Below are 56,373 nucleotides of genomic sequence, written 5' to 3' on the forward strand. Positions count from 1 at the left end.
TCATAAGCCATGAGCTTACCAGCAACCATGGCGCGGCCTCACCTCTCTTCTCATTCTATCTTTTTTGCTAGCCATTCGCTAGAGGAGGTTGTTAGTTAAGAGCTGTGAGTGTCTTAAAGAGGGTTGGCCTGGTTATTTTCAGTGCCTTGATGGGCTGCGTGGTTTTCGCCCCCGTGAGTTGGAGCTACCTAGCTTTGCTGTCATGGCTACCACTATTCTACGGTGTGCAGGGGGCGTCTGAGCGCGTTGCGATGCGTTTGGGGACATTGCATGGAGTTATTCTGTTTGGGGTAAGTTTATCTTGGCTGAGCTCAGTGTTTGTTAACTCACCGTGGATATTGGCCCCTTTGGCTCTGATATTAGGGTTATTTACCGGTATGTACTGTGTGCTCCAGGTTTCTGCTGGGAGGTATCTGAGCGGTGGTTGGCTGGCATTGGTTGCCGCGATGTGTTGGGGAGGAGTAGAGTATTTTCGTTCTGAGCTATTTCTCTTAAAATTTTCGTGGGTGAGTCCAGGTCTTGGGCTGGGGCCGACTCTGTTGACTTCAGCAATCGGTGTGTACGGCATGAGTGTTCTCATCGTGCTAGTGAATCTTTGGGTGGTGCAGAGAAGGTGGCGTTATGTGGGAGGGGGAGGTTTGGTACTACTTCTTTTGAGTTCAGTGATGATGCCAGAGGCGCTAGAAGCACGCGATAGAGTTGTCAAAGCGACAGCAGTGCAGGCTGAGTTTGCGGGGAGGCAACGTTATTTGGACTTGGTGGGGGAGGAGGTAGTGGATTTCATTGTCTTACCTGAGTACGCATTTAGTTACGATGTGCGGGAATCAAAGGTGATTTGGGATGAGCTCAAAGCCTTTGCTGAGAAAAGGGCATCGGTGATGGTCATGGGAACGCGGACTGAGCGTGGTGATGGAGCGTGGTTTAATACGGCTTTGGCCATGGATGGAGATGGCGAGATCGGGGTGCATTATAAGAATCACACAGTGCATTTTTTTGATGATGGTCTAGCAGGGAAGGACGCTGGGGTGGTGACGGCGGGTGGCTATCAATTTGGGATGTCGATTTGTTTTGATAATGATTATGAGGATGTGGTGAGGCGGATGACGAGTGCGGGAGCGCAATTTTTCTTGGTTCCAAGTTTGGATGCGAGCCATTGGACGCTGAGGCAGCATTGGCAGCATGCAGAATTATTTCGTCATAGGGCTGCGGAGAATGGGAGGTGGATGTTGGTGGCTGCAGGATCTGGGGTTACCCAACTTATTGACCTGCATGGCAATCGAGTTTCTGCCATAGAGCCAATGACTGAGGGGGCGATGTCTGTTGAGTTGGAAGCTTTAGGTGGATTGACGCTCTATACGCGTTTTGGGTGGATGTTTGGATGGGCTATGCTTGTGGGAACTGCGGTTTTCGTGGGCTTTCTCGTGGTCTCAGGGGCCTATAGGAAGCTGAAGAGTTCTCGGTCGGGTGTATGAGAATAAGTATTGATTCTCGGGAGATGCTGCGTTACCGCAGTTCTATGACTGATGCACCCTATCAAGTACTTCTCTATTATCTGTATACAGAGATTGAGAACCCTGAAGCGTACCGAGACGCTCACAGAGAGCTGTGTGAAGGCCTTGGCTTAAAGGGTCGTATTATCATTGGCAAGGAGGGCATTAATGGTACTTTGTCTGGCCTTACTGCTGACTGCCAAAAGTACGTGGAAGCGATGAAGGCAGATCCATTGACCTCTGCAATGGAGTTTAAGATTGATCCGGAGCAGGGACATGTCTTCCCCAAGCTCTCCATCAAGGCACGTGAGGAAATTGTGACTTTAGGCCTTGGTGAGGAAGACTTCTCTCCGAATGAGTGTACTGGCAAGTATCTAGAGCCGACAGAGTGGCGTGATGCGATCAAAGACCCTAATGCGGTCATTATTGATGCCAGAAACGATTATGAATTTGACCTTGGGCGTTTCAAGGGGGCGATTCGACCACCGTTGACAGCCTTCAAGGAATTTCCAGAGTGGATTCGCGAGAACCGCGAAAGCTTTGAGGGTAAGCGCATTTTGACTTATTGTACTGGTGGCATTCGATGCGAGAAGTTCAGTGGCTTTTTGGTAAGGGAAGGCTTTGAGGATGTGAGCCAACTTCACGGTGGAATTGTGAAGTATGGCAAGGATCCAGAGGCTCGCGGAGAGGACTTTGACGGGCTATGCTATGTTTTTGACGAGCGGATTGCGGTGCCAGTGAACCATGTTAATCCAGAGGTAGTAGCTCATTGCGTGCACTGCGGTGAGGCTAGTGAGCGCTACGTTAACTGCGCCAACAAGTTATGTAATGCTCAGCATTTTTGCTGTGAAGCCTGTGAAGGGGAAAGTAAGCGCTGCTGTAGTGAGGCCTGCCAGGAGGTGTATAGCGCAAAGTATGAAGGTGCGGTGAACTAGGCTTTACCTTTTGGGAAATTGACTCAGATTGCCCGTATGCCACGCCTGCTGCCTTTATTGCTTAAAATTTCACTTCCGCTCGTTGTGCTCGACCAGCTCACAAAGTGGTGGGTGGTGTTTAATTTGAAGCAACCGTATTTACCGTATCAGACTTATCCATATTTGGCTCCAGCTGGTGAGTTCAAAGGTAAATACTGGCTTGCGAGTAACCACGTGGATTTGATTCCTGTCATTGACGGGTATTTTAATATTAACCGGGTGCATAATCAAGGGGTGGCTTTTGGCTTTGGGAATGGGACTGATTGGGCTCCTATTGTTTTTCTGATTGTGCCCATAGTGGCCCTGACGGTGGTTTCTCTTCTCTGGAAGAAGGGAGTATTTGTTGGGTGGGCTAAGTGGTCTGCACCTCTGCTGGTAGCTGGAGTCGTCGGCAATTTAATTGACCGCTTAACTCAAGGGTTTGTGCTCAAGGGCTATGAGGGTGAGAGCTTTTGGACTCGTCTGAGTGAAGGCTACGTGGTGGACTTTATCGATGTGACTATTCCGTTTATCAATTACCGTTGGCCGTCATTCAACGTAGCGGATAGTTGTATTTGTATCGCAGCAAGCTTACTTTTTCTCTCAGCGTTCCAAGCTGAGGATAAGGTGAAGGATCAAAGTAAGTAGTGCTCGCTTAGCCAAGCAAGAGCTTCTTCTTTTGAGGTAACTTTGCCTTCGAGTTGTTCGGTTTGGAGCGACTCTAGGATTTTAGTAAACTTTGGGCTTGGTTGTAGGCCTTGTGCGATGAGGTCTTTACCTGTGAGCAGTGCGGGAGGAATGAGAGGTTCAGAGGCAAATTCCTTTTCTTTATCTCGGAGAAAGTCGTAATTCTCTGTGATGCCGTTACTGCTGGCACAGTCGACGCGGTGTAGTTCCATTTCTTCCTCATAGTGAGGGCGAGCCATAAAACGTTTTACCTTGGCGGTCTTCATGAATCTAACATTCATGAAGTTCATGTGATTGAGAACCATATCGAATACAGCTTCGATTGTTTTGTTCGAATACTTGAGTCTTCGAAGAATGGACTCGGCCATTTCAGCACCGACTTTGTCGTGGCCGTTGAAGCGAATTCTGTCTTCAGATGGATCGTATGTGTAGGTGGCGGGTTTGCCGATATCATGTAAGAGTACAGCGAGGCAGAGTTCTAAGCTCGGTGTATCGTAAAGCATGTCTAGCATGATTCGGGTATGGACAAAGACATCTCCTTCGGGGTGAAACTGAGGTGGTTGTTCGCACCCAATGAGGTCTACGAGTTCAGGTATGAAGTGTTGCGCGAGTCCGGAGGATACGACAAGTTCAATGCCTCGGGCTCGGTGAGGAGAAAGGAGTATCTGGTTGAACTCAGCCTGGATTCGCTCGACGGCAATGGAGGAGAGTAAGTGGGCGTGTTCTTGGATTGCCTGCCAAGTAATTGGGTCAATTTGGAATTGTAGTTTTGTGGCAAAGCGGATTGCGCGCAGGAGTCTGAGGGCGTCTTCCTGAAAGCGATGAGCTGGGGTGCCAATTGCTTTGATGAGTCCGGCGTCGAGGTCTTTTTCACCGTCGACATAATCAATAATTTCGCCGGTGATGGGGTCTTGGAAGATTCCATTGATCGTGAAATCACGTCTTTTAGCATCTTCTTCAGGTGAGCTAAAAGTGACGGAATCGGGGCGCCTATTATCGTTATAGTTTCCATCGACTCGGAAGGTGGCGACTTCTAAGCCGACACCTCGGTATTTCACGAGTATCACTCCGAAGTGTGCACCGATGGCATCAGAGTGGGGGAAAAGGTCGAGCACCTGCTGAGGAGTAGCTGAGGTGGCGATATCGTAATCTTTAGGGGATAGGCCTAGTAGGGAGTCTCTGACGCAACCGCCTGCAAAATAGCAGAGGTGTCCAGCTTTGCGCAGGGTGGATGCAATTTCTTGGGCGATATTCAAGAGTTCGGACATGTGTCAGTATGGAGGAAATCTGTGGTTTCGTTCATTTGGGGGTTGCGCGTCGGCTTTGTCGAGATTGAATGTCTGCAAGATGATATCACTCTTGCCATGGTCACATATCCTGTACGGTATTACTGCGTTTCTGCTGGGAGCATGTATCGGTTCATTTTTAAATGTGGTGATTTATCGACTACCTCGTGGCCTGTCGGTGAATGAGCCGAAGAGAAGTTTCTGTCCTGCTTGTGGTAAGTCTATACCGATGTCACGGAATATTCCTTTATTTACTTGGCTATGGCAGAGGGGGCGGTGTGCAGAATGTCATGCTAGGATTCCCGTTAGATACTTTATTGTGGAGCTGATGACAGCTCTGCTTTGGCTGGGATGTTGGCACTATTTTGATGATCCAGTGGTAGCTATATTCATGATGCTTATGGCGTCCATATGTCTGGCTATTACGGCTGTGGATCTTGAACTGATGGTGATTCCTCGTCAGCTGACATTGTTAGGCACGCTTCTTGGCGTGGCGATGGCGGTTATTGCTCCGAGTTTTTTTGGGGAAGACGAATGGACGCGTAGTCTGTTAAAGTCACTCTTCGGCTTTGGTCTTGGTTGGGTTGGTTTATGGCTTGTGGTATTGTTGGGTAAGCTTGCATTTGGGCGTCAGAAGTTTGAATATGATGAATTGACACATTGGTTTTTGAAAGAGCCTGAGAATGATGAGGAAGAGCTATGTTTCGTCATCGGTAATGAGGCGATTGGTTGGTCTGAGATCTTTTATAGAAAGACTGATAAACTCGTGGTGAGTGAGGGAGAGTGGGTCGAGATTGATGGCAATAGAGAGGTTGTTAGTGAGCTCATCATTACGGATGATTCCGTAAGAATTAATGATAAAGAATATAAGATTGAAGCACTGAAATCTCTAGAGGGGAAAGCTCGCAAAGCCGTGGTTCCTCGTGAGGCTATGGGCATGGGAGATGTCGATCTATTAGGAATGCTAGGTGCTTGTTTTGGGCCAGCCTCACTGTTGTTGATTATTTTTGCAGCCTGCGTGTTGAGTATTGTCTGGGCGATGTGTAATCGTTTGGGGTTTGGGAAGCTCATGCCATTTGGTCCCAGTATCATTGGCGGTGCTGTGATATGGCTCTTTTGGGGTGAGAAACTCATTGATTGGTATCTCAAGTCACTCGGAGTTTGAGTGGGATTATTTGAAATAAAAAAAAACGCTAGGTTCGGACCTAGCGTTTTTTGTTTATGAGCTTTCGGATAGTAATGAGGTTTAACTCATTATTTTTTCTTGGAAGCTGGTTTCTTGGCTGCAGCTTTTGAAGCTTTCTTAGGTGCGGCTTTTTTTGTCACCTTCTTCTTAGCTGCTTTTTTAGGAGCTTTCTTGGTGACTTTTTTCTTCGTCGCTTTTTTGGGTGCAGCTTTCTTGGTGGCCTTTTTCTTTGTCGCTTTCTTAGCGGCTTTCTTGGCTACTTTTTTCTTAGCGGCTTTTTTGGTGACCTTTTTCTTAGCAGCTTTTTTGGCTGCTTTTTTCTTAGTAACTTTCTTGGCTGCTTTTTTGGCGACCTTTTTCTTGGTGGCTTTCTTCGCAACTTTTTTCTTTGTTACCTTTTTTGTGACTTTCTTTTTAGCAGCTTTTTTAGCGACCTTTTTCTTGGTGGCCTTTTTAGCAGCTTTTTTAGCGACCTTCTTAGTAGCTTTTTTAGCTGCAGGTTTTTTTGCTACTTTTTTGGGGCTCGCCTTTTTCTTAGCAGTTGGCTTTTTAGCGACTTTTTTAGGAGCTGGTTTTTTAGTTGAAGCCTTTTTGGTGGCTTTGGACTTCACCGCCTTCTTTGCGGTCTTCTTAGAGCTTGTTTTTTTAGCTGCCATAATAAGTAGGGGTTAGTGTCTCGTTATTTTTTTATGTGTGGGAGTTGTTGTAGCAATTTACTATACGTGCTTATTAAAGGCTGAATACCAGTCTGTTAGTCAAGATGAAATTTTACTAATCTAAACAAATTCCGTTCTATCTAAGGCTGAGTATAGTTTTTATTGAGTGCTATATGTTAGATGTGAGTGCTCTGTAGTTCTTGATTTATTGGGGTTTAGGTCGTTCTAAGTTTGGAACAATTTTCTTTAACTCTAACCAAAATTTTTTATTAGAAGGATGGCCATTAAATTTTACTTTTCCTTCTTTATTTACGAGTACGACAGTGGGGATGGATTGTATTCGAAGTGTTCTAGCCAGAAAGTTATCGTTTGAATCGGCAATCCAGTGAGTGGTTTGTTGCAGTGAGAGTTCCTGAATCGTTTGTTTGGCGTCTTTGAATGCTTCGTCTGACAGTTCTGTTAGGATGGTGGAATTTGAGATGTCATTGGACTTGGTAATTTCACAGAGGGCTTTGAAGTCGTCTATGGTTTCTATGAATTCTTGGCTCCAGGGTGACCAGAAGATGAGTAGGTTTGCCTTGGCGTTTTTGTTGAAGGTGTACGCCTTAGGTTCTAACAATTTTAAATATGGTTTATTGAAATTGAATTGGACCTTGAGCATCGATTGGTCGACTTTGAACTGGTCGATGTGAGGGGCGAAGACGCTCGCTTGTCGAGGGCTGTGCCAGAAGGCTGACTTGATAGTTTCTTTAAACTCTCGTGGTTTATTTTGTTCGAGGGCTTTGAGGGCTTGGGTGAAGCGAATGATAGCTTTCCAATCATCTTCGAGGGTGAAGATTTCAGAGTGATCTGGGTTGAAGGCATCGAATAGCGGTGTGAGTGGCACTGAGAGTGCTGCTAGGCCTGCTGTATCTTGTTGGTCTATAAGGTAGAGGAATTGGGCTTCGAGGAGGGTTTGTTTGGGGAGGTTTTGTTCTTTCGCTTGTTGAAGTGCTGTGTGGAATTCTAGTGGGTCGCGTGACGAAAAGAGAAGTTCTTTGACTGGCGGAGCTGGCTCTTTGGCATTCGCTAGAGTCTTGAAAGTGATGAATGCGAATAAGCTGAGTTTGGCAAAAGTTGTGATCATAAAAAAAGAAAGTGGCATGCGCTGAGCATGCCACTTTGTACCATGAAAATGGGGAGTTAGGAGAACTAGTTATTGGGGATTTGGAGGGTTTGTCCAATTTGGATATTATTTCCGGAGATGCCGTTGGCTGCTTGGATTGCTTCGACAGTCGTATCGTAGTCCCGGGAGAGTTTCCACAAACTATCACCTTTTTGGACGGTATGTGGGATAGTGGAACCGGCTACAGGTGCAGCTTGAGTCGCTGGTGGTGGAGTGTAGACGTTATTGCCTTGGGCTGGTGGTTGGGTTGGGGGGAGTGTTCCACCGACACCGGGAAGAGGTTGGTATGGGGCGTTCTGGGCGTAATTGCCAGTTTCTCCGTTAGACTGAGGCACTGCGTATGGGTTGTTACCTTGTTGGCCTGGAGCTGCAGCTGCAGGTGCGCCGTATGGGTTTCCAGATTGGTTGTTACAAGAAACGAGAGCTGAAGCTGCTGCTGTGGCGAGTACGAGGGTGATGGTTTTCATTGCTGGTATTCTAGCATTTAGTATTAATATGTAAACGACAGTGTAGCACAAATCTTTCTAAGTGTTAGAAGAAAGCTTGAAAAATTGATTTACGGTTTGCTCGGTGTGTTGGGCGAGTTGCTCGATGGATTCATTTCTGGCGTTTGCGATAGCATTAGCTATATGTGAGGTGAATGCGGGTTCATTGCGTTTCCCTCGGTGTGGAGTGGGTGCTAAGTAGGGGGAGTCGGTTTCTAACATAAATGTGCCAGCAGGAGCTAGAGTTGCGGCTTCTATGCAATCTTGAGCGGATTTGAAGGTGGAGATGCCAGTGAAGGAAACGAGGCCACCTAGATCTAGGATAGCTTGTGCGTTTTCCCATGGGCCGAGGAAGCAATGGAAGACCGCCTGCACGGAGTGAGCAAAGTCTTTATAGATTTCGACAGCATCATGGAGGGACTGGGCGCCGGAGCGATCTCGCGTATGGATGACGACATTCTTGTTGAGTTGTTGAGCGAGTTCGAAGTGTTGTTTCAGGAAGAGCCGTTGTCTTTGGTGGTAGTCGGCATCTGACCAGCCATCGGGAGCGGGGTGGAAGTAGTCGAGGCCTGTTTCGCCAATTGCGACACACTTTGGGTGTTGGGCATAGTTGCGCAGGGTTGAGAGGTAATCATCAGGTGTGGAATGGACGTCACAGGGGTGAATACCAATGGCGCAGTGGACTTGAGGGAATTGTTCTGCGATGGCGATGTTATCTGGGCAGTCCTCGAGCGAAGTGGCCAATGTGACCATTCTGTGGATGCCCACTGCTTGGGCGTTGTTGACTATTGTGGGGAGTTCATCGGGGGAGAATTTATGAGATGCGAGGTGGCAGTGAGAGTCCGTGAACATGGTTACGCGTTTGATGTGAGTTCCAAGGCGCGTTGTTTCATTTGGGTCGCCATGAGGTTTAGGGCATTGGCGCGTGTTGGGGCGAGGTGCTCTTTTAGGCCAGTTTGGTCGATGAAGCTCATGTCGGCAGTGAGGATGGTGTCTGCAGGCTCGTTGTCTAGAATTCTAACAAAGAGCGCGATCATGCCTTTTGTGATAAGAGAATCTGAGTCTGCGATGAAGCGGATGTTATCCCCTTCTTTGGAGGCTTCTAACCAAACTTGAGATTGGCATCCTTTGATGAGTCGGTCTTCGGTATGGAGCGATGAATCCATGGGGGAGAGTTTTTTGCCGAGGCCGATGACGTATTCATAGCGTTCGGTCCAGTCTTGGAATAGGTTGAGTTCATCAAGGAGTTGTTGTTGTTTATCTGCGATGCTCATTGGAGTGAATGGTAAAAAAGGTTAGGAAATGACAGTGGCGGTGGCTGTGTCGGTTGTGAATGTGGAATGCTCTTGGAATTTTCTCTTCCGGTAGGCAAGAGCGATTTGTGTTTCGTTGATAACGCAGGTGGAGGTTATGCTGCCTGCAGGTTTATCTGGAGTCGCGCCTTCACAGGTGAGTGGGGTGCCAGCTGGGGACGAATCTGTTAGTTTGAGGAGGACGAGGTGTCGGTTTGTTTTTCCTGCTGAGCGCATTCTTGAAATGACTTCTTGGCCTGTGTAGCAGCCTTTTGTGTAGGAGATGGCGCGTTGTTCGAGCCCTGCTTCAGGAGGGAGCGTGTCGTGGTCTAATTCGGCGCCCCAGAGTGGGATTTTGTGGCTGATTCTAGCCTTTTCGAGTTGGTCGGGTGTGGTGTTTGTTGGGGCTGGGTAATCGGGTGTGACGAGTTGGTCATAGCCATCTTGGCCGAAGCGTAAGCATGTCCAGGCATCGTTTGATGGTGGGGTTTCGGCAATGGTATGGAGTACTTTATATTGATCTGTGAGATCGGTGAGTTCGGCATCATCGGCAATGATGTAGCGGTCCAGTCGCATAAAGAGAGATTCTCTCAAGTCGATGGGGCAATCAATGAGGAGAGCGTCTTCGTGTCGTCGAATGTAGCAATCTCCATCGAGTTTACCTTTGAAGTTCGTGACGAGTGCGTAGACGGCAGAGGTGGTGGATGCGAGGCTCACATCTTGTGTGCACTGGCCATTGAGGTAACGCTCAGCATCGGGGCCGGAGAGTTGGAAGATGGCGCGCGTGAGGAGGGCTTGGGAGCCAGAAGCTATGGTGAATGGCTGCATGATTGTTAGAACTGTTTATAGAGTGCTGAGTAATCGAGGTCTGCGAAGCCTTCTTCACAGAGTGCGTTCATGGTGGCAGAAGTGGCTTCAGCAGCGGGAGTTTTGAGTTTGGCGGCTTTGGCGAGTTCTAGGGCAAAGACGGAATCTTTGCGCATGTTGTCGAGTGAGAAGTGGGTGTCGTAATCTCCTTGAGCCATTGTGGGGAGTTTCATGGCGGCTAGTGGTGAGCCACACGCATTGGAGAGGACGGCAGGGATGAAGGTTTGCTCTGATACGCCGTGGGCTTTGGCAATGGCCATCGCTTCGGAGAGGGCTTGTACTGTTGTAGCCGAGATGAGGTTGGTGGCAATTTTTACGATTGTGGCTGTGCCGGTGGAGCCGAGATGGATAATTTCTTTGGAAGTGACTTCAAGGATGGGACGGAGAGTGTCGATGAGTGTGCTATCACCTGCTGCGTAGTAGACGAGTTCGCCATTTTGGGCTGCAACTTTTGAGCCAGTGAAGGGGGCGTCTAGGAATGGGATGTTGAGTTTTGAGCATTGTTCCGCGAGCCATTCAGTGGTTTCTAAGTCCACTGTGGAGTGGTTCACAAGGATGTGGTTTGGGGTAAGCTCATGACGCAGGGATTCAAATGTTTCTCTGCAGGCGACGCCGTCTTTAAGGTAGAAGCAAAGTAGCTGTGATGCTTTGGCGGCTTGAGCTGGAGAATCGGCGGAGTCGGGACGGCCCTTAGGGGTGCGATTCCAGGTGGTGACTGAATGGCCAGCGGCAGTGAGATTGTCTGCGCATCGAGCTCCAATGATACCGAGTCCAAAAACTGAAATGTTCATGGCTCTAAGTCAGCATAGAGCGGCGGACATGCAAGGGGGAAGTGTAGAGAATATGGTGACTGTTATTGTCCGCGCGAGAGAGCGAGTTTTGCGAGGCGAGCACTTTGTTCGCGAATCTCTTTAACTTTGGCTTCAGTGGGTTCTTCGTCGGCAGCGAGCGTCATGGTGTTTTTGAGGCCCGAGCAGATTTCGCGGATTTCGACCATGTGCTTACGTTGGGAGACGCGGGGGTCGAGCGAGCCAAGGATGGCTTCGTAGTAGTCAGCGACGTCTTCTCTGAAGAGTTGGTTGGCTCTTTCTTCGGTAAAGTCGCGTTCTACTGCAAGTGAGGCGCATTCGAGGGCACGTGCCCAGCCACCGAGTGAGATGAGGTGTGCGAGGTCGGCATCACGGAGTTGTACGAGCTCGATCTCGACATCTTTTTGGGTTGCGGCGAGTTCTTCTTTGAGTGCTTCAGGGCGGTTATTTTTTGCGTGGTCGAGGAGAGAGGCTGCGTGGCGGTTGACACGTTCACCCGCACCGAGGGCTTTTCCGTAGCGTGAGAGTTCTTTAGCGATTCCTTCGATGTCATTGAGCGTGTTATTTTGCACGGCGAGGAAACCTTCAGCGATGAGGAAGCCGATTTCTAGAGAGAGGTCAGAGCGGTCCAAGGGCATTCTCTTCGGGAGCTCATGTTTCGTTTCTTTGACAGGCAGCGGGGAAAGTTGTGCGAGATCATCGAAGATGAGGCGGATTGAGGGAGCAGTGAACTCGTTGACGCCGAGTTCTTCACGCACATGTGGGTCATCGATGAGGTCAGCAGGGAGGACGGGTTCTTTGTTATTCTCATCCTGAGCAGGGGTGAGCTGAGGAGCGAGGAGGAAAGCTGCTAGAGCCCATGATGTTGAGAATTTCATAGAACAAGATAAGCACAGATCTAGCGGAATTGGCAAACCAAAGATGTTGAGAAATCGATGATAGCGTGGTTGTTGGAGGCTGGAACTATGAATTGACATTGTATCTGCATTAGTGCATTGCATTCAGCGGACTAGCCATTCTCAACGAGTGTGGCCCTCATAAACGCCCATCTATTGCTATGTTGAATTGGATCTGGTACATCTCCTACTTTCTTGTGCTCTTTTGCTTAGCTGGCTATGGCTTCCATCGCTTGACGACGTTGTATTTGTATTTAAAGCACGCCAAGGATGTGCCGGTACCGATGCGTCGTTATGAAGAAGACGAGCTACCAGTGATCACGATGCAGCTGCCTTGTTTCAACGAATTGCACGTGATTGAGCGCTTAATTGATCATGTGTCTGCGTTGGATTACCCCAAGGATAAGCTACAGATTCAGATCTTAGACGATTCTACAGACGAGACGGTGGATATCTGCAAGGCGCAGATTGAGCGTTTGCATAGGATGGGGTTCGATGCTGAATACATCCACCGCACTGACCGCACGGGCTTCAAAGCAGGGGCATTGGAAAATGGTACCCGCAGTGCGAAGGGAGAGTTTTTGTTTATTCTCGATGCTGATTTTGCTCCAAATCCAAGTGTGTTACGGGAGACGATTCATTTCTTTACGGACCCTAAGGTGGGGATGATTCAGACTCGTTGGGGGCATTTGAACCGTGAGTACAACATGCTGACACGTATTCAGGCCATGTTTTTGGATGGCCACTTGGAGCTTGAGCAGACGGCAAGAAACCGGTCTGGGCGCTTTTTCACCTTCAATGGCACTGGCGGAATGTGGCGCAAGAGTTGCATTGAAGACGCGGGAGGTTGGGAGCATGACACTCTCACCGAGGACATGGATTTGAGTTACCGAGCGCAATTGAAAGGGTGGAATTTTGTTTTCTTAAAAGACATTGAGACACCTGCTGAGTTGCCGGTAGATATGGATGGCTTCAAGAGCCAGCAGCACCGTTGGACGAAGGGCTCGATACAATGCTGCAAGAAGTGTTTGGTGGATATTTGGCAGAGTGGATACCCGCTGAAGTGTAAACTGGAAGCGACTGCGCATCTGACATCCAATTTTGCGTACTTAGCTTTGATCGTGCTGTGTTTTCTTCTGTATCCAAAGCAGAACTACGGGCCACAGTGGGAGATTTTGGTGAAGTACCCATGGCTTGAACATTTCTTGAATGTCCCAATTTTCTTTTTCGGATCGGTATCAGTGGCGATGTTTTACCTGATGGCACAGAAGGCGTTGCGTCCGAAGACGTGGTATAAGGAGGTATTTTATCTTCCGATATTACTAGCATTGGGTATTGGGATGTCAGTGAATAATGCCAAGGCGGTGATCGAAGCATTGTGTAACCACCAGACTGGTTTTGTGCGCACGCCGAAGTATGGAGTGGGTGAAGGTGGTCAAGCTGCTGCGGCGCCCGTCAAGTCTTCACGGTACAAGACAATGAAGTCGATGATGCCGTTGATTGAGTTTGCTTTTGCGATATTCTTCTCGGTAGTGGTTATTTCTAACTTTGTTGACGCTAAGTATCTTACTGCGGTGTTGCTTTCACCATTCCCGATTGGGTTCCTTTATACCTCAGTGCCATCGTTATATCGGATGTTGCCTATCAATAGTAAGAATGAGGCCAATGCGATCGTAGACGAGGGCAAATAAGCTATGATTTCTCGTATATTACTCATCTGCATTGCTGGTTTACTGCCCTTATTCAATAGTTGTACCCAGACTCTGGACGTCAATCAGAGTAAGATGCTGGTGAGTGTGAAGGATCAGAAAATGTTGCTCACACAGCATGGTAAGCCGATCAAATCGTATAAGATCTCTACGTCGAAGTTTGGTTTGGGGGATACCCCGCGCAGCATGCGCACGCCACTGGGGACGATGCAGGTGGCTAAGAAGATTGGACACGGCCAACCTAAGGGGGCGGTCTTTAAGTCACGGAGACCTACTGGTGAGGTGCTTCCGCCGAATGCACCAGGGCGAGACCCGATTGTGACGCGCATCATGTGGTTGAAAGGCACTGAGAGACGCAACAAGAATGCTTTCGAGAGGTACATTTATATTCATGGGACACCTGAGGAGCGACGTATTGGGCAAAAAGCGAGTTATGGATGTATTCGCATGACCTCGAGCGACATTGTTGATTTATATTCTCGGATTGGAGTGAATGCTGAAGTGAAGGTAATCAAGGGTTCACTGGAGGATTCATCACAAGGTCGGAAGTATGCCCGGATGTCTCGTATTGAGGAGAAGCAAGCTGCTGAGGGGGCGGACAAGAACGCCTAGATGCGGGGTGGTGGTACAAAAATGCGACTTCCACGACTCAAATGCTTGACAAGATGTTCGAGATGATTAGTTTTCCCGCCCCGGCCTGCAACGCCGAACTTTTCTAAACAATTTCACATTACAAAAACATGGCTAACTCAAAGCAAGCACTCAAGCGCGTTCGTCAGAATGCAAAGCGTAACACAATCAACTCCGCTCTCAAGAGCCGCGTAAAGACTCTTCGTAAGAACTCAATTACCGCAGCAGCAGAGGGTAACACTGAAGCCGCACAGAAGGCATTTTCTCAATTTGCTTCCGCAGTAGACAAGTGCGCTAAGAAGAACATTTTCCACAAGAACAAGGCTGCAAACCTCAAGAGCAAGACAGTTAAAGCAATCAAGGCTGCTCAAGCTGCTTAATTGCTCATCCTTGCGCATTGCGGCAAGTAGCGGCAATTGCAGGCCTAAGCTATTTTTGAGAACGGAGGCAGATATGTCTCCGTTCTTTGCGTTACAGATGGAGACAAAACGTGCGAGAGATCTGCGCTAACAGGGCTTGCGCTTTTGGTGGAATACGCAAAGATAAAGGTAGAACGCACTGAAGGTGCCACTAAAGAAAGACTATGAAAGACTCCGTAAGCATTGCTCGTCAGAAGAAAGCACAAGAGATCGCGACTAATCCAAGTGCCTACAAGGTGTGTGAAGGTTGTGATTCCATTGTGGGGTCTGGCGCAGTGACTTGTCCGAACTGCCACGGTTATCGTTTTGATGCTGAACCTGAGCGTGTTGTGGATCAGGCTATCTTTCTAGGTGCACGCAAGCAAACCTCGGTAACTGTCGAGGATTTGGCATAGTTGTGGTGATTTCGATCACAGCGTAGAGTGAGGAGGAAGCGGTGAAGACAATTGGAATCACTTGGGGTGACCAAGCGGGTGTGGGGCCCGAGGTTATAGAGGCAGCTCTTGGTGCTATTGAGCTTCCAGAGGGGGTGGTTGTGGAGATGGTTGGGCCACGCTTGGATGGAGTCGAGTCGGGCAAACCGAGCTTGGAGACTGCGCGTGCGGCTTTGGATGCTCTAGAAGAAGGGGCGGCAAAGCTGAAATCTGGAGAGATTGATGCGATAGTGACTGGCCCAGTGGCAAAGGAAGGTTTGCATTCGCTAGGCTTTGATTTTCCAGGACAGACGGAGTTTTTTGCAGAGCGTTTGGGATGTCCGAATCATGCGATGTGTTTGACTGGGGAGCATTTGACGGTGGCATTGGTTACGGTTCACGTGGCGTTATCGCAAGTACCTCGTTTAGTGACTCAGGAGGAGATAGTACGAGTGGGGCATTTATTGGCGGAATTTTGTCGTCAACGTGGTCGGCAGAGGCCGCGTATTGCGGTATGTGGTTTGAACCCGCACGCTAGTGAGAATGGGGCATTTGGACATGAAGACCGTGAGGTAGTAGCCCCTGCTATTGCTCAGCTCAATGAGGAAGCTGATGTCGCAGTATTTTCGGGTCCACATTCGGCGGATACGGTATTTGGTCACGCGGTCCAGGGGGAATATGATGCGGTTTTATGTATGTATCACGACCAAGGCTTGATTCCGCTCAAGCTGTTGGATTTTGATACGGGGGTGAACACGACATTGGGGCTGCCGCGACCACGTACGAGTCCTGACCACGGAACTGCTTTTGCGATAGCCGGGAAGGGGATTGCAAAGCACTCATCGATGCAGCATGCTATTGAGCTAGCCATTGAATTGGTGCAGGCTCAGTAGTGGTTGTAGGGGCGTTCACATGTAGCGGGGCTGGTGGACTGGATGTGGCATTTGGTGTGATCTTGAGTGTGGGAGGGATCTGTGACAGAAAGGTTTGACTTTAGTGGGAAAGTGGTCATTGGTGCGGCATGTTACGCAGTTTTTTGAAGTCAAAGATTCACCGTGCGATGTGCACTGATGGCGTGGTGGACTACGAAGGCAGCATTGAAATCCCACTCGATCTGATGGAGGCAGTAGACCTCATGCCAGGCGAGAAGGTCCTAGTGACCTCAGCAAGCAAGGGTGGAAGACTTGAGACTTATGCGCAAGCTGGACCAGCAGGTACAGGAAAGATCATTTTGAATGGCGGTGCGGCACATGTGATTGGCAAAGGGGAGCGTATTACGATCATGGCCTTTGGTTTATCAGAATCTCCTGTGGAGCCGAAGAAGGTTGTCTGTAACGAGCAGAACGAGATCATCCGTCTCGGAAAATAATTCTATCCATTACCTGATGAGGCAAATCATGGCTTTACATTGAGTCGAATGCCTTCCATATTCCGCGTCCCATGAATTCATTGATTTTAGCAGCGAGTGGCTTTGTCCCGATTGCGATTAATATTCTTCTCGTTATTTTAGTGGCAATCTGTCTGTTGCTCTGTCTTGTCATTCTGATGCAGCGTCCTAAGCAAGAAGGTCTTGGCGCCGCATTTGGTGGTGGTATGACGGATCAAGCTTTTGGAGCCAGAACTACCGATGTGTTACAAAAAGGCACTGTGTGGCTTGGTACTGTATTTTTCATTGTGGCCATGACTCTTCAGGTTTTGGTTGCAGCGCAGAATTCAGGGCAGAATATCGAGAAAGAGGTCATTGCTGATGCTGAGGAGCAAGCAAGCAACCCTGAAACTGCTGAGGAAGTCTCTCAGTTAGTGGAAGAGGTAGAAGCGCAAGAAGAGCCAGAGGCGCCAGCCGAAGAATCTACTGAGCCAGCGAATGTTCCTGTCGTACCTGCTGAAACTTCAACAGAAGAAGCGGCACCAGCTCAGGAAGAAGCGCCTGCGCAAGAAGAGACTTCTGAGTCTGCGACCCCAGCAGCAAGTGAGGGAGAAGCAGCTGGCGAAGAGGCAGCTAAGTAATTTTATCATCGGGGACCTTGTCAGTGTCGACCGATCAATCAGCACCAGTTTGGGCTCGGCCGGATGTATTTCCAGCTCGTCCTACAACTGGTGTTTTTGGTTATGTAGATACCAAGGGGAGGCGGCATTCGGCAAAGAGCTTGCACGATTTGCAGAAGCAGATCAGTGACTCAAAGAAGGCTGTCGATTTAGTTTGGACGCCGAAGAGTGACAGACTGGTGGTTCCTGAGGAGGTCGAGTCACTGCGGCCCATCTTGGAGAAGCGACGTGCGACATGGGCGCGCAATGATATTACTGATGGGCGTCGTTTGAGTTTGGTGATGGGGGTCGCAACTTTGTGGGCAGTGTATGCTAGCTATACGAATAGTGGGGGAAGTTGGGATGCGGTGATTCATGCACCAACAGTGGCTGTCACGGCGATCATGCTGTTGATCTTTGGAATTGTGCCCTACTATGAGGGGTGGAAGGTATTGAGAAAAGCGGGTAAACGCGATGAAGTGTACTGGCAGAGAGAGATTGCAGATGCTCGTTTCGATAGTTGGTTGAGCACGCACTTGGCTCCCTTTAGTTTTATTTTATTGGCCATCATGGTGGTGACTTGTTGTGCTCAATGGTTTGGAGCGGGGAGCAGCCATTGGGCTGAGGAGTCAGTCCGGAAAGTGGGGTTACTTAAGCAAAATGATCCATGGTGGAGATATCTGACAGCACCCTTAGTGCATGGCAATTTGGTGCATTGGCTGATGAACTTTGCCGCGTTACGTTATTTGGCACGTCGTGCTGAGATCTTGGCTCGTTGGCCGCACATGATCTTAGTGTTTCTCTTGTCGGCGGTGGTTGGAGCAATGGCCACGACTTATATGATGCCTAAAATTCCAAGTGTAGGGGCATCTGGTGGCATTTTAGGCCTGCTGGGATTCTTGTTAGTATTCGAGACTTTGCATCGAGAGCTTGTGCCTAAGTCAGCACGAAAGAGGTTGTTGGCCGGCTTGGTATTAGTTGCTGTGATGGGGGCTGTGGGTTTCAGTTTTATTGACAATGCTGCCCACTTTGGGGGGCTAGTTGCGGGGATGGTGTATGCGGTGATCGTTTTTCCACCGAGTGCGTCAGTTCACAGGCCGGAGATTTTAGTCAAAGACCGGTTTGTGGGTATGGGGGCGATTGGGGTGTTATTGGCGGCCAGTATGTGGTGTGTGTATCTATTGGTTCGATAGGACTTGTTGATCGAGCCAATTGCCAATGGTGAGGAAAAGCTCATTGCGTTTGGCTTCGGCGAATGTTTCGTGGAGCATTCCATCGAACTCATTATATTGTTTTTGTGGCCATTGGAGTTGGGAGAAGAATGTTTTGGCGATACTAGGGGGGCAGACTGAGTCGGCTCCACCTTGGGTGAAGAGGAATGGGTTTGGATAGGGGTGGGAAGTAAGAACCTCGTGGGTATAGTTAGAGATGCGAATGAGTTCGCTTCCCCAGCCAAGTGAGACGCGTCGGTGGCCGAGTGAGAGTGGGTCTTTCGGGAGTCGTCCAGCTGAGGAATCTTCGAGGCGGCACATATCAGGAGTGACACCGGTGTGAATGGTGACTCTGGGGCTGACGTTGGCAAGAAGGTGAGCGAGTCGTACGAACCAGTCAGGTCTGCCATTGGCAGGTCTGAGCAGGGGGCCATTGACCCAGCAAAAAGTCGGCAAGGGTAGTTTTTCCTCAAGTGCTAATGCCAGATGGCGTAGGGTGAGGAGACCTCCCATGGAATGACCGGCGATGCCAGTGGGTAGCCCTTCGTTGGCGAGGAAGTTACTCTCAATAATGGAATCAATGAAATCAGGTGAATCAATGTGGCCGCGTTTGCCTGTACTTCTTCCATGGCCTTGGAGGTCGGTGACGATGCATTTGATGCCCCGTTGGGTAAAGGGATGGAGCACATCAAGATAGCGCTCAGCGTAATCGCCTTGGCCGTGGGTGAAGAGGCATGTGGCAATGAGGGGGATCTGCGCACTGGGGTAAAGCTCCATGCGATGGAGTCGCACGCCAGCCACGCTGATATGATTGTATTCTACTCTCACTGGGCGAGGGCCAGGTCAAGGTTGCATGCTCTCGAAGATGAGTTTGAAGATTTTGGCATCTTCGTCCTGTTTGAGCTTATTAAAGCTGTGTTCTAGGTTGCGGAGTATACGTAGCATGATATGGCCGAGTGGGGCTTGGGAAAGGATGGCCTGTTTGGCGTATGGTGAGATATTTTTATTCTCATTGAGGATTTCTTCTACTGAGATGAGTCTGCCGCGGTGGAAGCAATCGACTAACATGGGTTTACCATCGAGATGGATGCGTGCAAGGAAGTGGCCCGGGTAGTTACAGCCTGAGACTTCGAGGTCGAGTCGGCGAGCCACGAGCATGAAGAGCAAGGCTAGGCTGATGGGGTTACCAAGGCCGGTATCCATGCACCAGCTGAGGTCACTATTTTTGGGGGTATAGTAGTCATCTTTGTTGCCGACAAATTTACCTGATTCAAACATCCAGAACCGGAGTTTGTTTTCTGAGCGGTCAGCTTTAGCAGCGGTGGCATCTTCGGCGAGCATATCGAGCAAGTCAGGCAGTGCTGGACGGAGGGTGACACCATCATGGAGGTAGTCAGAAATGAGTCGCAGCAGGTCTTCGAAGCTGTCCCAGTCTTCGTCGAGGGCATCTGCCCCACCTTGGGGAACGCGCCATTCATGGACTAGAGTTTCTCGTCTTCCGGGGAGGAGGAGTTCTGAGAGGCGCTGATGGTCAGCAGGTTTGAGGTCGATGGCTAAGGCCGCAATTTCATTGCTCAAATCACCTGAGGTGTCTGAGAACTCCTCACGCAATGCTTCTTGAATTGCGGGTTCTTTATCGTCCAGCAATTTGAGCATGAATGGAAGTTGGTCTTCGTTCACCATAGATACTATATGGTACTGCTAGATGGCGTTAAGGTCAATGTCTCTCGACCTACAAGTGTTTGGTGCTCTATTGGTCAACGAGTTAGAGTTAGATTTTTTTTGATGTGGGAGTTGTGTGTGGTGGGCACTGGTTGGGTGGATGTTGGAATCTGGTAGGAGAGTTGAAAATATACAAAAAAAGGCTTGTCAATCGGTCGTTTGAACTACTAATGTGCACTATCGTTTTTGGGGTTCATGGCGCCGAAGCTGGCTCGATTTTATAAAATGTCTGGAGAGAGCATTTTATAGGATTCTGGCTTCGGCCCCATGAGCTCCAAGGAAAGATTTGTCTGACCAGTAGGGATGACAACAAAAGAGCTCATAATTCCGGGGGGGATTATGAGCTCTCGTTATATATGGATTGAAGGTTAGGCGGGGGGGAGGCTTGGGTCGATGAGGTCACGCCAAGCATCGATACCACCTTTGATGTTTACGGTATTTTGGATGCCTTGAGCGGCGAGGAATGCACATGCTTTGGCGCTGCGACCACCGGCTTTACAATGGATATAGATGGTTTTGTCAGTGGGGATTTCAGTGAAGCGTGCCTCGAGTTCTTGGAGTGGGATTCTGAGGGTGCCATCGAGGGCCGCGGCTTCGACTTCTTGGGGGGTGCGGACATCGACGAGGATTCCATCGAGTCCGGTATCGAGTTTATCTTTGAGTTCAGTGACTGTAATTTCTTGCATAGTAGAAGTGTTAGGGACGCCGCAGAATCCGTCATAATCGATGAGGTCAGTGACTGTGGGGGCGTCACCGCAGAGTGGACATTGGGGGTCTTTTCTGAGAGTGAAGGAACGGAATTCGGTATTGAGAGCGTCGTAGTGTACGAGTTTGCCAAGGGGTGGTTTACCAATATTCAGGAGGAGCTTGATGGCTTCCATCGCCTGCATTGATCCGACGATGCCTGGAAGGACGCCAAGCACGCCTGCCTCAGCGCAACTGGGGACAGTGCCTGGGTCTGGTGGTGTCGGCAACATGCAGCGGTAGCAAGGGCCGCCAAGATGTGGGGCGAAGACGGAGAGTTGGCCTTCAAAGCGAAAAATGGAGCCGTAGATATTTGGCTTACCGAGAAGGAAGGCGACGTCATTTGAGAGGTAACGGGTGGGAAAATTGTCGGTACCATCGATGATGATATCATAGTCTTTTGCAATGTCTTTGGCATTGGTGGCAGTGAAGCGCGCTTCGTGGCACTCGATGTGAATGTGGGGATTGATTTCTAACAACCTAGCTTTGGCGCTTTCGAGTTTTGGTTTACCCACCCAGGATTCGCCGTGGATAATTTGGCGTTGGAGGTTTGAGGATTCGACGTGATCGGCATCGACAAGGCCGATACGGCCGACACCTGCGGCGGCTAGGTACATGGCGACTGGGGAGCCGAGGCCGCCGGTGCCGATACAGAGCACGGAGCTGGTTTTGAGTTTTTCCTGACCGGCTTCACCGACTTCAGGAAGGGTGAAGTGGCGGGCGTAGCGTTGCTTCTCTGCAGGTGTGAGCATGGTGTGAGTGTTGCCTCAGAAGGTGGGTATCGCAAGGGGGAAGTGGCTTTTGCATGGAGAAAGCGCGGTTAGTCTCTTGTGGGGAAAGTGGTTTCAATTGGGGGGCGTGAGGGCGGGCTGATGGTGGCTTTGAGCGTGGGGAGAGTATTGGAGGTGGGAGCCGGGGTGTACTGGATGTTGAGCCACTCGCTCTGTGGGATTTGGGAGAGCAGGTCTGGGGGCAGAGCGTTGAGAGTGTTAGGGAAATGGCCGTGCGTTTTTTTGAACACGGTGAGAGCGTTAAAGAGGTGGGATAGTTCGAGGGTCATATCGGCCTTGGTGGCACTCTCAAAGTAATAGCTAGACCCAATGGAGAGAACTGAGATGAGGGATTTTGCGATGAGGCCGCAATCGGACGATGGGAGGCGAGTTGCGACTGTGTCAAATTCTAAAGGGAGATAGGGCGGATGCGAATGGATATCGGTAGGGAAGTAGGTGTCGAGTTGGAATGCTGCGACATCAGCTCTGGCTTCTGCTAGGAGGTATTGCGGGGTTTTTCGAAGGGCATCGCTTGATGGGAGGAAAGGGTGTGGGGTGTCTTCAACAAGAGATTTGAGGCTATCGAGTTGGACAATGTATTCGGTTTGCAGAGCTTTGTGAAAGACGTGGATGGCACTGAAGTTGGGATAGTGTTTGAGCAGTTCAGTATTGAGCTGGGGAGAAATGTTAGGGGACTGAAGTGTTAGGTTGGCTGTGGATGCCGTTTGAAGGTCGATAGCGGTTGCTACTGAGAGAGCGATGAGTGATTGGCCGTAGTCGTAGAGCAACTGTGAGGTTTTTAGGAGGCAGTGGTAGTCGCTGGTGTCTGAATGACCCATGAGCCAATGGCAATAGGAGCGAAGGGCTAGGAGGTTAGAGGCATTGCGGAAAGTGGATGCAGAAATAAAGAAGTAGTTCTCCTCGATATAGTCACGGCCGAGGTTGTTTGATTCTTGGATTGCGTGCTTCCATTGATCAAGTTCGGTGTGTAGTGGGGCGATGGCTTTGAGGACAGCATTGAGGACTTGGGCGTCTGTGTAGCCATGGGGGAGTGGCTGGGTGAGGGCTAGGTTGAGGGTTTCTATTCGTTCTCTCGGTGTTTGCTGCAGGCTCAATACTGGCCATTGTTTGAGGTTTGGGAGTTGTGCGAGATCACAGAAGCTATGTGGGGCTTGGGAGCCGTCTTGTTGATGGTCTTGAGTGAAATGGGGTGAAATGTTGGGGAAGTCGGTAAACAAGCTGGGGCCCACTCCAGAGCTTGCGACTAGATATGCCTCAAGCTCTGTATGGATGCCACGCTGCTTGGCGTCTCGTTGGACCACGAGCCAACGGTCTTGAGCGTCCGATAAGCGGGCGGCCTTCTGGTAGTTGTCGAAGGTGTAGCCTGCGATGCAGATGAGCGCCATCAAAATGAGGGCGTAGGGTATACGTGGTAGCGACATCTTGTGGAAGGTAAGAGCTAGGGAGCTTAGCAGGAAGTACAAAGTTGTTCCATGAATGGAATGCAGGGTGTGGTCTTCGCTAAAGGAAAATGTTAGATACGTTTAAAGTGTCGACCTTGTCATGGTGAAGGGCTTGGTTTTATAGGGAATAGAAGCGTTTATTTTCGGTTAGTATATGGGTATGAGTGTGCAAGGAAAATACGAGTGGGTGATCGTGGATGGGATTGGTCCATTTTTTCGGGGGTATGAGAAGCGGCGTATCAACTGGTCTAAGATTCCATTGGCTGAGTTACCTGTGGATGGGGCGGGGGCGGATCGCTATTGGGCGGGTGTGTGTGAGGATATGGTGGAATTTGTGGGGCGTGTGCGCGCGCACGGGTATACAGCGGTGACTTTAGATGATGTGGCGCACTTGGTGTCGAGGGAGGGGCACGGTGATGGGTTATCGTTACGGGTATCGCGCCTCCAGCTTGAGATGCGTCGAGTGATAGGGATTATTAAGGAGGCGGGTTTGAAGGTGTTGATGACGAGTGATGTGATACCGATGACGGAGAATCAGCGAAGGGGTTTTGCGGGAGATCGCGAAGCGATGTCGAAGTATTTTAAGGATTTATTGGGAGAGTTTTTAGAGTCCTTTCCGGAGGTAGACGGGGTGGTGTTACGATTGGGCGAAGGAGATGGCAAGGATGTGAAGGGAGACATAGCTAACGAGTTATTTATCAAAACTGCTGCAGAGGCTAACGTTTTGATGGGGGACTTATTGGAGTTATTTGATTATCACGAGCGTTATTTGATATGTCGTACTTGGACTGTGGGGGCTTATCCTGTTGGAGATCTCATTTGGCATCGTAAGCGCATCCAGCGATTACTGAGTGGGATCACAAGTTCCTATTTTATTTTATCGTTAAAGTACGGTGAGAGTGACTTCTTTCGATATCTTCCCTTGAATCAAGCTTTCCATGAGACAAGTGTGGCGAAGGTGGTGGAGTTTCAATCGCGCCGGGAGTACGAGGGGGCTGGTGAGTATCCAAGTTTTATTGGTTGGCAGGTGGAAGCTTATGCTCGTCAGTTAGAATCTGCGGAAAACTTGGTAGGGTTTAGTGTGTGGGTTCAGACGGGTGGGTGGCATGCTTTTCGTAGGCGCAGCTACATGGGGAAGGGATCATACTGGGTGGAGCTCAATAGCGTGGTGACGGTATTGGTGATGCAGCATGGGATGCGTGTGGATGAGGCGCTGACGAAGTGTTATGGCTCGATCAAGTTCGATGCGGTGAAGCAGTTCTTGGAGCTGAGTGAGGAGGTGATTATGAAGGGCTTATATGTGGAAGAGTTTGCCCAGCAGAAGTGGTTCTTCAGGCGGGTGAGAATTCCTCCTCTATTGCACGTGTATTGGGATTCCATTTTCTTCCAGCATCCGATGAAGAAAGTGATGAAGCATTTTGTGCACAATAAGCAGGGGGCAGTAGAGCAAGGCTATGCCGTGTTAGAGAACTTTGATAGGATGGAGCAGTTGGCACAAAAGATTGGTTGGGGGACAGAGGATGTTTGTTTTATGAGAGACACTTTTGCGATGATCGCCTTGTCTCGGGAATACCTTTTCATGCCATTTGATCAGGCTCTCAAAGATCGGGTAATGAAGGCCAAAAGGGAGTACAAGTTAAAATATCCGAGGAGTGTGAGGCCGCGGTATCGCGTGAAGACAAACTTTGATCGCATGGCTGTGAGCCATGAAAAGCTGCGGTTGTTACAAAGGGTCTTTCTCAGGAAGAAGCGGGGATATCGCTTTATTGACCACTTGCTGACGCTTTATTTACTGGGGATGGTTTATCGGCTCTTTCATAAGCGTTATGAGAAGAGCCTGCCGAAGTTTGCGCGCAAGAGTGCGATGGGGATCGATGCTGTTTTGAAATGAGTGATGTTAGGTGTTAGGAGCTGTTGGTTTCCAGCCTAAACGTTTTTCGATAGCTTGAATCATGAGGCCGGCGATGTCCTTGCCCGTGGCGGTTTCTATGCCTTCGAGGCCGGGGGAGGAGTTGACCTCAAGCAAGAGGGGGCCTTTGCGTGAGCGGATGATGTCGACTCCAGCAACTTGAAGGCCGAAGCATTTAGCAGCTTTTACGGCTAGGGTGCGTTCTTCACGGGTAATTTTGACAATACTGGCGGTGCCACCTTGGTGGATGTTTGCTCGGAATTCACCAGCTGCGGCAGTGCGTTCGATTGCGGCTACGACCTTGCCGTCGATCACAAAGCATCGGAGGTCTTTGCCTTGGGCTTCTTTGACAAACTCTTGGACGAGGAGGTTTGCGTTGAGCGATTTAAATGCGTTGATGACGGACTCTGCGGCTTTTTTTGTTTCCGCGAGGACGACGCCTCTTCCCTGTGTGCCTTCCAGAAGTTTTACGATGAGTGGAGCGCCACCTACCATTTCAATGAGGTCATGGGTATCCATGGGGGAGTTGGCGAATCCTGAGGTTGGGATATCGAGGCCTTTCTTGAGCATGAGCTGCATCGAGAAGAGTTTGTCTCGGGACTGGCTGATTGAGTCAGAAGTGTTGAGGGCAAATTTTCCGAGGCTTTCGAAATGTCTGGTGAGCGCGCAGCCATAGAAGGTGACACTGGGGCGGATACGGGGAATGACGGCATCCATGTTATTGAGACTTTTCCCGCCGCGAGAGAGGACCTCTGGATGTTCGGCATCCATTTTTAGGTAGCAATGTTTGATATTGAGGAAGTGCATGTGGTGGCCGCGTTGCTCACCAGCTTCAATGATCCGTTGGTTGCTGTAGAGGTCGGGGTTTGAGGCGAGGAGGCCAATGTTAAGCCCTTCGAGTTTGGGCTCTGGATTACCGTAGAGAGCTGTGATTTGCTCTGGGCTGCGGTCTCCGTGGCAGAGTTCTTCAGATGGATCGACCAGCATACGTCCTTGCATGGCCTCACGGCCAAGAAGCATGCGGTAGCCCATATTGTCTCTGTTAGATAGTGTGATGTCGATGCTCTGATTTTCACCAGCGAGCTCCATTGTGGTGCGAATCACGTAGCGTTTTTCGCGTTCACCGTTAGACGACTTGATGATACGTCTGTCAGTGACTTTGGCCTCACAGCGCACGGTGGTTTTACGATTTTTTTGGATGGGGTGGACATCGAAGTGGACCCAAGTTTCGCCATTGCGTTTGAAGCTTTGGATGTTGAAGGCGTGGAGAGAAGAGGTTTTGGCGCCTGAGTCAACGCGAGCTTTAATAGCGGGGACGTTGAGGCTGGGGAGGGTGAGCCATTCAGCGCTCCCGACGATAATTTTACTAGGGCTATTCATTTTGTCAGAACATCAAATTTACCTTGTGTGATGGATAGTTTGCGCGATTGGGATTGCAACAAAAAAGGCACAGAGCCGGAGCTCTGTGCCATTCATTGTGTGTGGTGTGGTAGAGAAAGGTTAACGGATGCGTTCGAGCAACCAGGGGAGGAGATCTTTGATTGCGACGCGTTCTTGCTCCATGGAGTCACGGTGGCGGATAGTCACCGTGTCAGTGAGGTCTTCGCCGTTGGGGCCTTCTTCGCCAAGAGTTTCGAAATCAATAGCGATACAGAATGGTGTGCCGATTTCGTCTTGGCGACGGTAGCGGCGGCCGATAGCAGCGGCTTCGTCGTAGAAGACATTCATGAAGGGTTGGAGGAGGTGTTGAACTTCCTTGGCCTTAGCAACGAGCTCTGGTTTGTTTTTGAGCAGTGGTAGGATAGCGGCCTTGATGGGAGCGATGCATGGCTTGAAGCGCATGACGGTGCGTTCATCTTTTTTGCCCCCTTCTTTAGTGAGGTCTTCGACTTCGTAGGATTCACAGAGAAGAGCGAGGACGGTACGGTCGCAGCCAGCAGAGGGTTCTACGACGTGCGGGATGAAGCGTTCTTTTGTTTCTTCATCGAAGTACTCGATATTTTTACCTGAATGATCTTGGTGTTTTGTGAGGTCGTAGGCACCGCGGTATGCGACCCCTTCGAGTTCTTGGATTCCGAATGGGAATTCGTACTCGATATCGTAGGTTTTAGCGGAGTAATGGGCGCGTTCACCGTCTGGGACATCGAGGATGTGGAGTTTGGTGCGCGGGATACCGATTTCTTCGTAGAAGGAAAGGCGCGCTTCGAGCCACTCGTCGGTGAGGCGCAGGCCGTCTTCTGGGCGGCAGAAGAACTCGATTTCCATTTGTTCGAATTCACGTGAGCGGAAGGTAAAGTTACGCGGGTTAATTTCGTTACGGAATGCTTTACCGATTTGCGCGATTCCGAATGGGAGTTTCACGCGAGACGAGTCGAGGACGTTCTTGTACTGGACAAAGATGGTCTGAGCTGTTTCAGGGCGAAGGTAAGCGACCGCATTTGGGTCGTTGTCGTCCGAGGAAGCTCCCATTTTGGTTTGGAACATGAGGTTGAACTCACGCGGTTCGGTGAGAAGGGAGCCATTTTCAGGGTTGTATTGGGTGGTGTCGACTTCCTCGGTGGTTGTCTCACCGGCAAGCTCTAATTTCTTGGGAGCGATTTGCTTATCACTGAGGAATTGTGCGTAGTATTGCTTGGCGGTTTTACGCGCTTTATTTTCGTCTTGGTTCGCACTTGGGTCGATGAGGACGGAGAATGGTTTTTCAACGGACCAGCCGGACTCGGAGTGGCTGGCACCGGTATAGTGGTAGGCTGTACCCGTTTGTGGCTCAATTTGGTCTGCGCGGAGGCGTGCTTTTGAAAGCAAGCAATCGCACATTGGGTCAGAGAAACCACCGACGTGGCCTGAGGCAGTGAGCACGGCTTGGTGGGTGAGGATAGAGCCATCCATACCGAGGATGTCGTCGCGTTCTTGGACATTTTTACGCCACCAGTATTCTTTGAGGTTGCGTTTGAGTTCGGCGCCGAGTGGGCCGTAGTCCCAGCAGCCATTCAGTCCGCCGTAGAGTTCTGCGGATTGGTAGATGAAGCCTTTGCTTTTACAGAGGGAGACAATTTTCTCCATCTTCTGTGGGTCGGTATTTTCTCTTTGAGCCATGGTAAAAAGTGATTGGTGGACGCGGATAAAAGCAGCGGCGGGGCTGAAGGGCAAGAGTGAACTTTGCCACCGAAGTGGGCTAGCGGAGATAATCCTCAATTGCAGCAACTACAGCCATCACAGCAGCTACAATTGCCGCAGCAATCGCAGCCATCGCAACAGTCGCCGAGCTCACAGATGCTGGAGGTATCGTTAGATTTTGAGCAGGAACTACATTCTAGGAGATCTGCACAGCAGCAACAGTCGCAGGTGTCACAGCAAGTGGTTGATTGTGAGCTGTCTTTTTTCTTCCTTTTCTTGCGTTTGGAGGAAGGAAGCGGGGGCTGTAGAAGCTCTTCGTGGAAAGCACTGGTTTGGAGCTGGATGGCATCGAGCACGTCGCGGTGGCGGAGGGTGGGTAGGGCAGCGAGTGCTTGTTGGAAGGTTGAGAGTGACTGCTCTACGGTTTGAGCAAATGCGGAGTGGGGGTGATAGCGCAGTGGGTTATAGTGGTCTCGCTTGAGATCTTTAAAATAGTCAGCATGGGCGTCTTGGAGGTAGACGAGTTGGCCTAGGCTAAAGCCTATGGTTGCGAGCTCTGAGGGTGGTTTTGGGCAGAGAATGGTGCCTAGGTGTTGGAAGATGTTTTGGTAGGCGTGAGCTGTTGGGGAAGCGGCTTGCTGAAATGAGCTGAGTGGGGTCTCGCGTTCGGACTGTTGGCCTAGGTGAGTGAGGGTGGACTGGGTAGGGAAACCGAGTGAGTTGAGTGTGCTGAGTGCTTTATCCTGCCATGGGGTTGTGGCCCGCAGGACTGACTTAGCGAGCCAGGCTCTAGAATAGCGATGGTCTTGTTGGTCATCTTGGCATTTTGCGCTGAGACCACATACGGCGACAGCAGCGGAGTAGGCTTGGATATCGGAATCTATCAGGAGTGGGGTGGGATTGGCGAGTGGGTTACAACAGGTGCTAGATTCGTTTGCTTGGGGGGAGTTGGAGAGACTGGACCCAATGAGTGAGAGGAAGGTCGAGTCTCGGTTTACAAGGAAGCGCGCGCTATGGCCGTAGTCACGTCGCAGTCGGCATGAGAGGCCACAGAAGTGGCTTTTATAAACCGAGTGTGCGCGTGTCTGGCAGCAGGCTGTAGGTGATTGGGTAAAGCCAAACATAAACGATATGAGAGAATGGATAGAAGAGTGACCATGTCAATGCTGCAAAATTTACAGAGCCTTTACCCACAAGGTGGGGGAGTCTGGTTAGACTGATGGTGTTATGAAAATGCAAGTGATCATTGTTGGGGCTGTACTAGCAGCCAGTGCCATGGGAAAAGAAGCTGGAGTGAAGCAGCAGGTGGCGAAGGTGGACTTTATTGGGTTTACTCAAATGAGCGAGGAGGTGCGGGCATACCGGGAGCTGCGCAGAGTGTCGATTGAGCAATTCAACACAATGGCAAAGGAGGAAGGAACGGTTATTTTAGATACGCGTTCCAAGCGAAATTTTGATGGGCGCCGGATCAAGGGGGCAGTGCACTTAAACTTTTCCGAGTTTTCTGAAGAGAAGCTTGCGAAGTTGATCCCAGACAAGAACACGCGAATTTTGATTTACTGCAATAATAACTTCAAGGATGACCCACAGACCATGATGTTAAAGTCTGCTCCATTGGCTCTGAATATTCCGACCTTTATCAATCTCTATGGCTATGGGTACAAGAACGTCTATGAATTATCAGATTATTTATCCGTGAAAGATCCACGTGTGCAATTTGAGGGGGACGTTGTGAGGGCTGAGAAAAAGCAGATGTCACGATTGGCTATCCAGAAAAAAGAGTAGTTGGGAACAAAGTTGATTCTGGGTTTGTTCTTCATGCGTGTCTGTGAAGGATAGCCGCGTGAATGGTATGAGATATAGTGCGGTAATCGTATCGGTTGCCGCGTTGTTAGTGTGTGTGTATCTAGCGAATGCTTGGAAGCGTGAGAGCTATAGCCTGGTGTCGGGGAAGCGCGGTGGTGGGTATCACGACTTCGCAGTGGGCTTAGCCTCGCTGCGCGAATATGGAGGACTCAAGGTTGATTTAGTTGAGAGTGAAGGAAGCTTAGCCAACGTCAGAATGTTGGAGCGTGGAGAGGCTGACTTTGGCTTGATTCAGCAGGGGGTGGAGGTGGATGATTCGATACGTGCAGTGGCTGCGCTGTATCCAGATATTGTGCATTTGTTAGTGCGCACGGATACCAAGATAGAGTCGATCACTGAGTTACAAGGGATGCGGGTGTCGCTGGGGATGCAGTCGAGTGGAACTCGTTTGGTGGCAGAGCAATTGTTAGATCATTATGGTTTAGACAAGAAGAAGTTGGTAGATGTTTCATCTTCACCGCGTCAGAGTGTTCAAGATTTGATTGATGGGAAGGCGGATGTGATGATTATGGTGACGGCATTGAGGGCGCCAGTGGTGATAGAGGCATTGGAATCAGGAAAGGTGGAACACCTGAGTTTAGGTGAGGCTGAGGAGGCGGCAGGGGTGTCGCATGGGATCGCCAGCAGGTATGGGCATTTGAAGCCCGTGGTGATACCGAAGCATGCATTTGGGAAGTTATCTGAAGAGGCGATGTGTTTTCCTAAGGAACCGATAGCGGCATTGGCACTTCCCTCGTGGTTAGTGTGTCGGGCTGATATTTCGGATGATGCTGTTTATGAGATGACGAAGTCGATCTACACGCACCGTTACCAGTTGGGTAAAAGCAGTGTTGTGGCTCAGCAGATGTACGCTCCAAATAGTACGGAGCATTTTTCTTATCCGCTCCATCAGGGGGCTTGGGATTATTATCACCGGAAGGACCCTGGTTTTCTGGTGGTTTATGCGGAGGTGATTGCATTAATTTTGTCGGTGCTGATAGCTGTGGTGACCTTGGCGGCGGCCATTCACAAGTGGGTGCAGAGGAGGGTGAAAAACCGTATCGATCATTATTATGAAGTGATCAATCAAAGTTTCAGCGATTTGGAGACAGGTAAGGTTAAAGATTTTAAAGCAGAGGAAGAGATGTTGATGGCCTTGAAGCACAAAGCCATCAACGATTTGGTAGCGGAGCGACTGAACGCGGATGAATCATTCAGGATTTTGCAGGACCTGCTAGAGCAATGCTTAAATGAAGTGCAGCGGCGTCGCGGGATTTAGCGTCTATGTGCACGACGTTTTTTTAGCATGATGAGGCCCGCGAGAACGAGGGCACTAATCATAAGGGTTGCAAGTGAGATGAAAAATCACCGCCTTGCCAGGGACTAAATCATCTCACATCGCCCAGCAAACCAATGTGTCCGCACCACAGTAGTGGGGGAGGTTACCTGTTAGGTGTGGGAAGTAATGTTTTTAATGCTCTGGTTCAGACCGAGGGTTGTCATATGGGGTGATGGTCTTTACAAGGAGGGCATGATTCAGGTGGTTTGTGGATTGATCGTCAATGGTGAGGGGAGGTTGTTGATTTGTCAGCGGCCAGAAGGAAAGGCGCAAGCGGGATTGTGGGAATTTCCAGGAGGGAAGATTGACCAGGGGGAGTCAGCGAGAGAGGCGCTTCGTCGTGAGCTCATCGAGGAACTAGGGTGTGAAGTAGAGGTGGGTGAAGCATTAACAAGTGTTAGGTATGCCTATGATGACTACAGCATATGTTTGATTCCGTATATTTGTCGTTTGTTGGATGGCCAAGAGCCGAAGGCTATTGAGCACAGTAATATTGAATGGGTTCGGGGGGATGAAAGGTTGGTTACATCGGCTGACTATGCGTTGGCACCTGCGGATATTCCTATTTTAGAGGAATGGGTTGAGAGATTTGGGGATTGAGATTTTTTTAGAGCGGATAAGGATAGGGTTATGGCTGGAACGCAGACATTGAGTGTGACTCGATTGGTTAGGAAAATGCGCAATCTCCTAGAGATTGAGCTTGGGGAAGTGTGGGTAGAGGGGGAGGTGTCAAACATGCGTCGTCAGGCCAGTGGGCATCTTTATTTTACCTTGAAAGATGATAGTGCCCAGATGAGCTGTGTGATGTTTCGGGGGAATGCGAGTCGTGCCAAGGTGCAACCGGATAATGGAATGCATGTGCGTCTCTTTGGAGAAGTTTCGGTGTATGAGGCAAGGGGGAGTGTGCAGTTGATCGTGCGTCAGGTGGAAGCTGCTGGGGAAGGCGAGTTGCAGGCGCGTTTTGAGGCATTGAAGAGAAAGTTAGATGCTGAGGGGCTTTTTGCACAGGAAGGCAAGCGTGCGCTACCGAATTTTCCCAAGAAGGTAGGTTTGGTGACCTCTGGTACTGGGGCTGCACTTCAAGACATGTTGAATGTTTTGGGGAGGCGTGCGCCATGGGTGCAGCCGGTATTATACCCGGTGCAGGTGCAAGGTGTGGGGGCGGAGGTTGGAATTGCGAATGCCATTGAGGCTTGGAGTACGTGGCATGAAAATGGGTTACCTGAAGTCGACGTAATAATTGTTGGGCGCGGTGGTGGTTCGTTAGAGGACTTATGGAATTTTAACGAAGAGGTTGTGGCGCGTGCGATCGCAGCTTGCTCGATTCCGGTGGTTTCGGCGGTCGGTCATGAAATTGATTTTACGATTGCAGACTTTGTTGCGGACATGCGTGCTCCGACACCGAGCGCGGCAGCGGAGCTTGTGGTTCCGGATGGGACTGAGTTGATTCGGAAGCTTCAGCGTTATCACTCGGGGATGCAGCGTGCTGTTGAAGGACGGGTTAGGCAGCATGAAGCCCTCTTGGTGAGTATGAGGCGTGGTTCTTTATCGATGTCCGTGGATCGTGTGTTGAGGGAGCCCCTTCAGCGATTACTTCAGGCTGGCAAAGATTTAGAGGATAGTTTGGAGAGAGGTCTGCTGGCTAAGACCCAGCAAGTGGAGCTGATGAAGCAGCGGTACGCGACAGTCCATCCAGAGGTTTTGATTGATGGTCGACTGGAGAGGTTGGAACATCGGAGGGTGCAACTAGAGCAAGTGCTACGCAGGCGGATAGAGAAGGCTGAGCAGTTACTGCAACGTCAGGGGTCATTGTTGCGGGCCTTGGGGCCAGAGAGTGCGTTTGAGCGTGGTTTCTCCATCACTGTGACCGAGGAGGGGCGCTTAGTACGCAGCATAGAAGCGGTGGAGTCCGGTGAGGTGCTTGTAACAAAGTTGCGCGATGGGTCATTGCGCTCAGTGATTGAGTAGTCTCGTATACTGCAGGTGCATCTATGGGCATTGCTGAGCTGGCTCAGGTGACCCGTGTTGTCGGGGGGCACAAAAAAGGCGCACCGATGGTGCGCCCTTTGAGAAATTGTGTGTTGGGGAAGTTTACGCTTCCTCAGTTGCTTCTGGAGACTCAACTGTCACGCTGAGTGTAGCGGTGATATCACCAGCAAGCTTAACTTCAACTTTAGTCGTGCCAGCAGTTTTGATTGGGCTGTCGAGTTGGAGTGCTTTACGGTCGATTGTGACGCCAGCTTCTTCGAGCTTCTTCTGGATGTCGATAGAAGTAACGGAGCCAAATGCTTTGCCGCCTTGGCCAACTTCGAGAGTGAAGCTGAGCTTAGTCTTCTTGATCTTGGCAGCAACTTCTTGAGCCTCGGAGATTTCAGCAGCTTCGCGTTCAGCGCGTGCTTTCTTGAGGTCTTCAGTGTGCTTAAGGTTTTCCTCAGTGGCTTCAAATGCCTTACCTTGTGGGATGAGGAAGTTACGTGCGTAACCAGCCTTAACTTTTACAACGTCGGCTTCGGCGCCGAGATTGTCGATCTTTGTACGGAGAATAACTTCTGTTGTAGCCATGGGAAAATGTTTCGTTCAGATTTGGGGTGCGAGTGATTAGGTGGTTTGATAACAAGAGTCAAGCGGGTTTTAAGCGAATTTCCGTGATGTGGGAGAATTGGTAAGAAAATGGCGACGTGTGAGGGGGATTTGTTTATCTTTGGCAATGTGTGCAATAGAAGGTGGAGCGCTGGCCGAGAGTGATACGTTTGATGGGGCGTTGGCAGGTATGGCATGGTTCCCCTTCGCGGTCATAGACTTCAAGTTGTTGTTTGAAATATCCGGGTTGGCCATCGCTATGGAGGAAATCGCGGAGGGTGGTTCCGCCTTGTTCGATGGAGCGGGCGAGGACCATGCGAATGGTTTCATAGAGTTTGGAAAGTTTGGCTTTACTAATTTTGTTGGCGGATCGCTTTGGGTTGATGTGCGCGAGGAAGAGCGATTCACAGGCGTAGATATTGCCGACACCGACGACGGTGGCATTATCCATGATGTGGAGTTTGATGGCTCTGTCGCGTTTGGCGCAGGTTTGCAGGAAGTGGGGGAGGGTGAAGCTATCGCTCAGTGGTTCAGGGCCGAGGTTTTGGAGCAAGGGGTGGGATTCGAGATCGTGGTCGACCCAGAGGGCACAGCCAAATCGGCGTGGGTCATGGAAGCGCATTTCTAGTCCATTGGAGAGGTGGAAGATGAGGTGGTCATGCTTGCGCAATGGCTCCTCGGAGGAGGCGATGCGTAAGCTACCAGACATTCCGAGATGGAGCAGGATATGGTTGTTTGAGGGAAGCTCCAGGGCGAGGTACTTGGCGCGGCGTTTGACGGCGAGTACGGTCGTGTCACGGAGTTGGTAAATTTCGTCGGAGACGGGCCAGCGGAGGCTGCCATTGTGCACATCAATATTGCGGATGGTCTGGCCCTCGATATGGGGGCGAATTCCACGGCAGGTGGTTTCGACTTCTGGCAGTTCTGGCATGCAATGGTTTTAGTCTGTGTTGGTTTGATAGCAAGCAGTGAGGCTTACAAATTACGTCAGACTTTAGAATTGCGTCAGCCATGTGGGGTGCCTAGTTTTCAAACACCAATATGAAACAAAGAACCTATTTTATTTTGCCGATCGTGGCTGCTAGTTCGTTGATGCTCACATCCTGTGACAAGGGCTCTAAAGAAGTTGTTAAAGAGACATTACCAGAGGGGGCAGCAGAGGTGCAAAAGCCGGCCGGAACTGAGGCCGAGGCACCAGCTCCTCAGGTTGACCGCATCGATGCGTTGGCGAAAGCGGCGGGCTTTGCTCAGTATTTGCCAAAGGGAGCGGATGCGTTCTGGGCATTTTACGATGGCGCTGGCATTGCCAAGCAGCTGAGAGGCTCAGCCTTGGGGCAAGGGATTGAGGAAATGATGGAAGCTGAGGGGGGAAGTTTGGAAGATTTTTTATCTGACCCAAGTTTCCAGCAATTTGCAGATGTTGCGGGAGAAGAGGTTTTCATGGCGATGGGGGATGACACGGCCGAGCAAACTGAGAATTTGTTGAAGGCATCGATGGCTAGCAATTTTCATCAATTCCGTTCATTGGTTGAGATTTTTGGGATGACATTGTCTGGGAGTGATGAGGTCATCGATGAGGAAGAATATCTGAAAGATTGGGCAAAGGACCCAAAGACATTGAAGGTATTTGAAGCTTCGAAGATGCCTCCGATGTATCTTGGCTTCAAGGTTAGCGATGCAGATAAGCGCACTGAGTACGTAGCTCAACTTCAGGGGCTGGCAAGCATGGCATTGGAGGGACAGGGCGAGGATGAGAAGGTTCTTGAGCCGATCGACCAGGATGGGTTTATGGGCTTCACCGTCAAAGGTGACTTGTTAGTTAAGATGATTGAGAAAGAAGGGGCGGATGAGGCTATTGAGGTGTTGGGTGAAGAGACTTTCCAGCAATACATGGACAAAGCAAAGTCAAAGGATTTTGTGATGATGGCTGGAGCGCATGAGGACTACGTTGTGTTGTTCTTTGGATCTTCTGTTGATCAGATGGTTTTCTCCAAAACTCCTCAAGAGAGTTTCTTGGCGGATAAAGGTATGCAATTTGCGCAGAAGTACGCTGACCAGAAATTGGTGAGTGCTCTGTATGTGAGTGAATCTGTTTATGAGGTGCTTGTGCGTTACCAAGCATCGTTCAAGGATATGGCTGAGGGGGTGATTGCAGGCTTGCAGGAATCTGATGCTTATGGTGATACAGCAGTTTTAGAGGCGCTGCTGAAAGATCTTATTGTGAAAGAGAAGAACTACTACGCACCTTTCCGAGGTGGGAGGTTTGGTTCTGTGGCTTTCCTCGATCAAGGTTTGAAGTTTGAGACCTATTACGGAGGCAATGCTCCTCAAGCTGATCTTAAGAGTAAGCGCCAGCTCAGCAAGGTCGGGAAGGGTGATGGAGTGCTCTTTTCGGCGAATTGGGTTAACAACTCGGCTCAGGCCGAACTTGGCTTGCAGTACTTGGATTCTGTTGGTTCGGTGACTTACCAACTCGCGAAGCAAGCCAGTGGCTTAAAGCTTGAGGATCCGGATTTTGAGGAATTCATGACTGGTTTTGACATGTTTGACAACATGTTCAAAGCCGACTTGCTCAAAGTGTGGGGCGCGCTACGCGGCGACATGGTGCAAGGATTGGGCAGTGAGTCAGCGATTGTGATGGATATTGGGGGTGAGTTGCCAACGATGCCGATGATTCCTGAGGAGGCGCTGAAGGAGGCTAAGCTTCCACGATTGAGTTATCTGAGTACAGTTGAGGACCGCAGCAAACTCGCAGCAAGCTGGGAAACACTCAATGCGACAGCGGAAAAGTCGCTCAAGCAAGTTAGTGAGATGTTCGGTGAGAATATCCCGATGCAGCGCCCCTTCAAGAGCGAGTCAAACGGCTTGACTAGCTGGACTTTCCAAATTCCTTTCACGCATCAGAATTGTATTCCGAACGTGTCACTGAGTGATGAGCTATTCATTTTGGGGACCTCTTCAGATTTTTCTGTTGAATTGGCGAAGGCATTTGAGAAGGAAGCCAGTGGGGCTCCGATGGCTGAGATGCAGTTCAATTTTTCTCCTCTGACTGAGCTGGGGGAAAATTGGTTGAGCCAATTAGAGAAGCACTCAGAAGAGTTCATGAGTGAGAGTGAACAAAGCGATTTCGAAGAAGCCATTCCAGTTATGAAGAAGTTGTTAGAAGCTTCTAAGGGGATGGATTACATCCGTTCTGTCTCGGTGCAGGAAGGTGCTGAAATTCACAATACGTTCCACATCAAGACGCAATAGGCGCGGGTGTAGGGAGTTTAATTACACAAAAAAATGCCGAGCGATGTGCTCGGCATTTTTATTTTCTGATAGGCGTGTGAGTTTGGGCTACAGGTGATAGCTCATAAAGTTTCAGCCAGCCATTCCCGGGGGAATGGCCTGTGTCGGGAGAGGCAGGTCAATGGAGTTATCTGAATTAGGTAACCGTGAGTGATTTGGCAGCTTCAGGGGTGAGTTCGACACAGGTCCAAGGGAGCCCGTACTGATTGAGGGCGTCCATGAAGGGGTCTGGATCATTTTGTTCCATATTCCAGACGCCAGCTTCGGAGGTCCAAGTACCATCGAGCATGAGTTTAGCGCCGATCATAGCTGGGACACCAGTGGTGTATGAGACTCCTTGGGATCCCACTTCCTCGAAGCATGCTTCATGATTACATATGTTGTATACGTAGATTGCCTTTTCTTTGCCCTTTCTGTTGCCGCGAATGATGCAGCCGATACATGTTCGGCCAGTGGTGGTTTTTCCTAGGTCACCGGGGTCTGGGAGAACTGCTTTGAGGAACTGGAGGGGAATGATCTTTTGTCCGTTGTATTCGACTTCGTCGATGCGGGTCATTCCAACATTTTGGAGCACTTCGAGGTGTTTGATGTAGTTATCTGAGAAGGACATCCAGAATTGTGCTCGTTTGATTGTTGGGATGTGTTTGGTGAGTGACTCCATTTCCTCATGATACATGCGGTAGATGGAATAGGTTCCAACGCCTTCGGGACATGTGAAACTCTGGTGTGTCGACATGGCGGGCGTTTCCTGAAAGGCACCGTCTTCCCAGTGGCGGCAGGGGGCTGTGACTTCGCGGATATTGATCTCAGGATTAAAATTCGTAGCGAAGGCTTGTCCGTGGTCACCGCCATTGACGTCAACAATGTCGAGGTAGTGGATTTCATCGAAGTGGTGTTTGAGGGCCCAAGCTGTGAAGACATTGGTCACGCCTGGGTCAAACCCTGATCCCAGCAGTGCTTTGAGTCCTGCTTTTTCGAAGCGCTCTTGGTATGCCCATTGCCAGTGGTACTCGAACTTTGCTTCATTGGGTGGTTCATAGTTAGCGGTGTCGAGGTAGTGGACTCCAGCCTCGAGACAGGCATCCATGAGTGGCAGGTCTTGGTAGGGGAGAGCGACATTGATGACGAGACTTGGTTGGACCTTTTGGATTAATGCGACAGTTTCGCTGACGTTGTCGGCATCGACTTGGGCTGTAGAAATAGGAACCTGATAGCGTTGGTTGACGCTTTCGGCGATGGTCTCACATTTGCTGAGGGTACGTGATGCGAGAGTGATTTCAGTAAAGGTGTTAGGGAGTTGTGCGCACTTGTGTGCCACGACTGAACCCACACCACCGGCTCCGATAATAAGTACACTGGACATAATGAATGGGCTGCTTAGTTGGGTGATAAATAGATGGTTTTACAGCAAAAAGTGCAGAGGGGTAAGAATTTTTCAGGAAAATTCAGCCTTAGCTTGCCATGATAGATGATTTGTTCATGATGTCGCAAATCTTGGCGCTAGCAGTGCTATGAAACCCTTTACCAACCTAAAAAAGACTACCTAAATGAGCGATCAAATCGTTGAAATTACCGAGGCAGAATTGCCACAGAATCTAAAGACTCTCTGGTTGAAAGCCTTGTCTGCAGTGGAGATGCAGAACCACTCCTACGCTATCAGCTTGGCAAATGCGGTGTTGAAGGATGCCCCTGGATTTTTGGAAGCGCGCCAGTTGGCTCGTAAGTGTGCGGCACAGGTTGCCAGTGCCTCTGGCAAGAAAAAGAAGAGTGGTGGGATGACAGCGCTTTTGTCAGGTGGTGTTTCTTCGATGAAGCTGGCCGCAGCAGCTAAGAAGGATCCTGTGAGTGCTTTAGTTCAACTCGAAAAAGAGTTAGAAAAGGACCCCTATGACCCGCAGATCAATGATGTTCTTTTTGATACTGCAATGCGCTTGAACCTTCTTGATACTGCAGCATTTGCATTGGAGACCGTTCGCAAGGGGGCTCCGGAGAATACCAAGTTATTACATAAGCTTGCGGAGCACTATTTGTTACGTGACATGCCAGACAAGGCGACTGATGTTTTTAACGACATTGTGAAGCAAGATCCTGGCGACATTGATGCCGTGAAAGGAGCGAAGGATTCTTCTGCACGCGCATCGATGAAAAAGCAGAAGTGGGAAGAGGCTCAGAGCCTTGACGATTTGAAAAAGGATGCTGCGCAAGTGGCTGAACTTGAAGCTGCTGACCGAGCTGCGATGACCCGTGATCAACAGCTTGAGAAGCTAGGTCAACTCATTCAACAATACCAGCAGGACCAGAACAATCTCGCAGTGGTGAAGCAAATTGCGCAGCTCTATGAGGAGATGGAGAACTGGAAGGATGCGCATGCATTTTACGATTGGGCGTACCAGATCAGCAATGGCGACGCCGCTCTGAAGCTGAAGGCTGGCCAGATTGGTGATCGCGTAGCGAATGAGCAGCTCAAGGAGTTGGAGGCTCAGCTAGAAGCAGATCCAAATAATGATGCTCTTCGAGCTCAGGTGGTTGAAGCGAGGCAGTCTCGTGCAAGAGAATCTGTGGCAGAAGCTCAGAAACGCGTGGAGCAAAACCCAACGGACCCGCAGCTGCGTTACGAATTGGGCGCTGCACTTTACAATGCTGGTGAATACAGCGAAGCGATTCCACACCTTCAGCAGGCGACACGGAACCCACACATTCGTACTCGAGTACTCTTAACTTTGGCACGCGCCTTCGATGGTAAGGAAATGCATGATTTGGCGATTAAGCAATTAGCGGATGCCCTTGCTGACCTTCACGCCATGGACAGCACGAAGAAGGAAGTGCTTTACGAAAAAGGTTTGATCCACGAAAAGATGGGAGTAGCCGACGAAGCGCTTGAGTGTTTCAAGCAGATTTACGAAGTCGATTACGGCTACCGCGATGTGGCTAATCGTGTAGAATCATCGTACAGCTAGGTCATCTAAGACGAAGGGCAAGCTCAGTGGGTTTGCCTTTCGTGTTATTGGAAGCGTGATTGCATGCCTGGGGTGGAGGCTCGCGTAGATGAGGTGAGCGTTTCCCATTGATGTGAGATGTTGGGGGCTCATGGGAGTTTCTTGGGCGATCATCAAATAAGAGAAGGCTTCGGGCGGGATCGCTCGAAGCTTTTGCATTTGGGGAAAATAATCTATAATAAAGAACAAATAAGTGTTGCGCACTTTGGAGAAATAATGAAGATGCGCGCTCGAAGTGGTATTCGCTCAAATACGAGCTACTACAACTAATTAAGCAACAAAGGAGACGTTATCGCAGGAAAACCAAGAAGAGGTGGCAACCGACGCCCAAACAGAAAGAACGCTGGTGGCCAAGGCCGTCGATTCAAGAAGAAGCCTGAGGATGACCGCGAGGACAAAGCGGTAGAGATCGAAGGCACAATCAAGACCGTTCTTGCTGGTACTATGTTCAAGGTAGAATTACCTGGTGGACACGAGGTCTTGGCGCATATTTCTGGCAAGATGCGTAAGCGATTCATTCGTCTTGTGGTAGGTGATAGAGTGCGTATGGAGATGTCGCCATACGATACGACAAAAGCACGTATCACATTCCGCATTGGGTAATTGGGCTCAATTTATAAAATAGTTCGGCTAAAAACCCCATGGCTGTAAGGTATTATAGTTATAAGAACTGTGGCACATGTCGTAAGGCTAAGAAGTGGTTAGTCGAGCGTGGTGTTGCATTTGAGGAGGTGGCGATACGCGACACTCCGCCGAGTATTGAAGAATTTCAGAAAGCGTTGGCAGCGGGATATTCGTTGAAGGCGCTTTTTAACAGCTCGGGTGGAGACTACCGCGAGTTGGGGATGAAAGACAAATTACCAAACTTATCAGAAGCTGAGGCATTAGAGCTATTGGCTGGTCGTGGGAATTTGGTAAAGCGTCCATTTGTCATCCTAGATACTGGTGCGCTGGTTGGTTTCAAGGAAGCTGATTGGCAAAAGGCGCTTGGCTAGGTGGTCAGGTGTCGGGTGTAAATTCGTGAGATTTTGCTATTAGCGGAGTTAGAGAATTCTGCTAGGAATTTAATTGGATGGATTTTTTCGAAAACGGTCAGCAAATATTTTTAGCGATCTTGATGGTGGTGGTCTTTGTGGCCTTCGTCAAAGAATGGCTGTCAGCGGAATTAGTAGCTATTGGTGGTTTAGTTGCTTGTGTGTTTTCTGGGGTATTGTCGGTGACGCCTGGGGCTGAGAACAATGCTTTACAGGTATTTGCGCATCCTGCGCCTATCACCGTGGCTTGTATGTTTATTTTAAGTGCGGCCTTAGATAGGACTGGGGTGATTGAGTCACTGGGGAACTGGTTTGAGCGTGTGGCGGGCAAGAGTCCGATGCGGATGTTAGTGGTGATGCTAGTGTTGGTGTCGAGCTTGTCTGGCTTTGTAAACAACACGCCGGTGGTGGTTGTTTTCATGCCGATTGTTTTAGGGATATGTCGGCGCAAGAATTACAAGGCATCTAGGTTTTTGATTCCATTGTCCTATGCGGCGGTCGTGGGTGGCACTGTGACAGTGATTGGGACCTCAACGAATTTGGTGGCAGCGGGGATAGCCAATAAGGTGATGGATCCATTTACGATGTTTGAGATCACTCCATTGGGTATTACGTTTGTGGTGATCACGTTTATTTATTTGGTGACGATTGGGAGGAAATTGTTACCGGACCGGACGACACTAGCGGCATTGATAGATAATGAAACGAGCCGTGAATTTATCACCCATGCATTTGTAAAAGAGGACTCACCACTGTCTGGGCAATTATTTCCTGAGTCGGACTTGGCGGGATTAAAGAAAGCCCGGGTGATTGAAGTACGAAGGGATGGGATTCGTTTACAGGACCCATTGCCACAGATTCGCTTTGAAGCTGGGGATGAAATTGTCTTCAAGGGCGATATTCAGGCCTTGATGGGAATCAAGGATAAGGCGGACGTCGATGTACGAGGTGAGGAAAAGTTAGGTCTAGAAGATATAAGGACTGAGTCAGCTGTATTGATGGAGGGCATCTTGGGGCCGGAGTCATCCCTAGCAGGAAAGAATCTCAAGGAGCTTAATTTCCGCCAGCGTTTTGGGGTGTTGATTCTCGCCGTTCACCGCAAGGGGGAGAACCTACGAGAGCGATTTGAAGACGAGCGTTTACGTTTTGGTGACACTTTATTGGTACAAGGGCCTGCTGAAAAGATGCGGCGCTTGTTCCAGCAGAAAGATTTCATCAACTTGAGTGAGCCGAAGCATCAAGTGAGCCGGACGCATAAGGCCCCATTTGTATTGTTGGCCTTAGCGGCATTCATAGTTATTGGTGCATTGGGGGGGAATTTTGGGATTCCAGCAGTCCCCACAGTTTTATTGGCAATGTGCTGCGCTTTTGGAGTGTTGGTGACGCGTTGTTTGGATCCACACGAGGCGTTTCAAGCGATCGAGTGGAAGGTGGTGTTCATGATTTGTGGGATGTTGGGGCTAGGCATGGCGATGTCGCAGAGTGGCTTAGCTGAGAATACAGCGAAGGCTGTGGTAGGGATGGTTGATAGCATTGGGTTTGTGGATGCGGGCCTAAAGCCCTACATTATGTTGGCGGCCTTTTATTTGTTGTCGAACATCCTCACAGAGATGATTTCGAACAATGCGGTTGCGGCCTTGTTGACCCCACTTGCCATTTTTGTGGGCCTGCAGATGGGAGTTGATGCTCGGCCGTTTGTGGTCTCTGTGATGTTTGGTGCATCCGCAAGTTTCTCAACACCGATTGGCTATCAAACCAACACATTTGTTTACGGTGCTGGGGGGTATAAATTTGGAGACTTCTTCAAGGTGGGCTTCCCGCTGAGCATTATATTATGGCTGACAGCAAGCATCTTGATTCCGATGCTATGGCCATTTTAGTGGGGTAATATGGACGGTTAGTCTTCCTCAGTCGGGGTGTGTGGTTCAAAGGTAGTGGTGCGCATGTATGATTTTGCTTTGGCAGCTTTGGCAGCCTTTTTCTGGAGGTATTCCTGCATGCGGAATGCGCTGTTTTTACCCTTAGGGGTGATGCGGGAGGAGGAACCATCTTCAAGGATTCGGTGGGCTTGTTGATTGTCCTTGAAGGCTGCTTCTAAAATATCGATGAGCTGAGATTTTAGGTTTTTATCAATGATTGGCACCATCAACTCGACACGCTTCTCGAGGTTACGAGTCATCCAGTCCGCAGAAGAGATAAAGAGTAGGTTGTCTCCACCTTGGTGGAATTGGAAGATACGGGCATGCTCAAGGTAATAGTCTATGACTGAGACGACTTCGATATTTTTGGCCTCTTTGCGCGACCCCGTTTTGAGACAGCAGATGCCTCGGATATTGAGTTTGATTTTCACTCCAGCTTTGGAGGCTTTATAGAGAGCATCAATGATATCTTTATCTTGCAGTGAGTTTACTTTGGCCGTGATGAAGGCTTTTTCTCCGGACTTTGCACGGGATGCTTCGCTTGCAATCAGCTCAAGGAGGCGCTTTTTCATATGGGTTGGAGCCGGGAGGATGTGGCGAGGCTGAAGAAGTTTAGATCGTCCAGTGATAGCATTGAAGACCAATGAGGCGTCAGCCCCAAAGGAGCTTTTAGCGGTGAGCAGTGAGACGTCAGTGTACAAGCGTGCTGTTGACTCGTTGTAGTTACCAGTACCTAAGTGGCAATAGCGTCTTAGGCCACTGGTTTCTTTTCTAACAACTAGGGTGATCTTGGCGTGAGTTTTGAGCCCTTTAACTCCGTAGACGATTTGGACGCCCGCTTTTTGGAGTTCTTCAGCGCGGTGGAGGTTGCGTGCTTCGTCGAAGCGGGCTTTGATTTCTACGAGGACAGTGACTTGCTTACCATTTTCGGCAGCTCGAATGAGAGCGTCAATGATACGTGAATGTTTTGCAGTGCGGTAGAGTACTTGTTTGATTGCGAGGACTTGTTCGTCGCTGGCGGCTTCTTCTAACAACCTGAGAACAGGATCGAAGCTATGGTATGGGTGATAGAGGAGGATGTCATTCTTGGAAATCTCGTCGAAGATGGAGTTTTGGAAGTCGATCGAGGTAGATGGTTGGGGTTCCCATGATGGAGCCTTGAGGTCTTCGAAGCCAGAGATGAAAGCGAGTTGCATGAAGTCGCTGAGGCAGAGTGGACCGTTGATGCGGAAGATTTGATCGCTCTTTGCTTGGGCAAGGTTGAGCACTTCTTTTTCGAGAAGTCTTGAGCCGGTGGCGCTCATTTCGACACGTACCGTATTGCTGGTTTTACGGGCAGAGAGCACTTCTTCCATTTCACCGGCGAGGTCGATGGCGTCCTCTTCTTGTACAGCGATGTCACCGTTGCGGGTGATTCGGAATACTGTGTGTGCTCTGATGGACTCGCCTGGGAAAATGGTTCCGGCAAAGCTAGCTATTGCGTCTTCTACGGGAATCACATATTGAATGCCAAGGTCTTCGACTTGGATAAAGCGGTCAACGGATTCGGTAATGGGGATGAGTGCGAGTCGCTCGCTTAGGTTTTCGTCACGCATCAGACAGGCGACGACAAGCGTCATCGCCGGTAGGGTCAGAGCCGGATGTGTTTCATCTACTTCCTGACAAGAGAGGGGGGTGAGCAATGGAAAGATGTTGTCTTCGAAGCGTTGGAAAACTTGTTCCTTGATGTGTTTGGGGAGTTTTTTAGGGGTGGAAATCTTGATGCCATTGTGTTCCAGCTCAGGCAGGAGCTCCTCATTGAGCAGGGTGTATTGCTCGGAGACTTGGGTTTTGATGCGTTTTCGAATCGCGGTGAGCTGCTGTGTTGGTGTCATGCCCGCAATATCTTTTTTTCGTGATCCAGCACTTTTCAATAAGGTGAGACCACCCACTCGAACTTGGAAGAATTCATCCATGTTAGAGGCGGATATTGCTAGGAATTTAAGGCGTTCTAACAATGCCTTATCATGTCGTTGGCCTTCACTGAGTACGCGTTGGTTGAATTCGATCCAGGAGAGTTCTCTATTGATGTAGTTTGACGGCATGGCAGGAATAGTTAGCTAAGTTTATCTTCGACGAGGTTGATCTCGAGTCCGAAAATATTTTCGAAGAGGTCGCCTTTTGACTTCATGGCGAGTCGTTCGGTGTGTGCGTCAGCGACACGCGGGAGGTAGATATGGAGTCGGCGTCTCGAGACACGGATTTCTAGTTCGGTTACTCTGTTAGTGTGGGAGCGTTCGAGGGCGTCGGCGATACGCAAGAGGGAAGCGAGTTTTGAGACGCGCATTCTATTTTGCATATTGAGATCTTTGTAGATCGGGTGACTGGGTTTGGGGAGGGAGTTTCTATGGTAACGGGTGATGAGGGCGACCATTTCGACATCAGCACGTGGGAGACCAAAGATTTCTGAGTTCAGGATGATGTATTGGGAATGTTTGTGGTGGGCTCTGTTACTGATGAAGCCACCACATTCGTGGAGGATAGATGCAATATGGAGAAGGAGGGCGTCATGGTTGCTGAGCTTGTGAAGGTCTTGCAGCTGATCGAAGAGTTGGAGTGAGAGTTTTGATACTTGGCGTGCGTGGGGGAGGTGGACACGGTATTTTTTTGCAATCTTTTCGGCTGAGCGAATGACTTCTTTGGTGAATTCTCCTGAGAGTGAAGGGGTAATGTTAAGGTCGTGAAGGAGACCTTGTTCATAGTCACTTTCGGGAATGTGAACGCGGCGTGCTTCGAAGGCGTTGACTATGGCTAGGTTTATTTCCAGAGCTGGTAAAATGGCTTCAGCTGTCTGGTAATCGACACGATAGGTTTGCACGATTTCGTCATCGTCTTTTGTAGTAACTTTATCGCACAGGTCTGTGAGGGCTTGTTCTGAGCAGGATTTGTCTTTGTGATGTTTAATAAAGTCACGGATGAGCTGAATTTCGTAACCAATCAGAACAATGTGTTCGATATCCGCATCTTTAAATTCTTCGACTAAAGAATCCAGTGGGCCTTTGATTTGTGCGCGGACGCTCTTTCGATATGAGTTAGACCGTTCATTGTTGGCAATATTTTCACCTGTGCGATGAACGCCCATGCGATAGCTGCTATAGGAGGTTATTCTACCTTTTTGGAGGAGTATGGCGCGAGTGTTCCCTGGGCCGACATGCACCACGAGGGTGTTTAGCGAACGCATAGAGGGGGTGTCGCTGAGGCGTCTGCGGGTCTTAAGGTAGATGAGTCTTGTCATCTCACCGTCATCGAGGATTTCCACATCGAGTCCGCAGCTGATGTGGATACGGTTGAGGAATATCTCTTTGTTTGTAGACTCTGAGAGGATGTTAGTAGCGACGACTCGGATAGTTGGTGCTTCTGGAGACCCTGCTAGTTCTGCGATACTTTGTTTGTATCTTGTCAGGATGGTGACGCAACGTTCGACGGTTGAGCGTGTTAATTTTCCTCTACTGAAGACATCGTGGGCGATGGGGACGGATTGTTCGAGGAAGTCGATTGGCTCCACGGATCCTGGACTGATTTCGTGGAAAATGAGAAGTGAGATTGAGCTCGCTCCAATATGAATGGTGGCACTTACATGTGGTGAGGGGGGAATGGTAAGTGGGTCAGAACTCATAGGGGTGAATATGAGTGGTGCTGAAGCTTGATGCAATCAAGAATGTGAAGCGAATATGTGACGAAATTGTGATGCTAGAATTTTCTCTTGAGTTTTAGATCCGCTAGAAGAGATGATCACAGGTATGTTGATTGATGAAGCGAGTACGAGGTACCGGGTTGAGCCCGGACAGGTCATTGATTTAAATATGTTAGATTCCTCCGATAAGGGTTTATGGGTGAGTGGTGTGAAGGCCGAGCATTCTGATTTGCTGCATGAGAAGTTGGCAGAGTTGAAGGCGTTGCAAAACCAGCTATTTGCAGAAGGTAAGCATAAGGTGTTAGTTGTGATTCAGGCGATGGACGCAGGGGGGAAGGATGGCTGTGCTAAGAAAGTTTTTTCATCGATGGACCCACAAGGGGTGCATGTAAAAGCATTTAAGGCGCCACATGAGGAGGAGCTCTCTTACGATTTTTTATGGCGTATTCACAAGGCTGTGCCTCAGAAGGGGATGATCGCTGTGTTTAACAGGAGTCATTATGAGGATATCATTGCGGTGCGTGTTAAAAGGCTATTCCCGGAGCAAGTATGGAAGAATAGGTATAGGCATGTGATTGATTTTGAGAAAATGTTGGCAGATGAGGGGACGAAGATTGTGAAGATTTTTCTGAACATATCTAAAGAGGAGCAAGGTGAGCGGTTGCAAGCGCGCTTGGATGATCCAGCTAAGTTGTGGAAATTTGAGCCTGAAGATCTAGCGGATAGGAAGCGCTGGGGGGAGTTCATGGAGGCGTATAGTGACCTCCTATCTAGGACGTCTACTGATTATGCTCCTTGGCATATTGTTCCTGCAGATAGAAAATGGTACCGAAATTTAGTAGTGGCACAGATTATGATCAATGCCTTGAGGGAGTTAGACATGAAGTTTCCGGAGGTGAAGTGGAAACCAGAAGACATGGTAATTGAGTGATGATAGTAGATATAAGAGAGCTTGAGTTTACGACTCGTGGAAAGGGGACATATGAGATTTCACATGAGGTTGCTGAGGTGGTACGTGAATCTGGACTTCGCAATGGTACGGTGACTGTGTTTGTAAAGCATACGAGTGCTAGTTTGGTATTGATGGAAAATGCGGACCCAAGTGCTAGAAGAGATTTGGAGATGTTTTTTGATAAGTTAGTGCCCGAGGATACTGATTACTTTATTCATACCTATGAAGGCGCTGACGACATGCCATCTCATATTCGGATGGCGTTGACGCGAAGTAGTGAGGTGATTCCAGTGAACGAGGGTAGAATGATGTTAGGCACATGGCAGGGGATATTTCTCTTCGAGCATCGCAGAGCAGTGCACCACAGGAGGGTAGTTGTAACTGTAATGGGCGAGCGCTAGGTATATGCCGGACCCAATTGATGTAAAAGTTGGCTTTCGAGTGGTTGCTGAGAGTGACGACTGGATAGTCGTGGATAAATCAGCGCCACTGATTGTTCACCCGACAGGCAAGAAAAGTGAACCTACATTGTTAGGTGGTATCGAAGAACTCCTGAGCTACGAAATTGCCAATGGAGCTAAATTGTCGATCATTAATCGTTTAGACCGAGAGACGAGTGGTGTCGTGATTGTCGCTAAGAATAAATCGGCGGCGAGGATGTTTGGACGGGCGATGGAGAGGCGCCAGTTTGCGAAGCAATACGACGCGATTTGTTTTGGTTGGCCAGATTGGGATGAAATTTTAGTTGATGCCCCTATTCGGAGAAGGGGGGAGGTAGAGCATTCTGCGATCTGGGTGAAGCAGATGGTGCATCCTGGTGGGAGGGAGTGCCGAACGCATTTTGAAGTCGTGGCTAGGCGTATGGTGCGAGGGCGTAAGGTGTCTCGGTTACGGGTGATTCCAGAGACTGGGCGGATGCATCAAATACGTGTGCACGCGTCCTATTTAGGTTATCCATTGGTGGGGGATAAGATTTATGGTGAGGACGAGACTTGTTATTTGCGTTTTATCGAGTCGGGCTGGGATGAGAGCATGGAGCAGCAATTGTTAATGAGGCGCCATGCATTGCATGCCGCTGAGATGGCATTACGCAATGAGGAAGTGGCATATGATTGGGCGACACCTATGGCTGAGGATTTGCATGTCTTTTTTGGTGCGTGAGATAGTGTGATTTGCTAGGTTTTGGCATGGCAGAATTGCATGCGATTGAAAGTTATTTGGAGGAAATGCTCAAAACGAGTGAGGTGCCTGATTATGGGGCCGCGCACAACGGGCTACAGCTTACTAATAATGGTGAAGTTACCAAGGTGGTCGCAGCGGTAGATGCTTCATTGCCGGTGATACGCAAAGCCATCAACGAAGGGGCTGACCTTTTGATTGTGCACCATGGGCTATTTTGGCAAGGGGTTCAGAAAATGGTGGGAGCTCAGTATGAGAAGTTTGCGGAAGCGATTCATGCAAACTTGGCAATTTATAGTTCTCACATTCCATTGGATATTCACCCTGAATTTGGAAACAATGCCTTGCTCGCACAATCGATTGGAATGGAAAAAGTGGCGCCATTTCACGATTGGAAAGAGATTCAGCTTGGATTGAAGCAGGAACTTGATTTGGATTTTGAGACTTTGATTGAGAGAGTGGAGGCTGCGGTGGAAGGAGATGTCCATTTTTGTCGTGGTAGAAAGGAACCGTCAGTCGGGACGGTTGGTATTGTCACGGGAGGTGCAGGTTCTGAGATTATGGCAATGGCGGAGCAGGGCGTAGATACTTTTATTACCGGAGAGGGACCACACTGGAGCTACCCCTTGGCTGAAGAATTAGGGGTCAATTTGCTCTATGCTGGACATTATGCCACCGAGACTTTTGGGGTGAAAGCACTGGCTGAGCAAGTGGCGAAGAAGTGGGATATCGCCACAGGGTTTATTGATCACCCCACTGGACTGTAGGGATAACAGCTGGACTTTGTTTGCAAAAAGGGAGCAATAAGCGCAGAAAAAGCTTAAAAAGTCCTTGCTATCGCCAGCCTCAAAACTCTAGTTTACATAAGGTATTGCTACAAATGATGTCTTCGGAAATGTCGGCCTTGGTAACGAGGGTCGTTTTTTGGGAGGCTTTGAGTAGCTGAGGGTGGCGCAAAGCCTCCGAACAATCACCCAAAATGAGATTATGAAAAACACAATGAAATACGCCATGCTTGGAGCGCTTGTCGCGTCAGCATCCATGGCGAACGCTCAGAATGAGGCGAAGGCAGAGCCATGTGCTCCCATCTCCACAGAGGTCAAAAAATCCGTTACTCAGTCTCCTGAGAAAGTTTTAGAGATTGTCGCCAAGATGGTGGCAGCCAATGAAGCGTGTGCAGGGGATGTTGTTAAGGCAGCGATTCAAAGCTCCAAAGCGAATGCTGAACTTGTCGGTCAGATTGTTGAGACAGCCGCGACAGCAGCACCGAAACAAATTTCTAAAATTGTCGCTGCAGCAACTGCAGTTGCTCCGGATGCGAGCAAGCAGATTGCGGCAGTAGCAAACAAAGTCAATGCTGAGTTGGGTACAGCTCAGGCTCGACCTGTTCATCCACTCGATTTTCCAGAGGGTGATCCCAATGGAAACCCAGGGCCTGGTGGCCCTAACCACCCACTTGTCGGTCCTCCTACTGGCGCCCCAGCTGGTGCAGGTGTCTCGGGTCCTGCAGGCATTCCTAGTGAGGCTAACAGCATCACTAACACGCCTCCAGGAGCCAGCCGTTAATTTCCTACTTTCGAATAATAAAACTTACCTATGAAGTCATTAAAAGTATGTGCGATCAGCGCACTAGCCACAGGATCACTTGCCGCGCAGGGGATTTTTAACGTCTCACCAAACGACGGCATCACGGAGAGTCTCCCATTGGAGTTCAACGCGAAGCTTAACTTTGGTTATGATGACAACGTTACTCCTACAGTTCGTGCGAACCGTGGAGATTCAGCCAGCTACACTTCATTGAGCGTTGGTGCGAATTACCTTAATTTGGGGCCACAAACGAATGTAGATTTCAACATCAAGTTGGGAATCCTTCACTATCTTGACAATGTGGAGAATTCACAGGTCAAGGACACCTACAGTGATTCCCGCGGCCTACTTAATATTTCCCACAACGTGAGTGAGCGTCTTCGTTTCTCAACACGTAACTATGTGTTTTATGGCCTTGAGCCAGACTACACCTACGGTGCGGTGAATGATCGAACTAACGACGAGTACTTGTTCTTCTCAACCGACAACTCTGTGGGTTACAAGTGGACTGAGCGTCTCGGTACATATACTGGTGTAAAGTACGATACGCTGAACTACGACAGCAACGATTCACGCAATGATCGTCAGAACTTCACTGCCTATAACCAGTTCCGTTATGTGTTAAGTCCACAAGCAGTCGGGACTCTGGATTACCGTTACCGTTTCACAGACGTGAAAGGTGGTTTGGATTCAGATAACCATAAGGTTCTGGTCGGTACTGAGTACCGTATCAATCGCACAGCAGTGTTGGTTGCTAAGGCTGGTGTACAGTACCGTAAGGTGAAAACACGTGATGCACAAACTGACCCAACATTTGAGGTGGGCTATCAGCAGCGTGTGAATAACCAGTTCCGTGTTCGTGGGTCTATTGCTTATGATGTGAATGACTACGGCACTTCATTTTTCGGATCTAACTTCGAGAACAACCGTGCATTCCGTTTCTCCTTGGCTGGAGATTATCACCTATCCCAGCAGCTTTTCTTCACTGGAGGTGTGAACTACGTAGCCAACGAGTACTACGGTGGTCGTCCTGACGATGAGGTCGATGTATTTAACTGCCACATTGGAGCGACCTATCAGTTCATTGATAACTTCTCCGCTAATGTGCACTACAACTACACCAACTCGAACGATGCTGGTGACACCCTTGCTCGCGATTACGACCGCAACCGTGTGCAAGCAGGTCTTACATACACCTTCTAATCATAGGTGAGCTAGCGCACCTTTATAATCTCAGAAAAAGCTCTCACATCCTTATATGTGGGGGCTTTTTTCTTTGCCAGATGGAAGTGATTCCTATAGTTACTTCGTCTGATTCCCATCTGTATACGATTCGAAAATGCAACCCAACAATTCTTTAAATACCTCTGATGCTGCACTGCACGCTGTCGATTACTGGCAAATTCTCAAAAACCGCTATGGAATTATTCTTTTGACCTTCATCTTGGTTGTTCTGACTGCAGCAGTGATTACTTACGTAATGCCTAAGAAATATGAGGCGACGGCTGTAGTGAAGATCAACCCATTGGGGACAAAGAATCAGATGTTGAGTACTGGTGGGCAGTCCACTTTGATGACACGTCAGTTCTTTGGTACACAGTTCAAGATTATTGAATCTGACGAGGTTTTGAAGCGTGCAGCTGAGATGACTCAGCTGCCACAGAAACTACAAATCTCTACAGCTGACGCTATTTTACTTTTAAAATCCGGGCTCTCGACACGTCAGGAACGGGGCACTGACTTGATTGAGATTTCTATGCGGATGGTCAAGAATGACCGCGAGCTTGTGAAGCCCGTGACTGAAGCGATTGCTCTTGCATATAGTGAAATGCGTTCGAGCCAAGAGATCAAGCGACGTGAGCAGACACGTTTTGAATTGGATCGGAAAATTCAAAAACATGAAGATATTGTCGAAGACTACCGGAATCGCTTGTTAGAATTTTCGACTAAGACAGGAATTATATACTTTGACCGTTACAACAGTGGCGGAACCACAGATGTGGTTCGAAGAGATGTGCAGCAGGAGAATTTGCTTTATGACGAGGCGGTGAAGTCTCGCGATGAGTTGGCGCTGCAGGTGAAGAATTTGGTAGGATTAGACGACGATACGTTGATCTCGCATGTAGCGGGTCTCAATCGACCTGAGAGTGCAGTTCTTTCTCGTACTTACGAGCAATACCAGGAAGCGAAACGCGAGAAGGCTGGAGCAATGGCTCAAGGTCTTGGAGAAAACCATCCCTTGGTGAAGCAATACGACTCACAGATATCGATTTTACGTGAGGATTTGGATGCGAAGGTGCTGAAGGTTCGTGACTTGTTGAAGGTCCTCCTAGCCGAAGCTGAAGCCAAGGTTCAACGTTTGAAAGAATCAGCTGAGAAATCGGAAGGTGAAGCTCGTAACACAGCACAGGATTATACGCTCTTTACTACGTATAAGAATGATTACGAGGATGCCGTTCAGACACTCAATACGCTCAGAACAAGTAATGTGCTTGAGGAGTTGCAGGAGAATATGTCCATTGAGCCTATTGAATTCTATGCCTTTCCTAAGGAACCAGAAGTGGCGGACTATGTGTCGCCAAATTGGATTCTGAATATGGCATTGGGTACGGTGGCTGGTCTTGTGTTTGGTGTGGGGATCGCCTTTGCATTGGAGTTAATGGATACTTCTGTGAAGAGCTTGGAAGATGTGGAAAGATACCTACAGGTACCAGTATTAGCTGTTGTACCAAAAGATGTGGGGGTTTTACACAAGCAATCGACTTCCAGCCCTGATGCTGAGGCTTATCGTATTTTACGAACGAACATTGAATTTAACCGACCGAACCAGAATGATAACGCTATCACCGTGGTTTCAGGTGGTGCTGGTGAGGGTAAATCGACGACCTTGGTTAATCTGGCCTATATTTGTGCTCAGGGTGGTTATTCGACATTGATGATTGATGCAGATTTACGTCGTCCGCGTCTTCACACCTTCTTCGACATTGCAAACTCAGTTGGTTTGACGAATTTTTTGACGACCGATTTGCCATTGGAGGAAGTCATTCTTCAGACACCGGTCGAGAATTTGTACTTCATGCCATCGGGTATTTTGCCAGCCGACGCGGCGGGGATATTGAATTCACGTCGGATGTCTGAACTGATTCAGGAGGTGAAGGACCGTTTTGATTTGGTGCTAGTTGATTCACCTCCGATTCTTGGTGTGAGTGATGCATCGGTAATTTCCAGCGAGGTGGATCTTACAATGATCGTGGTTCAGCATCGTAAGCTTCCACGCAATATGCTTCTTCGAGTGAAGCAAGCAGTTGAAAATGTTGGAGGTACAGTGCTTGGGGTTGTCTTGAACAATGTAGATGTTCGCAGCGACAGCCAGTATCAATACTACACGAGCTATTACACATACTATTCACCGAACCAGCAGGACAAGTCTAAGGCTGGGCGTAGTGTTGAGACCGCGGGCTCAGATTCAGGAAAATCTAGTGACCTTTACTAATATTGAACTCTCTGATACATTCTTATTATGAAAAAACTCATCGCATTCTTCTTAGCTCTTTTCGCCACGGGTCTTGCTCTACAGGCTGGCTCGGTATCTTCTGGTGAAAAAGTCACTATTACCATCAAGGGGGTGCCAGCAAGTGAGCAGGCATCCATTAATGGTGAATACGTTGTTGCTGATAATGGCTTATTATACATGCCCATGCTCAAGTCAGGGGTGAAAGCATCAGGGAGCAGTAGTTCGACAGTTGCTCGACGCATTGAGGAAGCCTATAAGGGAGCAAAGATTTACTCTAATCCTCGTATTACGATCATTACTGTAAGGGATGAGATAAAGCTAGAGGGGATTGGCAAGCGTGAGAATCAGTTTGTGACGGTATCTGGCGAGGTGAAGCGAGACGGTCCTGTTCAATATCGTAATGGTATGACGATTTACGAGGCGATTGCGACGGCAGGTGGCGTTGACACTTTTGGGGCTATGAACCGTGTCGTGCTCGAACGTAATGGGCGTGAGACGAAGATCGACCTCAAGACGAGTGAGGGACGTCGGGTGAAGGTACAAGTTGGTGACAATATCACTGTACCTCAGAAAAACGCCTTTGGCCGCTAGGAAGCTCAGACATTGAACTCTCAACAATGGCTCACTCTCAAGAGTGGGCCATTTTCATTGTTGAGGGATTCATTTTCTCACTTATAGTGTCCGGGTATGAAGTTCTCAGTGCCTTACATGTTAAGTTGCTCTCTCTTGCTGTCAGGATCATTGTGTGCTGAAACGCATGCTGATTTAGTGGAGCAACTCAACGCTGAGACCTATGAAAAACGGGCGGAAGCGCATCTAGCCCTAGAGTCGTGGGCGAAAGATAATCCTGAGGATGCTATTGGTATTTTGCTTGAGTATTACAAAAAGGAAGCGGCTCCCGAGGCAAAATCTCGTTTGTTAGGCCTGATCAAAGACCGGGTGATTTTTGAAAAGTATGGTAAGCCAAAAGGCTTTGTGGGTATCCGAATGGACAATGGAGCTGAGAAGATCAATGGGGAGGTTTTGTCCGTAGTGCTTGTTACTGAAGTCGTGGATGGTTCGCCCGCTGATCAATTTGGGATTGAGCAAGGTGACGCCATTTTTAGTGTGGATAGGAAGCAATTTAATCGCAATGCAGTGGCTTCGATGCAATTCATCGAAATGGTGACTTCTAAGCGCGAGGGGGATCGAGTCGAGATTGAATTGATGCGAGGCGGGGAAGTTAAGAAAGTGAGCCTCGTGTTAGGTGCGATGCCTGCAGAATTAGAGCGGCAGCAAAATTTCAGGACACGAAGGGATCCGGTTCAGGATAGAGAGGATTATTTTGATCAATGGCTGGATCAGAATATTACAAAGAAAAGCGAGCCACCGAAGTGACTCGCGCTGATCGCGAGGGTAAGTGGATCGGGCTAGAATTTTCCGTTGAAGGAGAGTCCGACAAGATTGACGTGACCTTCAGCTCTCCCTTGGAAAGCACCTTCAGAAATCTGCACTGTTTTGGCGAAGATATGGGTGTAGCCTAAATCCACACTATAGCATTGATTGATATTATAAGTGGTTCCTGCGCTTAGCCAGAAACGATCAGAATCAGGGATTCGTAAGGTGCGCAATTCAGCGGATGGGACAGGGCTTTCATCGAATGCGAGACCGGCACGAAATGTCCACCTGTCATTGTGGTGGTAGGTTGCACCAGCGGCCACGCGATAGACATCTTTCCACTTTTCAGGTGTTGGGGGAAGGTCGCCATTGATGGTATTGATGAGGAGCTCGTCGAATACACTCCAGTCAGTCCAAGTAAAGGAAGCATGCAGATCCCACTTATCATTGAGTGAATGGAATCCACTGAGTTCGATAGACTGTGGCAGTGTTGATTTAGCAGAGGCGGAGGTTGTGCTAGTGGGTGGGAGTACACCTGGAAATCCAGTGTCGGTTCTGGCTTGCCCTTCTAGAGTGAAGTCGACCTTAGAATAGTAGGCTAGTCCAAAGCGAGTACGCTCGGAGCATTGGTACATTGTGCCAAGGTTAAAGCCGTAGGCCCAATCGTCCCCACTTACATCGAGCACCGTGGCACCTCCCAGGCCAGGAACTGGACTAGGAATGGCATTGGTGAGCGTGGCGTCTACGTTTACGGCATCGAATCCGGCACCGATGCTCCAAGCCTGATTGATTTGATAAGCGAGTTTAGGGCTGATGTAGACAGTCGTGATTTCACTTTTTTTGGCTAAGCTAGTGGCGAGAAAACTATCAGCATAGTCTGTACTCAGTCCAAATCTTGCATGGAGGGCTAGGCCTAGAGCCCAATCCTCGTTGAGCTTATGGCTGATGTATGCGTAGGGGACGAGAGCTTCTTGGGCGGGGCCTGGGTCGGCTGTTGGTATCCCATTGAAAGTTCCACTGACTTTGACACTGGGCATGACGTAGGAGGCGCCTGCAGATACTTGGGTGCCATCCAGTAAGAGCATGCTTGCAGCATTAGTGGCAATAGCGCTGGCGTCCTCTGCAATGGCGGCTTCACCTGCGAAGGCGCGTCCTAGGCCACTGGTTGAACGTTCTTGGAGTT

52 protein-coding genes and 3 pseudogenes (1 of these 55 only partly in view) are annotated in these 56,373 nt (G+C 49.3%); 33 read left to right on the forward strand and 22 right to left on the reverse strand.

The annotated features are described in order from the left end of the window. Nucleotides 1-149 precede the first annotated feature (149 nt). The 4 genes and pseudogenes from ACFSW8_RS11955 to ACFSW8_RS11970 form a co-directional block, all read left to right on the forward strand. Nucleotides 150-536: pseudogene (locus ACFSW8_RS11955) on the forward strand (hypothetical protein); the annotation flags it as partial. 30 nt (nt 537-566) lie between these two features. Next, nucleotides 567-1,472, forward strand: a complete 906-nt coding sequence (locus tag ACFSW8_RS11960) for a nitrilase-related carbon-nitrogen hydrolase (RefSeq protein ID WP_377178372.1) — start codon at nt 567-569, stop codon at nt 1,470-1,472. A 44-nt stretch (nt 1,473-1,516) separates the two neighbouring features. Next, the gene (gene trhO, locus ACFSW8_RS11965) at nt 1,517-2,425 is read left to right on the forward strand and encodes an oxygen-dependent tRNA uridine(34) hydroxylase TrhO (RefSeq protein WP_377091490.1); all 909 of its coding nucleotides are present in this window, start codon (nt 1,517-1,519) and stop codon (nt 2,423-2,425) included. Nucleotides 2,426-2,461: 36 nt separating this feature from the next. After that, complete coding sequence (locus tag ACFSW8_RS11970; RefSeq protein WP_377178334.1) at nt 2,462-3,091, forward strand: signal peptidase II; 630 nt, start codon at nt 2,462-2,464, stop codon at nt 3,089-3,091. Here the strand turns inward: ACFSW8_RS11970 and ACFSW8_RS11975 are convergent. Then, complete coding sequence (locus ACFSW8_RS11975) at nt 3,079-4,398, reverse strand: CCA tRNA nucleotidyltransferase (protein WP_377089507.1); 1,320 nt, start codon at nt 4,396-4,398, stop codon at nt 3,079-3,081. The two genes, ACFSW8_RS11970 and ACFSW8_RS11975, sit on opposite strands and share 13 nt — an antisense overlap. Before the next feature lie 79 nt (nt 4,399-4,477). On the opposite strand from ACFSW8_RS11975, the pseudogene ACFSW8_RS11980 reads away from it, so the two are divergent. Continuing rightward, nucleotides 4,478-4,768, forward strand: a pseudogene (locus tag ACFSW8_RS11980) (prepilin peptidase); the annotation flags it as partial. Nucleotides 4,769-4,816: 48 nt separating this feature from the next. Then, nucleotides 4,817-5,581, forward strand: a complete 765-nt coding sequence (locus ACFSW8_RS11985) for a prepilin peptidase (RefSeq protein ID WP_377178374.1) — start codon at nt 4,817-4,819, stop codon at nt 5,579-5,581. A gap of 269 nt (nt 5,582-5,850) precedes the next feature. On the opposite strand, the pseudogene ACFSW8_RS11990 reads toward ACFSW8_RS11985, so the two are convergent. The 8 genes and pseudogenes from ACFSW8_RS11990 to ACFSW8_RS12025 form a co-directional block, all read right to left on the reverse strand. Beyond that, a pseudogene (locus ACFSW8_RS11990) lies at nt 5,851-5,931 on the reverse strand (histone protein); the annotation flags it as partial. 532 nt (nt 5,932-6,463) lie between these two features. Then, nucleotides 6,464-7,384, reverse strand: a complete 921-nt coding sequence (locus ACFSW8_RS11995; protein WP_377178336.1) for a thioredoxin-like domain-containing protein — start codon at nt 7,382-7,384, stop codon at nt 6,464-6,466. A 65-nt stretch (nt 7,385-7,449) separates the two neighbouring features. After that, nucleotides 7,450-7,890, reverse strand: a complete 441-nt coding sequence (locus tag ACFSW8_RS12000; protein ID WP_377089511.1) for a LysM peptidoglycan-binding domain-containing protein — start codon at nt 7,888-7,890, stop codon at nt 7,450-7,452. A 57-nt stretch (nt 7,891-7,947) separates the two neighbouring features. Further along, complete coding sequence (locus ACFSW8_RS12005; protein WP_377089512.1) at nt 7,948-8,760, reverse strand: TatD family hydrolase; 813 nt, start codon at nt 8,758-8,760, stop codon at nt 7,948-7,950. Nucleotides 8,761-8,762: 2 nt separating this feature from the next. Continuing rightward, nucleotides 8,763-9,182 (reverse strand): SufE family protein, encoded by a 420-nt coding sequence (locus ACFSW8_RS12010; RefSeq protein ID WP_377089513.1) that lies wholly within the window; start codon nt 9,180-9,182, stop codon nt 8,763-8,765. Nucleotides 9,183-9,203: 21 nt separating this feature from the next. After that, complete coding sequence (gene ygfZ / locus ACFSW8_RS12015; RefSeq protein WP_377089514.1) at nt 9,204-10,028, reverse strand: CAF17-like 4Fe-4S cluster assembly/insertion protein YgfZ; 825 nt, start codon at nt 10,026-10,028, stop codon at nt 9,204-9,206. A 5-nt stretch (nt 10,029-10,033) separates the two neighbouring features. Next, nucleotides 10,034-10,858 (reverse strand): NAD(P)-dependent oxidoreductase, encoded by an 825-nt coding sequence (locus tag ACFSW8_RS12020; RefSeq protein ID WP_377089515.1) that lies wholly within the window; start codon nt 10,856-10,858, stop codon nt 10,034-10,036. Nucleotides 10,859-10,920: 62 nt separating this feature from the next. Continuing rightward, nucleotides 10,921-11,754 carry a hypothetical protein gene (locus tag ACFSW8_RS12025; RefSeq protein ID WP_377178338.1) on the reverse strand — a complete coding sequence of 278 codons (834 nt, stop codon included), beginning with the start codon at nt 11,752-11,754 and terminating at the stop codon, nt 10,921-10,923. Nucleotides 11,755-11,933: 179 nt separating this feature from the next. On the opposite strand from ACFSW8_RS12025, the gene ACFSW8_RS12030 reads away from it, so the two are divergent. From ACFSW8_RS12030 to ACFSW8_RS12065, 8 genes are all read left to right on the forward strand, one after another. Then, on the forward strand, nt 11,934-13,463 hold the full coding sequence (locus tag ACFSW8_RS12030; protein ID WP_377089517.1) for a cellulose synthase family protein: 1,530 nt from the start codon (nt 11,934-11,936) through the stop codon (nt 13,461-13,463). 3 nt (nt 13,464-13,466) lie between these two features. After that, entirely contained in the window at nt 13,467-14,093 is a 627-nt protein-coding gene (locus tag ACFSW8_RS12035) for a L,D-transpeptidase family protein (RefSeq protein ID WP_377089518.1), read from the forward strand. Between the two features lie 128 nt (nt 14,094-14,221). Then, complete coding sequence (rpsT, locus tag ACFSW8_RS12040; protein ID WP_377089519.1) at nt 14,222-14,491, forward strand: 30S ribosomal protein S20; 270 nt, start codon at nt 14,222-14,224, stop codon at nt 14,489-14,491. A 203-nt stretch (nt 14,492-14,694) separates the two neighbouring features. Continuing rightward, entirely contained in the window at nt 14,695-14,925 is a 231-nt protein-coding gene (locus tag ACFSW8_RS12045) for a hypothetical protein (protein ID WP_377089520.1), read from the forward strand. A 41-nt stretch (nt 14,926-14,966) separates the two neighbouring features. Further along, nucleotides 14,967-15,836 (forward strand): 4-hydroxythreonine-4-phosphate dehydrogenase PdxA, encoded by an 870-nt coding sequence (gene pdxA, locus ACFSW8_RS12050; RefSeq protein WP_377089521.1) that lies wholly within the window; start codon nt 14,967-14,969, stop codon nt 15,834-15,836. A 128-nt stretch (nt 15,837-15,964) separates the two neighbouring features. Further along, nucleotides 15,965-16,312, forward strand: coding sequence for an aspartate 1-decarboxylase (locus ACFSW8_RS12055; RefSeq protein WP_377089523.1), 348 nt, complete (start codon nt 15,965-15,967; stop codon nt 16,310-16,312). Nucleotides 16,313-16,383: 71 nt separating this feature from the next. Beyond that, nucleotides 16,384-16,950, forward strand: coding sequence for a preprotein translocase subunit SecG (gene secG, locus ACFSW8_RS12060; protein ID WP_377089524.1), 567 nt, complete (start codon nt 16,384-16,386; stop codon nt 16,948-16,950). Nucleotides 16,951-16,973: 23 nt separating this feature from the next. Then, the gene (locus ACFSW8_RS12065; RefSeq protein ID WP_377091491.1) at nt 16,974-18,161 is read left to right on the forward strand and encodes a rhomboid family intramembrane serine protease; all 1,188 of its coding nucleotides are present in this window, start codon (nt 16,974-16,976) and stop codon (nt 18,159-18,161) included. On the opposite strand, the gene ACFSW8_RS12070 is transcribed toward ACFSW8_RS12065, so the two are convergent. The 4 genes from ACFSW8_RS12070 to ACFSW8_RS12085 form a co-directional block, all read right to left on the reverse strand. Then, nucleotides 18,147-18,956, reverse strand: a complete 810-nt coding sequence (locus tag ACFSW8_RS12070) for an alpha/beta fold hydrolase (RefSeq protein ID WP_377178340.1) — start codon at nt 18,954-18,956, stop codon at nt 18,147-18,149. The two genes, ACFSW8_RS12065 and ACFSW8_RS12070, sit on opposite strands and share 15 nt — an antisense overlap. A gap of 66 nt (nt 18,957-19,022) precedes the next feature. Beyond that, nucleotides 19,023-19,862 (reverse strand): transglutaminase-like domain-containing protein, encoded by an 840-nt coding sequence (locus ACFSW8_RS12075; protein WP_377089526.1) that lies wholly within the window; start codon nt 19,860-19,862, stop codon nt 19,023-19,025. 407 nt (nt 19,863-20,269) lie between these two features. Beyond that, nucleotides 20,270-21,397 carry a molybdopterin-synthase adenylyltransferase MoeB gene (gene moeB / locus ACFSW8_RS12080; protein ID WP_377089529.1) on the reverse strand — a complete coding sequence of 376 codons (1,128 nt, stop codon included), beginning with the start codon at nt 21,395-21,397 and terminating at the stop codon, nt 20,270-20,272. Between the two features lie 68 nt (nt 21,398-21,465). Next, complete coding sequence (locus ACFSW8_RS12085; protein WP_377178342.1) at nt 21,466-22,857, reverse strand: hypothetical protein; 1,392 nt, start codon at nt 22,855-22,857, stop codon at nt 21,466-21,468. Nucleotides 22,858-23,038: 181 nt separating this feature from the next. Here ACFSW8_RS12085 and ACFSW8_RS12090 point away from each other — a divergent pair, with 181 nt between their 5' ends. Continuing rightward, nucleotides 23,039-24,769, forward strand: coding sequence for a hypothetical protein (locus ACFSW8_RS12090; protein WP_377089532.1), 1,731 nt, complete (start codon nt 23,039-23,041; stop codon nt 24,767-24,769). Nucleotides 24,770-24,775: 6 nt separating this feature from the next. Here the strand turns inward: ACFSW8_RS12090 and rimK are convergent, their stop codons facing one another. The 3 genes from rimK to ACFSW8_RS12105 all read right to left on the reverse strand — a co-directional run bounded on the left by rimK (nt 24,776) and on the right by ACFSW8_RS12105 (nt 29,028). Further along, nucleotides 24,776-26,167 carry a 30S ribosomal protein S6--L-glutamate ligase gene (gene rimK / locus ACFSW8_RS12095; protein ID WP_377089533.1) on the reverse strand — a complete coding sequence of 464 codons (1,392 nt, stop codon included), beginning with the start codon at nt 26,165-26,167 and terminating at the stop codon, nt 24,776-24,778. 120 nt (nt 26,168-26,287) lie between these two features. Continuing rightward, on the reverse strand, nt 26,288-27,883 hold the full coding sequence (locus ACFSW8_RS12100; RefSeq protein ID WP_377178344.1) for a glycine--tRNA ligase: 1,596 nt from the start codon (nt 27,881-27,883) through the stop codon (nt 26,288-26,290). A gap of 95 nt (nt 27,884-27,978) precedes the next feature. Continuing rightward, the gene (locus ACFSW8_RS12105; protein ID WP_377089535.1) at nt 27,979-29,028 is read right to left on the reverse strand and encodes a DUF5685 family protein; all 1,050 of its coding nucleotides are present in this window, start codon (nt 29,026-29,028) and stop codon (nt 27,979-27,981) included. A 103-nt stretch (nt 29,029-29,131) separates the two neighbouring features. Between ACFSW8_RS12105 and ACFSW8_RS12110 the strand changes: the two genes are divergently transcribed. From ACFSW8_RS12110 to xseA, 4 genes are all read left to right on the forward strand, one after another. Beyond that, nucleotides 29,132-29,689, forward strand: coding sequence for a rhodanese-like domain-containing protein (locus tag ACFSW8_RS12110; protein ID WP_377089537.1), 558 nt, complete (start codon nt 29,132-29,134; stop codon nt 29,687-29,689). Between the two features lie 67 nt (nt 29,690-29,756). Next, nucleotides 29,757-31,028: a TAXI family TRAP transporter solute-binding subunit gene (locus ACFSW8_RS12115; RefSeq protein WP_377178346.1), complete on the forward strand. Its 1,272-nt coding sequence runs from the start codon at nt 29,757-29,759 to the stop codon at nt 31,026-31,028. Between the two features lie 252 nt (nt 31,029-31,280). Beyond that, a complete protein-coding gene (locus ACFSW8_RS12120) occupies nt 31,281-31,688 on the forward strand; it encodes a (deoxy)nucleoside triphosphate pyrophosphohydrolase (RefSeq protein WP_377178348.1) in 408 nt (135 codons plus the stop codon). A 30-nt stretch (nt 31,689-31,718) separates the two neighbouring features. After that, a complete protein-coding gene (xseA, locus tag ACFSW8_RS12125) occupies nt 31,719-33,056 on the forward strand; it encodes an exodeoxyribonuclease VII large subunit (protein WP_377089541.1) in 1,338 nt (445 codons plus the stop codon). A 123-nt stretch (nt 33,057-33,179) separates the two neighbouring features. Here xseA and rplI read toward each other — a convergent pair whose 3' ends face one another. After that, the gene (gene rplI / locus ACFSW8_RS12130) at nt 33,180-33,650 is read right to left on the reverse strand and encodes a 50S ribosomal protein L9 (RefSeq protein WP_377089542.1); all 471 of its coding nucleotides are present in this window, start codon (nt 33,648-33,650) and stop codon (nt 33,180-33,182) included. Between the two features lie 133 nt (nt 33,651-33,783). Continuing rightward, entirely contained in the window at nt 33,784-34,599 is an 816-nt protein-coding gene (mutM, locus tag ACFSW8_RS12135) for a bifunctional DNA-formamidopyrimidine glycosylase/DNA-(apurinic or apyrimidinic site) lyase (protein ID WP_377089544.1), read from the reverse strand. 110 nt (nt 34,600-34,709) lie between these two features. On the opposite strand from mutM, the gene ACFSW8_RS12140 reads away from it, so the two are divergent. Continuing rightward, nucleotides 34,710-36,920 carry a hypothetical protein gene (locus ACFSW8_RS12140; RefSeq protein WP_377089546.1) on the forward strand — a complete coding sequence of 737 codons (2,211 nt, stop codon included), beginning with the start codon at nt 34,710-34,712 and terminating at the stop codon, nt 36,918-36,920. A 175-nt stretch (nt 36,921-37,095) separates the two neighbouring features. Here ACFSW8_RS12140 and ACFSW8_RS12145 read toward each other — a convergent pair whose 3' ends face one another. Next, nucleotides 37,096-38,322: a saccharopine dehydrogenase family protein gene (locus ACFSW8_RS12145; protein WP_377089547.1), complete on the reverse strand. Its 1,227-nt coding sequence runs from the start codon at nt 38,320-38,322 to the stop codon at nt 37,096-37,098. Between the two features lie 184 nt (nt 38,323-38,506). Between ACFSW8_RS12145 and ACFSW8_RS12150 the strand changes: the two genes are divergently transcribed. From ACFSW8_RS12150 to ACFSW8_RS12165, 4 genes are all read left to right on the forward strand, one after another. After that, nucleotides 38,507-39,916, forward strand: coding sequence for a tetratricopeptide repeat protein (locus ACFSW8_RS12150; protein WP_377089548.1), 1,410 nt, complete (start codon nt 38,507-38,509; stop codon nt 39,914-39,916). A gap of 330 nt (nt 39,917-40,246) precedes the next feature. Beyond that, the gene (gene infA / locus ACFSW8_RS12155; RefSeq protein ID WP_377178376.1) at nt 40,247-40,558 is read left to right on the forward strand and encodes a translation initiation factor IF-1; all 312 of its coding nucleotides are present in this window, start codon (nt 40,247-40,249) and stop codon (nt 40,556-40,558) included. Between the two features lie 38 nt (nt 40,559-40,596). Further along, nucleotides 40,597-40,950, forward strand: coding sequence for an arsenate reductase family protein (locus ACFSW8_RS12160; RefSeq protein ID WP_377089551.1), 354 nt, complete (start codon nt 40,597-40,599; stop codon nt 40,948-40,950). Nucleotides 40,951-41,027: 77 nt separating this feature from the next. Further along, on the forward strand, nt 41,028-42,869 hold the full coding sequence (locus tag ACFSW8_RS12165) for an SLC13 family permease (RefSeq protein ID WP_377089552.1): 1,842 nt from the start codon (nt 41,028-41,030) through the stop codon (nt 42,867-42,869). A gap of 17 nt (nt 42,870-42,886) precedes the next feature. On the opposite strand, the gene ppk1 is transcribed toward ACFSW8_RS12165, so the two are convergent. Both ppk1 and ACFSW8_RS12175 read right to left on the reverse strand, forming a co-directional pair. Further along, the gene (ppk1, locus tag ACFSW8_RS12170) at nt 42,887-44,992 is read right to left on the reverse strand and encodes a polyphosphate kinase 1 (protein WP_377089554.1); all 2,106 of its coding nucleotides are present in this window, start codon (nt 44,990-44,992) and stop codon (nt 42,887-42,889) included. Between the two features lie 11 nt (nt 44,993-45,003). Next, complete coding sequence (locus ACFSW8_RS12175) at nt 45,004-46,563, reverse strand: Ppx/GppA phosphatase family protein (protein ID WP_377178350.1); 1,560 nt, start codon at nt 46,561-46,563, stop codon at nt 45,004-45,006. A 112-nt stretch (nt 46,564-46,675) separates the two neighbouring features. Between ACFSW8_RS12175 and ACFSW8_RS12180 the strand changes: the two genes are divergently transcribed. From ACFSW8_RS12180 to ACFSW8_RS12220, 9 genes are all read left to right on the forward strand, one after another. Further along, nucleotides 46,676-47,512 carry a PPK2 family polyphosphate kinase gene (locus tag ACFSW8_RS12180; protein WP_377178352.1) on the forward strand — a complete coding sequence of 279 codons (837 nt, stop codon included), beginning with the start codon at nt 46,676-46,678 and terminating at the stop codon, nt 47,510-47,512. Continuing rightward, the gene (locus tag ACFSW8_RS12185; RefSeq protein ID WP_377089557.1) at nt 47,512-47,934 is read left to right on the forward strand and encodes a secondary thiamine-phosphate synthase enzyme YjbQ; all 423 of its coding nucleotides are present in this window, start codon (nt 47,512-47,514) and stop codon (nt 47,932-47,934) included. Before ACFSW8_RS12180 ends, ACFSW8_RS12185 begins: the two co-directional genes overlap by 1 nt. 4 nt (nt 47,935-47,938) lie before the next feature. Next, a complete protein-coding gene (locus tag ACFSW8_RS12190) occupies nt 47,939-48,694 on the forward strand; it encodes an RluA family pseudouridine synthase (protein WP_377089558.1) in 756 nt (251 codons plus the stop codon). Nucleotides 48,695-48,720: 26 nt separating this feature from the next. Next, on the forward strand, nt 48,721-49,479 hold the full coding sequence (locus ACFSW8_RS12195; RefSeq protein ID WP_377089559.1) for a Nif3-like dinuclear metal center hexameric protein: 759 nt from the start codon (nt 48,721-48,723) through the stop codon (nt 49,477-49,479). Between the two features lie 220 nt (nt 49,480-49,699). Further along, the gene (locus tag ACFSW8_RS12200) at nt 49,700-50,278 is read left to right on the forward strand and encodes a hypothetical protein (protein WP_377089561.1); all 579 of its coding nucleotides are present in this window, start codon (nt 49,700-49,702) and stop codon (nt 50,276-50,278) included. A 30-nt stretch (nt 50,279-50,308) separates the two neighbouring features. Next, nucleotides 50,309-51,502, forward strand: a complete 1,194-nt coding sequence (locus ACFSW8_RS12205) for an outer membrane beta-barrel protein (protein ID WP_377089562.1) — start codon at nt 50,309-50,311, stop codon at nt 51,500-51,502. A gap of 136 nt (nt 51,503-51,638) precedes the next feature. Beyond that, nucleotides 51,639-53,792 (forward strand): GumC family protein, encoded by a 2,154-nt coding sequence (locus tag ACFSW8_RS12210; protein ID WP_377089563.1) that lies wholly within the window; start codon nt 51,639-51,641, stop codon nt 53,790-53,792. A 27-nt stretch (nt 53,793-53,819) separates the two neighbouring features. Next, on the forward strand, nt 53,820-54,404 hold the full coding sequence (locus ACFSW8_RS12215) for a polysaccharide biosynthesis/export family protein (protein WP_377089564.1): 585 nt from the start codon (nt 53,820-53,822) through the stop codon (nt 54,402-54,404). Between the two features lie 96 nt (nt 54,405-54,500). Beyond that, on the forward strand, nt 54,501-55,190 hold the full coding sequence (locus tag ACFSW8_RS12220; RefSeq protein ID WP_377089565.1) for a PDZ domain-containing protein: 690 nt from the start codon (nt 54,501-54,503) through the stop codon (nt 55,188-55,190). Nucleotides 55,191-55,222: 32 nt separating this feature from the next. On the opposite strand, the gene ACFSW8_RS12225 is transcribed toward ACFSW8_RS12220, so the two are convergent. After that, nucleotides 55,223-56,373 carry the 3' portion of an OmpP1/FadL family transporter gene (locus tag ACFSW8_RS12225; RefSeq protein ID WP_377178354.1) on the reverse strand. 79 nt of this gene lie beyond the right edge of the window, so the window shows 1,151 of its 1,230 coding nt (coding positions 80-1,230); its start codon lies beyond the right edge, outside the window; the stop codon is at nt 55,223-55,225.

The sequence above is a fragment of the Rubritalea tangerina genome, assembly GCF_042683245.1.
Lineage (GTDB): Bacteria > Verrucomicrobiota > Verrucomicrobiia > Verrucomicrobiales > Akkermansiaceae > Rubritalea > Rubritalea tangerina.

Bases quoted from the DNA above. Each gene is read 5' to 3' on its own strand.
- ACFSW8_RS11970 (WP_377178334.1), top strand. From the start codon at position 2,462: ATGCCACGCCTGCTGCCTTTATTGCTTAAAATTTCACTTCCGCTCGTT.
- ACFSW8_RS12210 (WP_377089563.1), top strand. From the start codon at position 51,639: ATGCAACCCAACAATTCTTTAAATACCTCTGATGCTGCACTGCACGCT.
- ACFSW8_RS11975 (WP_377089507.1), bottom strand. From the start codon at position 4,398: ATGTCCGAACTCTTGAATATCGCCCAAGAAATTGCATCCACCCTGCGC.
- ACFSW8_RS11960 (WP_377178372.1), top strand. From the start codon at position 567: ATGAGTGTTCTCATCGTGCTAGTGAATCTTTGGGTGGTGCAGAGAAGG.
- ACFSW8_RS12000 (WP_377089511.1), bottom strand. From the start codon at position 7,890: ATGAAAACCATCACCCTCGTACTCGCCACAGCAGCAGCTTCAGCTCTC.
- ACFSW8_RS12105 (WP_377089535.1), bottom strand. From the start codon at position 29,028: ATGTTTGGCTTTACCCAATCACCTACAGCCTGCTGCCAGACACGCGCA.
- ACFSW8_RS12090 (WP_377089532.1), top strand. From the start codon at position 23,039: ATGAGTGTGCAAGGAAAATACGAGTGGGTGATCGTGGATGGGATTGGT.
- ACFSW8_RS12145 (WP_377089547.1), bottom strand. From the start codon at position 38,322: ATGTCCAGTGTACTTATTATCGGAGCCGGTGGTGTGGGTTCAGTCGTG.
- ACFSW8_RS12185 (WP_377089557.1), top strand. From the start codon at position 47,512: ATGATAGTAGATATAAGAGAGCTTGAGTTTACGACTCGTGGAAAGGGG.
- ACFSW8_RS12140 (WP_377089546.1), top strand. From the start codon at position 34,710: ATGAAACAAAGAACCTATTTTATTTTGCCGATCGTGGCTGCTAGTTCG.
- ACFSW8_RS12030 (WP_377089517.1), top strand. From the start codon at position 11,934: ATGTTGAATTGGATCTGGTACATCTCCTACTTTCTTGTGCTCTTTTGC.
- ACFSW8_RS12045 (WP_377089520.1), top strand. From the start codon at position 14,695: ATGAAAGACTCCGTAAGCATTGCTCGTCAGAAGAAAGCACAAGAGATC.
- ACFSW8_RS12035 (WP_377089518.1), top strand. From the start codon at position 13,467: ATGATTTCTCGTATATTACTCATCTGCATTGCTGGTTTACTGCCCTTA.
- ppk1 (WP_377089554.1), bottom strand. From the start codon at position 44,992: ATGCCGTCAAACTACATCAATAGAGAACTCTCCTGGATCGAATTCAAC.
- ACFSW8_RS12115 (WP_377178346.1), top strand. From the start codon at position 29,757: ATGAGATATAGTGCGGTAATCGTATCGGTTGCCGCGTTGTTAGTGTGT.
- ACFSW8_RS12220 (WP_377089565.1), top strand. From the start codon at position 54,501: ATGAAGTTCTCAGTGCCTTACATGTTAAGTTGCTCTCTCTTGCTGTCA.
- ACFSW8_RS12160 (WP_377089551.1), top strand. From the start codon at position 40,597: ATGGCTGTAAGGTATTATAGTTATAAGAACTGTGGCACATGTCGTAAG.
- ACFSW8_RS12175 (WP_377178350.1), bottom strand. From the start codon at position 46,563: ATGAGTTCTGACCCACTTACCATTCCCCCCTCACCACATGTAAGTGCC.
- ACFSW8_RS12070 (WP_377178340.1), bottom strand. From the start codon at position 18,956: ATGGAGCTTTACCCCAGTGCGCAGATCCCCCTCATTGCCACATGCCTC.
- ACFSW8_RS11995 (WP_377178336.1), bottom strand. From the start codon at position 7,384: ATGATCACAACTTTTGCCAAACTCAGCTTATTCGCATTCATCACTTTC.
- mutM (WP_377089544.1), bottom strand. From the start codon at position 34,599: ATGCCAGAACTGCCAGAAGTCGAAACCACCTGCCGTGGAATTCGCCCC.
- ACFSW8_RS12025 (WP_377178338.1), bottom strand. From the start codon at position 11,754: ATGAAATTCTCAACATCATGGGCTCTAGCAGCTTTCCTCCTCGCTCCT.
- ACFSW8_RS12205 (WP_377089562.1), top strand. From the start codon at position 50,309: ATGAAGTCATTAAAAGTATGTGCGATCAGCGCACTAGCCACAGGATCA.
- trhO (WP_377091490.1), top strand. From the start codon at position 1,517: ATGACTGATGCACCCTATCAAGTACTTCTCTATTATCTGTATACAGAG.
- ACFSW8_RS12120 (WP_377178348.1), top strand. From the start codon at position 31,281: ATGATTCAGGTGGTTTGTGGATTGATCGTCAATGGTGAGGGGAGGTTG.
- ACFSW8_RS12195 (WP_377089559.1), top strand. From the start codon at position 48,721: ATGGCAGAATTGCATGCGATTGAAAGTTATTTGGAGGAAATGCTCAAA.
- ACFSW8_RS12075 (WP_377089526.1), bottom strand. From the start codon at position 19,862: ATGGTGAACGAAGACCAACTTCCATTCATGCTCAAATTGCTGGACGAT.
- rpsT (WP_377089519.1), top strand. From the start codon at position 14,222: ATGGCTAACTCAAAGCAAGCACTCAAGCGCGTTCGTCAGAATGCAAAG.
- ACFSW8_RS12180 (WP_377178352.1), top strand. From the start codon at position 46,676: ATGATCACAGGTATGTTGATTGATGAAGCGAGTACGAGGTACCGGGTT.
- ACFSW8_RS12020 (WP_377089515.1), bottom strand. From the start codon at position 10,858: ATGAACATTTCAGTTTTTGGACTCGGTATCATTGGAGCTCGATGCGCA.
- ACFSW8_RS11985 (WP_377178374.1), top strand. From the start codon at position 4,817: ATGGCGTCCATATGTCTGGCTATTACGGCTGTGGATCTTGAACTGATG.
- ACFSW8_RS12200 (WP_377089561.1), top strand. From the start codon at position 49,700: ATGAAAAACACAATGAAATACGCCATGCTTGGAGCGCTTGTCGCGTCA.
- secG (WP_377089524.1), top strand. From the start codon at position 16,384: ATGAATTCATTGATTTTAGCAGCGAGTGGCTTTGTCCCGATTGCGATT.
- ACFSW8_RS12100 (WP_377178344.1), bottom strand. From the start codon at position 27,883: ATGGCTCAAAGAGAAAATACCGACCCACAGAAGATGGAGAAAATTGTC.
- ACFSW8_RS12110 (WP_377089537.1), top strand. From the start codon at position 29,132: ATGAAAATGCAAGTGATCATTGTTGGGGCTGTACTAGCAGCCAGTGCC.
- ACFSW8_RS12165 (WP_377089552.1), top strand. From the start codon at position 41,028: ATGGATTTTTTCGAAAACGGTCAGCAAATATTTTTAGCGATCTTGATG.
- rplI (WP_377089542.1), bottom strand. From the start codon at position 33,650: ATGGCTACAACAGAAGTTATTCTCCGTACAAAGATCGACAATCTCGGC.
- ygfZ (WP_377089514.1), bottom strand. From the start codon at position 10,028: ATGCAGCCATTCACCATAGCTTCTGGCTCCCAAGCCCTCCTCACGCGC.
- ACFSW8_RS12150 (WP_377089548.1), top strand. From the start codon at position 38,507: ATGAGCGATCAAATCGTTGAAATTACCGAGGCAGAATTGCCACAGAAT.
- ACFSW8_RS12085 (WP_377178342.1), bottom strand. From the start codon at position 22,857: ATGTCGCTACCACGTATACCCTACGCCCTCATTTTGATGGCGCTCATC.
- xseA (WP_377089541.1), top strand. From the start codon at position 31,719: ATGGCTGGAACGCAGACATTGAGTGTGACTCGATTGGTTAGGAAAATG.
- ACFSW8_RS12010 (WP_377089513.1), bottom strand. From the start codon at position 9,182: ATGAGCATCGCAGATAAACAACAACAACTCCTTGATGAACTCAACCTA.
- rimK (WP_377089533.1), bottom strand. From the start codon at position 26,167: ATGAATAGCCCTAGTAAAATTATCGTCGGGAGCGCTGAATGGCTCACC.
- ACFSW8_RS12055 (WP_377089523.1), top strand. From the start codon at position 15,965: ATGTTACGCAGTTTTTTGAAGTCAAAGATTCACCGTGCGATGTGCACT.
- moeB (WP_377089529.1), bottom strand. From the start codon at position 21,397: ATGCTCACACCTGCAGAGAAGCAACGCTACGCCCGCCACTTCACCCTT.
- ACFSW8_RS12005 (WP_377089512.1), bottom strand. From the start codon at position 8,760: ATGTTCACGGACTCTCACTGCCACCTCGCATCTCATAAATTCTCCCCC.
- ACFSW8_RS12215 (WP_377089564.1), top strand. From the start codon at position 53,820: ATGAAAAAACTCATCGCATTCTTCTTAGCTCTTTTCGCCACGGGTCTT.
- ACFSW8_RS12190 (WP_377089558.1), top strand. From the start codon at position 47,939: ATGCCGGACCCAATTGATGTAAAAGTTGGCTTTCGAGTGGTTGCTGAG.